Genomic DNA, 56,796 nt, shown 5'->3' with positions numbered 1-56,796 from the left:
TGTAGCTACTTATCAACTTTTTCTCTATGATGCGACAATAATTAATTGCGATAAAGCATTCTTGGTTAATGAGACAAATGAAGCATCAGTTTAAATTTAATCCTTTAGCGACTGCGATCTTCACCCTGTTATGCGGCGGCTCGGTATCCAGCTATGCAGCATCGCCGGCTTCTGCCGAAGCTGACACAGCGCAATTAAAACAAGCAATTTCTGAGGCCTATCCCGGCCAGCAGTTTTTTGAACAATACTATGTAGATAAGTCTGCACCGGAAGCGCAGCAGCGCCAGGGCAGCCGGCTGAGTTCCGCCTACTGCCAAGGCGCCTGGGTTACGCCTATTGCGCCGGATGCCAAGTCAGTTCCAGCGGATCAGGTAACTTCTACCGTTACAGCGGATTACGGCCACTTTGATCCGAATGGCGACTCTGTGCTTGAAGGCAATGTCGTGATTGACCAGCAAGGGCGTCAAATCCGCGCTGACCAGATTAAAATTGACAAAACTCAAACCTATGCCAAAGCCTCCGGCCGTGTGCAAATGGCGCAGGCTGGCTTGCTCTCTCAAAGCGACTCTATTAATTACAATTTAAAAACCCAGCAGGGCGATTTAAACAGCAGCCTGTATATTGCTGAACAAAGCCATGCGCACGGCAGCGCTGCAAAAATTGCCCGCACCTCTGAACAGACGGTTGAGCTGGAAAATGCAACCTACAGCACCTGCCCGCCCGGCGAAACGCCCACTTGGAAAATTCAAGCCAATAAGATTAAGCTGAATCAGGAAACCGGGCGCGGCGAAACTACAGGCACCAAGCTGTATGTTAAAAATGTGCCGGTCATGGCGGTGCCGTATTTCAACTTCCCGATTGATGACCGCCGCACCACAGGCATTTTGACCCCAAGCTTCGGCTTCACCAATGACGGCGGGGTTGAAATTGGCGTGCCGGTTTATTTAAACCTTGCGCCCAATTATGACGCCACATTAACGCCACGCTACATCAGTGACCGCGGTTCAATGCTGGAAGGCGAATTCCGCTATTTAACGGAAAATTTCGGCCAAGGCATGATCTGGGGCGGCTACCTGCCGTCTGACGAAAGCTACAGCGACAAGGACCGTAAAGACCTGCATGTCCTGCATCAGTGGGAGATCAGCAAGCAGTTCTCAACCAATTTAGAATACAACTATGCGTCGGATAAAGACTATTTCACCGATCTGAACAACAACCCGAACTCTAAAACAGATTTAAATCTGCGCCGCGCATGGGAACTCAACTACAAAAACGGCATTCCCGGCTTAAAAGCGCAGCTGAAAGTTGAAAATTTCCAGACACTGGACAAAACTGTCAGGGATGAAGACCGCCCTTACGCGCGCATGCCGCAATTCCTGCTGAACTATAAGCACGGCAGCCCTTTAGGCCTGCAGTACGAGTTCAATCATGATACCGCCTATTTTAAGAAAGACATTTCCGACTTCAACAGCACAAGCGCGGAGCCTAGCGGCACGCGCATCTATAATGATTTCGCAGTGCGCTACAACTACCTGACGCCGTGGTCTTTTGTCATTCCTGAAGTATCCGTCCGCAGCATCAACACCTTCTATGATCAGGACACCATTAATGCGCAGAACATCAATTCTTCAAATGAGCGCAAATCCACAGTTGTTCCGCAGTTCACTTTAGATGCCGGCCTGACATTTGAAAAAGATGGTAAATTCCTGCAGGCCTTAACCCCCCGGCTGTTCTACGCCTATGCGCCGTATAAAAATCAGGACAGCAGCCCGAACTTTGACTCAACCACAGCGTCCATCAATTATGACCAGCTGTTCAGCCCGCACCGCTTCTACGGCCATGACCGCCTGGAAGACAACAACTTTGCATCGCTGGGCCTCAGCTACAGCCTATTTGACAGTATTGGACTGGAGCGCCTGAAAGCCAGCGTGGGGCAAAGCTTCTACTTTGAAGACCGCCGCGTTACGCTCAACAGCACATCCGATGAATTTGACCGCGAGCGCCGCACAGGCCCTATCGTCAACTTATCCAGCCAGCTTTCTGAAAACTTCAGCGTCAGCGCAAATGGCGCCTGGATGTCCAACGGCGACAACGCGCAGCGCGATGTGCAGATGTACTACACCGGCAGCAAAGGCAGCCTGTACAATTTAGGCTATTTTAACCGCAAGCATATTCCGAACCGCCAGGATACTTACGACCAGGTGGTTGCATCATTCATTCAGCCTGTGGACAACAACTGGCGCATTATCGGCCACGCGCAGTATGATCTGGACAACAGCGTAGCGCGTGAATACCTGCTGGGGGTAAATTACGAATCCTGCTGCTGGGGCGTGTCGGTATACGGGCGCTCTTACTATAACGACTTAGACAACGTCAATGATAACGGCGTCAGCCCGAAACGCGCAGTCATGGCCGAATTTACGCTGAAAGGCCTAGGCGGTTTCAACAACAAATTCGCATCCTTGCTTGAGAACCGCATTTTAGGCTTTAACAATATCAATCAAACTTGGACAGAACGTTAATGAAGACATTACAGTTAAAACGCGTTTTTAAAGCGACAGCACTTGCTCTTTGCCTTTCTGCATCATTGCCTGCCTTTGCTGCTCAGCCTAAAGATGAAGTTGTAGCTGTTGTTGACAATAGCGTTATTCTGCGCAGCGACTTGGAACAAAGCATTGCGGAAATCAAGCATCAGCTGGCAGCGCAAAAGAAAACTGCGCCTCCGGAAGAGTTCCTGCAGCAGCAGGCGCTGGAGCAGCTGATTATCCGCCAGGCGCAATTAGAGCAAGTCAAGCGCTACAATATCAAGCCGGATGAAAAAGGCCTGAATGAAGCCGTGCTGAAAGTCGCCAAAGATTCCGGCGCATCAAGCCTGGAAGCCTTTCAGCAGAAATTAGACGAGATGGCGCCGAATACCTATGCGTCGCTGCGCGGCCGCATTGCAGAAGACTTGGCGCTTAACCGCCTGCGCCAGCAAATTGTGACCTCACGCATTCAAATCAGCGACGCTGATGTCAAAAACTTCTTAAACTCACCTCAGGGCCAGGCTGCGGTCGGCAGCCAAGCGCATGTGCTGCATGTGCGCATTTCAGGCGATGAAGCAGCAGCTGCGAAAACCGCGAAAGAAGTAAAAGCCGCGCTGGACAAAAGCAATGACGTCAATGCAATCAGCCAGAAGCTTTCCACAAAAACTGTGAAAGTTGAAGGCGCGGATATGGGCTACCGCAGCCTGTCTGACATCCCTGCTGAGCTGGCAGCCCGTGTAAGCACCCTGCAAGCCGGGCAGACCACAGAACTGATTGCTGTCCGTGACGGCATTCATGTGCTGAAACTGGTTGAGCGCAAAGGCGGCGACCAGAAAGCCATTGTGCCGCAATTTCAGACGCGCCATATCTTGATTCAGCCCTCTGAGGTGGTCAGCCCGGAAAATGCGAAACAGCTGATTGACAGCCTGTACAGCCGCATCCAGAAAGGCGAAGACTTTGCGGTGCTGGCAGCCACTTATTCCAATGACCCGGGTTCAGCGCGCGACGGCGGCAGCCTGGGCTGGGTGACGCCAGGCGTTATGGTTCCGGAGTTTGACAGCAGAATGAAAAGCACGCCTAAAGGCCAAGTCAGCGAGCCATTCCAGTCACAGTTCGGCTGGCATATCCTTCAGGTGACCGATACCCGCCAGCAAGACATGACCAAAGAATATCAGGAGCGCATGGCGCGCCAAATTTTAGGTGAACGCCAGTTTGATGCGGAACTGGACACCTGGCTGCGCGAAATCCGCAACAATGCTTTTGTGGACATTAAAGACCCGGCTTTGGACCGCAAGAAAAAATAAACCTTAAAAACCAGGATGAATAAAAAACCGGCGCATGCGCCGGTTTTTTTTCTGCACAGCTTTTAGCGCTGCAAAAAAAAGAGCCTCTCATGTGAGAGGCTCTTTTTTGTGCTTAATTAACGGTTGTTTTCGTCATCTTGAGCATCTTCAAATTTAGGTTCGCCGTCAAAGCCTGCAGACTGGCCGCCGAAGCCGCCCTGAGCGCCGAAGCCTTGACCCTGAGCGCCGAAGCCGCCTTGACCGCCGAAGCCTTGACCTTGACCGCCGAAGCCGCCTTGACCGCCGAAGCCTTGACCTTGGCCGCCGAAGCCGCCTTGACCGCCGAAGCCACCTTGACCGCCGAAGCCTTGACCTTGACCGCCGAAGCCGCCTTGGCCTTGAGCGCCGCCGAAGCCGCCTTGGCCTTGAGCGCCGGCAGGAGCGCCAGCAGGACGAGGATTGCGCGCAGGCACAACTGTAGAAATCGCGTGCTTATAAACCATTTGGCTTACAGTATTTTTTAATAAAACCACGTATTGGTCAAATGATTCGATATGACCTTGTAATTTAATGCCGTTTACAAGAAAAATAGAAACTGGAATACGTTCTTTACGGAGAGAATTTAAGAACGGATCTTGTAAAGTTTGACCTTTAGACATGTTATAACTCCAAAAATAATTAAAAATCAGCGCAAAAACTGCCTTTATTTTTCAATTAAAAATTATAAAAAAGGCAGTAGCTAAATTTTGCTTTATCCGTAACAGTTTCGCAAGTCTTCTTGAGCCTGCTCTGCTGTAAAATATGTAGTAAATTTATGCTGTTCTTGCAAAGATCTTAACCAGGTATATTGACGTTTAGCAAGTTGTCGTGTCGCAAATAGCGCCTTATCCTCCATTTCACGCTGTTTTTCACCACTTTGATCACTATTTTTCAAAAAATCGAGTGCTTGGCGGTAACCTACTGAGCGCATTGAGGGTAAATTTTCATCTAAATCGTATTTAATCATCAGATTTTTAACTTCATTTAAAAATCCGATATCCCACATAATTTCTAATCGTTTTTCTATGCGCTTATGCAATTCTATACGATCCGGCATCAAAGCATAGTTATGAAAATTGTATCTGTATGGTAAATTTTTAGGCTGCTCCGCCTGCAGCTTGGTAATCGGCTCACCCGTCAGCTGATAGACCTCTAAAGCGCGGATGATGCGCTGCCTGTCACTGGGCTTAAATTTCTGCCCCGCCAGCGGGTCTGCGGCGCACAGCTCGGCATATACGGCGTCCCAGCCGTCACGTTCCGCCCGGGCTTCAATTTCCGCCCGCACGGCATAGTCTGCGCTGGGCAAATTGGACGACAGGCCTTCCAGCAGCGCCTTAAAGTACAGCATGGTGCCGCCCACCAGAACCGGGATTTTACCGCGCGCATGCATAGCATCAATCAGCGCGCTGGCGTCATCGACAAACTGGGAAGCCGAGTAGACCTCCAAGGGGCTGATGATGTCGATTAAATGGTGCGGATAGCGCGCCAGTTCCTCTTTAGAGGGTTTGGCCGTGCCGATATCCATACCGCGGTAAACCAGCGCAGAATCGACTGAAATCAGCTCAAAATTGCCCTGCTCATACAGCGCGCATGCCAAAGCGGTTTTGCCGCTTGCAGTAGGCCCCATTAAATTGATGACCGGCAGTTGATTTGACATGTACAGCTACTCTCCCCGAGCAAATAATTTATCTAATTGAGCCAATGGAAATGCGCGCCATGTCGGGCGCCCATGGTTGCACTGGCTGGCAAATTCGGTCTGTTCCATCTGCCGCAGCAAAGCGTTCATTTCCGACAGGCTTAAAATCCGGTGCGCGCGCACCGCGCCGTGGCAGGCCATGCCCGCCAGAATCTGATCGCGCTTCTGCAGCAGACCCTGCGCCTGATCATTCGGATCTAAATCATTCAGCAGCTCCGGAATCAGCGCATCAAAATCCGCTTTGTGCAGAATTGCCGGCACGCCGCGCACAATCACCTGCTCATCGCCATACTGGTCGATGTCCAGCCCTAAGCGCGCCAGCTGTTCTTTTAAGTCTTCAATCCGGGCGGCCTGCATCCGGCTGATGGCGACCACTTTAGGAATCAGCAGCTGCTGCGAAGTCCAGAACTCCGGCTTGTCCCAAGCGGCTTTCATCTGCTGCAGCACAATGCGCTCATGCGCGGCGTGCATATCGACAATAATCAGGCCTTCAGTATTCTGCGCCAGAATATAAATGCCGTGCAGCTGCGCAATGGCGATGCCCAGCGGATGCTCATCCACTTTGGCTGCGATATGGCTTTCCAAGGAGGATGGATTCTGCTGCGCGTCCGCAGGCGCGTCACGCAAAGGCGCCAGATAGCTTTGCAGGGCATTGTTCAGCTTTTGCGAGCCGGCATACTGTGACGCATAGCCAGAGGCGTAGCCGCCGGAAGAGGCAGGCGCAGCATAGGAAACCGCCTGCGGCTGCGCCGCGCTGAAATCGGTTAGGCCATCGGCCTGCATGGCTGCTGCCGGCTCAGGCGCAGCATCCGCCTGCTTATGCAGCAGAAACTGCTCCTGATGGCGCGGCTGCGGCTGATGCGCTTCCTGCACCGCCGCGCCTGCATCCTGCTTCATGGCGGATGACAGGTCCGCTGAAGCCGTTTGAAACTGCGATAAAACCGCTTTGGCGTAATGGCGCACAAACTCATGCACTTCGCGCTGATTCAGAAAGCGGATTTCATGCTTGGTGGGATGCACATTGACATCAATATTTTCAGGGTCGACCTGCAGGAACAGCAGGTAGGCAGCGTGCTGATGGCCATGCAGAATGCCGTCATAAGCCATGCGCAGCGCGTGCGAAATGGTCTTATCCTTCACAATGCGGCCATTCACATACACATACTGCACGTCAGCCTGCGAGCGCGCATCGGAGGGATGGCCCAGCCAGCCGCTGAGGCGCATATTGACGCTGTCGGCATCAACCCAGTAGGCATTTTCCGTAAATGAGCGCCCAAGCAGCTGCTGCACGCGCTGGAAGCGCAGCTCGCCACTGTCTGCAGCCGGCAGATTCAGCTTGATGCTGCTGTTGTGCTCCAGCACAAAACGGATGTCAAAATGCGTCAGCGCCAAGCGGCGGACGATTTCTTCAATATGGCCGAATTCCGTGCCCGGCTTCTTTAAAAACTTGCGGCGCGCAGGCACATTGAAGAATAAATCCTGCACCCGGATCTGTGTGCCTTTTTGCGCAGCAACCGCTTGAATCTGCTGATGGTCAAAGGCCGTGCCGTTGACTTCAACCTGATAGCCCACGCCGTCATCGGCCTGGCTGCTGGTCAGGGTCAGGCGCGACACCGCAGCAATGGAGGCCAGAGCTTCGCCGCGGAAGCCCAGGCTGATGATCGCATGCAGGTCATCGGCGGTCTGGATTTTGCTAGTGGCGTGGCGCATCACCGCCAAAGCCAAGTCATCCGGATGAATGCCACGGCCATTGTCAATAATTTCGATCAGCGTGCTGCCGCCCTGCTCAACACGGATGATTAATTCCGTTGCGCCGGCATCAATGGCATTTTCCAGCAATTCCTTGACCACCGAAGCCGGACGCTCAATCACTTCGCCGGCGGCGATCTGGTTGGCCAGCGCCGGATCCAGCGTGCGGATGCGGCGCATGCTGCGCTCATCCATCATGCGAAACGGCGCTCCAAAGCCTGCTGCAAGGCCGTGGAAGAGAAGCTTAAGGCGGCGGTGCGCGCCAGTTCATCTTCCGATTTTTCAATATTGATGATGAGGTCTGCGCCCGGAATTTCATCGCCCCCTTTGGACGGCCATTCAAACAGAAACAGCGCATCCGGGGTGTCCAGATAATCGCGGATGCCCATCAGTTCTAATTCATAAGGATCATTCAGGCGGTACAGGTCGAAATGGAAAATATCCTTGCCGTGAATGCTGTACGGCTCAACCAGCGTATAGGTCGGGCTTTTCACCGCGCCCTGATGCCCCATGGACTGCAGCCAGTAGCGCGTCAGCGTGGTTTTGCCTGCGCCCAAGTCGCCAATTAAATAAATAACGCCTGCGGTAAAATGCTGCGCCAAAACTTGCGCCAAGTTTTGCGTATCTTCTTCATGGTTTAAAACCAGATTAAATGAATACTGCATAATACTCACGACATGAACTTAAAGAGCAAATATGATAGCATCGCAGGGCCTGAAAAGCCTATTGCCCCTGCCCGGATTGTGCATTTTTTCCTGCCCGGCTGCCCAACTTCAAATCAATCAAAGTGCTGACATGAACCCTGCAGAATTTACACCGCCCATGATCAACGGCGTCAGCGCCAGCAAAGTTTTCCTGCAGCCAGCGGCGGCGCCCTTTGCAACCGTTTACGCCTGCCTGTGCGCGCAATTTGCGCATATTGGAGCAGCCGAGTGGCTGCAGCGCTTTGAAGATGGGCTGGTGTATGACGCTGCCGGCGCAAAGCTGAATATTCACAGCCCCTTTCAGGCCGGCAGCTGCGTATTTTACTACCGCTTTCTGGCGCATGAAATTCATGTGCCTTTTCAGCATCAAATCCTGTTTGAAAATGAACACTTGATGGTGATTGATAAGCCGCATTTCCTGACTATGAGTCCGACCGGCCAGTATGTGCAGGAAACCTTGCTGGTTCGGCTGAAAAATCAGACCGGCTTGCAGGATCTAACCCCCATCCACCGCCTAGACCGCGAAACCGCCGGCGTGGTGCTGATTTCAAAATGCCCGCAATCACGCGGCGCATATCAGCAGATGTTCGCCGCGCGCAGCGTGCAGAAAAGCTACCATGCGATTGCGCCTTATGCGCCGGAACTCAGCTTCCCGCAGACAGCCCGCCTGAAAATGCAAAATGGCCAGCCCTTTTACACCATGCAGGTGCAGGATGGAAAGCCGAACAGCGAAACAGAAATCCAGCTGCTGCAGCACAATCAGGCGTGGGCCAAATACCTGCTCAAGCCGCATACCGGCAAAAAGCACCAGCTGCGCGTGCATTTAAGCCATTTAGGCCTGCCAATCAAAAATGATGCCTTTTATCCAGCGGTACAGCATAAGGCCGATGATGACTTCAGCGCGCCGCTGCAGCTGCTGGCCAAGCATATCGCTTTTCAAGACCCCATCACTTTGCAGGACATGCATTTCAGCTCGCAGCAGGAACTGACACTGTAATAGCCTTGTCATTACAGAATAATTGAATTTTCTGCGTTTAATTGTTGAAATCCGGCGGTTTTTGATTAAAATAAATGCGAAAAGTTAAGCAATTTAAAGCTTTGTAAAATTATGAGAAAAACTGAAGTTTATCAAATCCGCCTAGACTCCCAAGAGAAGAAACAGGCCTTTGCGGTATTCAAGCACTTGGGCATTACGCCGGCCCAGGCGGTTCGCCTTTTTTTCAAGCAGGTTGTGCTGACCAAGTCCATCCCCTTCTCTATTGAAAATCAGAGCATTAATCTGGAACAGCTGATTAAGCTGCGAAAATTAAAGCAGCAGGATGCCAAAACCCTTGCGCCGGAACTGATCGGCGCGCTGGATCAGGACGCCCTGCACAGTGAAATCCTGCTGGATGATGAGCATCTGGACCTGTTTGAAGAGCTGAATGCCATTTTGGGTGAAAGTGACAAAAAGTAACACTGTTGCATTTATAAACAATTTAAAAATCAGCCAATTGTGATTTTTCGCTATGCTTCATGCAAAGACTAAAAAAATGCATGGAGAAAGCAATGATTGTTAGACGCGCCGCCGAAGATGATTTACAGCCGCTTGCAGTGCTATTTGATGAATACCGCCAATTTTACGGCGCTTCCTCCAATCTGGAATTATCCTACAATTTTCTAAAACAGCGCTTTGACAATCAGGAAAGCGTGTTTTTCATCCATATTAAAGATGACGTATTTACCGGCTTTGTGATCCTGTATTTGGGCTTTTCATCTGTCGCCTGCTCCACCTACTATATTCTAGACGATGTGTATGTCAGGCCAGCCTGCCGCCGGCGAGGCTCGGCGAAACAGCTGATTGATACCGCCATTTTATTCGCCCGCCATGAAAATGCCCTGCGCATCACGCTGGAAACCCAGAAAAGCAACTACCAGTCGCACCAGCTGTATGAAAAAATGGGTTTTGTGAAAGATGATGAATTTCAAACCTATCACTTTTTCTTAAGATAAGGCGCGCCGCAGCGTAGCAGGCGGTTCAGCCACTCAGCTGGATTCCGCCCTGAATTTCGCCAATGCGGCCTGTTCCGCTGAAAGATAAACCCACTCGCCTTCCGCCAGATCATTCAAGCTGCTGAAATCCAGCTGTCCAATCTGGACACGGCGCAGCTGTTCAACCTTGTTGCCGACCGCCGCCAGCATGCGCTTCACCTGATGATACACCCCTTGGTGCACCGTCATCTGCAGCTGATATTCAGCCAGGCGCTGCACATCCGTCGCCGCAAAAACGCCTTTTTCATTGCGCAGCTCTACGCCCTGCTGCAGCCGGGCAATCTGCTCATCGGCCACCGGGTCTGCCGTATGCATTTGATACACCTTCGGCACATGCTTTTTAGGATGGGTCAGCGCCTGCAGAAACTGGCCGTCATCGGTCAGCAGCAGCAGGCCTGAGGTATCCTGATCCAAGCGCCCTACACACTGCAGGCCGCGGTTCAGCAGCACATCATCAAATAAATCAAATACGCTGAAATGATGCGTCGCCTGATGCGAGCATTCATAGCCTTGCGGCTTATTTAAGGCGATATAAACTTTTTCACGGTACTCAAAGCGCTCACCGTAAACCGAAAATTTCAGGCCGTTTAAATCCAGCTTATGCTTCGGCTCGGTGACGGCTTCGCCATGCACGCAGACAGCGCCATTCTTAATCAGCTGCTGGCAGTGCTTGCGCGCACCGAAACCCTGCGACTGGAGCATTTTTTCCAACAACATAAACGCGACTCAGGTCAATTTGTGAATTAAGCGCATTCTATACTGAAATGGCGCCAATGCAGCGCAAGGTCAGGCAAATTCAGCTTTACTGCCTGCGAAAATGTGAAATGGGCTACAATATGGGCATTCTCTATTCTCCCCACTGCATTTCATGTCCCAGCTCGATTTAAATTTAATTGTCCTTCTGATTTTACTGGCCTGCGGCATTTTCAGCCACAATACGGCGGTCACCATTGCGGCCGGCGTATTAATTGTTTTCCGGATTACGCCATTAAGCGAATTTTTTCCCTATCTGCAGCAGCACGGCCTAAATATCGGCATCATTATTTTAACCATTGGCGTGCTGACGCCAATCGCCAGCGGCAAAATCCCCGGCGAGGCTATTTTTAAATCTTTTTTAAGCTGGAAATCGCTGCTGGCTATTGCAATTGGGGTATTTGTCGCGTGGCTGGGCGGGCGCGGCGTGAAGCTGATGTCCAATCAGCCTGACATTGTTGCCGGCCTGCTGATTGGCACAGTCGCAGGCGTTGCCGTGCTTCGCGGCGTGCCTGTCGGACCTTTGATTGCAGCCGGCATTCTGTCGCTGCTGGTCGGCATTGGCCAATAAAGGCCTCCGCAAAAACTGCTGATGCATCTGGCACAGATGGCGGATCGGGCGCTGTAGATGCGCAGGGAATAAAAAGTTAGATTACCATTCTGCAATCTGTCATGCGCCACTGACCCCAAAGCCAAAATAATATGTCCATTGCGGCGTCTGATCGTCATACACTGCCAAAGACAGCTTGCAGCCCTCTTCCTTGCTGACCTCCATTTCAGCGCACAGCGCGGCTAGCTGCTTAGGATGCAGGCTGAGCCAAGCGTTTTCCGGCGCTGCTTCACATGCAAATCGAACCTGTTTGACCGCCTGTTCATACTTTCCGGTTTCAGGGTTAAATTCCATCGTATTTGCAGGATAGTGGTAAATCTTCAGCTCATCAGCCGCATAATCAAAGCTGTACACTTCCTGCTTCTGCATATCGCGCAGGCAGGTATCTTTATAAATCTGCTCGGTCATGAGGCAGGCATTGGCGCGCCCATCCGAAAACAGCTGCTCGCCTGAAGAGGCAAAAAAATCACTGCTGAAGCTTTGAATCTGCGCATCATCATATGCTGCAAATTGACAGCGCGCGGTATCAAACCTTAAGCGGGCGTCAATTACTAAGTCATTCTGCTCAGACCACGGCAACAGCGCAGCTAAATCCTGAGTGCTATAGCAGCTGTTTTTAGAAACATAGCCCTCATAGCCCGGCTTGGTAAATACCGCCTCTTTTTTAGGCTGCGCCCTGTCCTGATTTTGGCAATAGCGGTAATTAAACTGCGGAATCACAATATTCGCACTTTGCACCGCATTCAAGCGGTGGCGGTTGACCCGGCCGGCCGCCTGCACAATAGACTGAATGCTTGACGCATCAATCACGGCCCAGTCAAAGTCATGATCCCGCCCGACTTCTTCCACTGGAGTTGCAATCACAATAAAAGGCACATCTGCAGATTCAGACTTCCTTACAATTTCAAGAATTTCATCATCATTAAAAATATGCTCATTGCCTGTCGGGCGCTTGGTGCCGTTTTTGTGGCGGGTCAGCAGAAAATCCAGCCGTCGCTCTTTGTGGAAGCGGGAAATCAGCCAGTCATTGGCGTGATAGCAGGCGATTTGCGCATGGCGGAGCGCTGCGGATAGATGCTTGGCCAATGCAATGGCATGCTTAATATTGGCCACCCGAACCAGCCCAAAAGACACTTTTTTACCGGTCTTTTTAAATGTCCAGCTGTGCTGCTGATGCAGGCTTTCAAGCTGTTCAAGAATAGTCTGCTTCCAGCCCGCCACAGAGGGATGATTGATGGCTGCAAGTTTGGCCAGACGGTAAGGCTGCTTGGCCTTTTCCGCTAAAATCTGCTGCAAATCGCTTAAATGCTGCTGATAGCTTTCAATAAAATTGGCTGGGCTGTCTGTGCTTTGCAGTGAAATTTTCGGCTTTAATTCATTATCCGCAATCGCGAGAATGAATTTCTGCGGCGCTTTCAGCAAAGCTGCGCGCATTTCAATGCCGGATTCAAAAGCGCGGTAGACGCTGTCCGCGACCGCCACTGAAAGGGTTGCCGATGAACAAATCACATGCCGCCCGTACATGGCCGCCAGCTGCACCAGCCTCAAAACCGCCATTAATGACTTCGGCTCATAGCCGTCAATTTCATCTAAAATCAAATCGCTGCTGATGATTCTGAGCAGCGCTTTGACATGGTGCCCCTGCCGGTGCGGCTCACCCGCTGCAATCAAATAATCAATGGTTGAAACCAGCAGAGGCGAAGCCAACACCGTTTGCGCCGTTTTATCGGCGGTTTTTCTGCCTTTGACCTGCTTGGTGAATAATGGATGCAGCCATGCAGGAATCTGCAGCTCCTGCCCATAGGCATCAAACATTGGTTCAGCCAGATTTTCATCTTCATCTGCTCCTTGTTCATCTTTTTTGCGCTGATTGAACAGGTGCTGGCTGACCTGATCGCCAATAATGACGGAAATTTCATCATCCGACAGATTCATCGCGCTTTTTAATGCCTCGCCTGTCTGTAAAGTCAGGGAGCGCAAATTCAGCGCAATCGCGATTCTTGGGTCTTCAGGCCGCAGAATGCAGGCAGCGCGCAAATTCATGCGGGTTTTACCGCTGCCTGTTCCTGCAATATTCAGCATTAAGCATGGGGCATCAGGCGTTTTGCTGATCTGCTTCTGCAAAGCATTAGCTGCATGGTTTTGCCACTGAAAGCGCGGCAAGGCCGCAGGCTGGCAAATATATTCTACGGTCTGCGCACTCAGCCCCGCCAGATTCAGATCTGTGGCCATTTTCGCTGCAATATAGGCGGAACGGTCACCGACCTGCTGCAAATGCCAGTCCAGCGGCTGATCCTGCATTCTTTCCTTTTTTCCCTGCGCTGTATTTTTTATTTTAGTATTGGCGAATAAGCTGACATTTTCAGGCTTGATTTCAGAGTACTGCTCTGCTGAAACCGTATGATCGGCATGAATAAGCGCTGCCCGCGCATGCAAGGACAAGGCTTTCCAATACAGCGTATTGTCCTGTACAGATTCGGCCATTTTGCTTAAGCGCGCCATGCGGTGCTGATGGCTTTTAAAAATACTTTCCTTGATTTCTCCCGCGCAGCTCAGCTGTTCAATGCAAGGGTTATTTTCCCGCACATGCAGGGATGCATTTGGATACCAGTCCCCTTTAGCATCGCCCAATAAGCCATGATGCGTGACAACCAAATAATCCACCGCCTCCAATTCATTCAGCAAAAATTCTTTTTTAATTTTCTGGCGGTTTCCCAATGTTAGATCTTTGATATTTCTATCAAGATTTTCCCAAGCCTGCTGCCAATCCCAGCCATTCTGACGCAGCTGCTGCAGCAGCTTCATGGACAGCCACTCATGGCGTACATTGTCCCGACCCTTCTGCCCTGCCATATTGGGGCTGAGCTTGTTCTGAAAATACTGCGATGCTTTGCCAATGTCATGCACATCGCCTGCGGCGCCTGCAAGCAGGCTGGCCGCCCGCACCCATTCTTCAATCTGCAGCTGCTTTTGCTGTTTGGCGGTGGACGCGACTGGATAAGCGCCTTCTAAATTAAATTTGTGTTTTGAACCCACGACCCAAGCCAGCTTCATCCGGCGCATGCCGTAATTGACATAGGCTGCAACGGCAGTTTGCCGTGTTGCGGTCTTTTTTAATGCTGTGCAGATTTCCTTTAGCCCTTCCATGGTCATTGGGGCTTGCCAAGAACTTTGCCCTGTGCGGATAGCATAGCTGTCAAGGACTGCGCGGGTCTTTTTTAAGGCTCTTTTTTCGCAGGCGGAGATTATAATTACGTGCATAATCTATATTCTAAAATTTATCTAAGATATTATTTAACATAATTTTTTACAATTATGAACATATAGTATAATGCCATCTGCGGATAAGCTTAAAATCAATGTACAGTGATTTTCTTCACCTAAACAAATGTTGACTTATGCCAACAAAATATACAATTCAAATAATACTAAAAAAGACTTTAATATGAAACAGCATCAAAATATGCACATTCAAGAAGCCATAGAATATGCGGTTAAACATGACTGGGTGTACATGGCCAGAAATTGCCGTTTGGTTATTTACTCATGGAAAGTTAGATGAAACCGACTATGAAGCAGCAAGCGCCACGATTTAAATTGAGCAGTCATCAACTTTTCAATACGCCGATTGTTAATAAATCGGCGTTTTCATTTTTTTAAAGCTTGAATTAAAATGATGTATGCTATGCAGGTTCACCATCAATATGATGGTTTAGAAAGACTATTTCCTTGCTTTCCTTGCTCTGCCATCGCTCAGATGGATATTTAAACATTAAGTTACAAATAAAAAACAGCATCGCAAGTTGCTGTTTTTTAATATTTATAAAAAATATTGTCCGACTATTTCCTAGCTTTAAAAAATCCCCCCCTTAAACAAAAGCAATCTCAGATATAAATTAAAAAAACAGGTAGCTTGCCTACGAAAACGAACTACCTGTTTTTGCCACCTTATCCAATCAATTTGAAAAAGAGTGCCTTTCAATGATACTACAGCAATTAAGCCTATTTAAAGAAGAGCCATTTCCCCCGGATGCTTTATCCAGCAGGAAACTTGATAAAAATACCGCGCAATCCAAAATTTCAGCTGAAGATATACCAAAGCCGAATTTAATGGAACTCATCAATAAATTGGAATCTATAGTTGTTTACCTGAAAAACATCAGCAAATAGATAGAATACAAATCAACAATCATGCCTTCGCGACAAATCACGTCGCAAAAATGAACTAAGTTTCTGTTTATTTTTAATTTTCATGATACAACATTGAATTAGCAAAACAGAACCAACAAGCATAATTAGCCTATATTCTGCGGATTAGCGCCACCAATCCCAAATAGAGAATTCCACTATGACTTCTGAAAATTCCAATGAAGACATTTTTCAGCAAGCACTTGCTGAATCTGTTCACTTCAGTTTAAAAACCACAAATTCCAATATCGAAAAAGGCGGCATTCGGCTCGCTCAAAGCCAGGCTTTAGACTTGCCCTATATTTCAGCCCGAACTTTATTGGCGGATGATTTACTCGTTCCAACCGATTACCAAGCCAATGCAGGAAAAACCGCCACAATTTTTAAAGCGGTGAAAGCGGCGCAGCTCAATGAAGACGTATCTGAGGCAGAGGATGAGTTTAAGCGCAATATTGCAGCCCTAAAACCGCACTTAAAAACAGCTTTTTCACAGCCCTTTTCAGCCGGCCTGGACAATATTGACATCCGCATGCGCCAGCTGCTGATTCCTAAAGATGGTGAATACCTGAGCATTAGCCCGCTTTCGGCTGCCGGAGTGAATCTTTTACTGAATGCAGAAGTCGATGCGCTCAAAGAGCAGCGCAAAATTGCAGGAAAAGATTCAAAGCTTAAAAATATACAGACTGCTGTTTTTGGCATTGGCGGCTCCAATCCGCAAAATGTCGGCAGCTTAGTGCGGGCCATGCAGCGCCCGATTGTTTTAGCTGCTCCAAGCTTAAAACCTGAAACGCGCCTGGCCTTCCAGTACTTCTATAAAGGCTTTGATTATGAAATTTCCAATGCCTATATCAATCATGATATGTACCAAGAGCTTACAGCCTACGCCAAAAAAATTATTGAGCAGCAGAAATTAAGCACAGCGCTTGGTTTCCATAATGCTGGCGTTTATGCGCCTTTCTCCACGATGGAAAAGCGCGGGGAAGAGCTCTCCACAATCAAAAAAGTACTGGATGACGTATTGGCACAGGGCCAGCGCATTTTAGCCATTTTAAAAACTGTTGAAGACCAGCTGCCGGCACCTAAGGCACTGGAACGCAAGTCTTTCTGGAGCCATCCGCGGGTTTCCACGCTTGTTCAAGGGCTGATTAATCCGGAGCTTCAGCAATTTGATGACTGGAAAATTTTATTTGCCGATGATCTTGCGGCAAAAATCACCATGCACCGCTACTGGAAAAAACTTATTACAGAAGCAGAGAATAAATCACAGCAACTATCAGAACCAAATAGCATTGCTTTAGATAGCAATGCACAAAAACTTCTGTCACGCCGGATTCAGGAGCTTTTGAAATGAGCAGCTTTATCGTCATTCCCTATATCAAAGTTCAGGCTGCCAATTTTCAGAACAGTGGCTTAATGATGGGCGGCGCGCCGCTTATGGCTGCGGCGATGTTCAGCCACAACCTGGCCCGTCAAATCAGCTGTAATGATGAAGGCTTTCATTATGTTCATCATGACATGCAGCGGCTTGGTGGTGAAGCTTATGGGCGCTTTACCCCCGCGCAAAGGCGCGGTGCGGCGTTTATTGGCAAAACGGACTATTCCTCTAAAAATAAATATGCATTGTCGCTGCAGCCTACGGCCAGCTGCCACTTGCTGTTCAGTCTGGTGATTCAATTCAGCACCCGGCGGCCAGACATAGATACACTGGTTCAGACACTCAAACGCAGCAAATTTGCGGGCGGTCATATTCTTGAATTTGGCCAAGTGAAAAAATTTACTGATGCGCAGGAAGCCCTGCAGCAGATCCGTTCAGGTTTTTTAATCCGTGACCGCCATGACCTTTTGCAAAGCTATCAGCAAGCCTATCAGGTCAGCCGCCTGCAGGCATTTGCTCAATTGCTGGCACATCGTCCGCAGGCCAAAAACAGCGATACGCCTGTATTGGAACATTTGCCCGATGAAACACTGGCTTGGCTATCCGCCGCAACTTTAGGCTATGCCCTGCTGGAACAACCGACAGCTGAACGCTCAGGCATCCGCCATGCAGACTCTCAGGAACAGACCGAACACGCCTATGCCGAACCCCTGACAGGGCTGATTCAGTATCAGTCGCTGAATCAGATCCTCAATGAAACCGGCCTGCAGGATTCGATTTACCCTGAAAATTATCTGGATCAGCTGCAGTGGTCACACGGCTGGATTCAGGATGACGTTTTTTTATTACAGCAAGCACAACACACTGAAAATTAATTGAAATTTAAAAGGAATAATCATCATGTCTAAGACTGAAAATTTTAAAAAACTGCCAGGCAGCCTGTCTTTGCAGCGCGGCACCTTAATCAGCGATGCAGCTTTTTACCATCTGCATGCAGATGGCGCTGAACAGCCCCTGCATGTGATGTATCACGGCATCCGCAGCACGCAGAACGTTGCAGGCAATAAAGAAAAAGGCGCGGCAGCCGGTAATTCAGTCGCGCGTGAAGTATCCAATATTCAAATGACCGAATCGGCTAAGCTGCTGCCCAATTCGAAGCTGCTGGTAAAATGGGATTTGCGCTTTATTGACCTGCAGCATATTTTATTCGCCTGCGCGTCTAAAGCCGGCGCAGACAAGCAGGATGAAAAGGATTTCCGTGAAGGCTTTAAAGATTTCGTGGAAAAAGCCAAAGACAGTGAAGGCATTCAGGAAGTTGCGCGCCGCTATGTGCGCAATATCGTCAATGGCCGCTGGCTGTGGCGCAACCGCAGCATTGCTGAACATATTTTAATTAAAGTCAGCGAAACGGTTGAGCATGAAAACAGTCAAACTGTGAAAAACTATAAAGCAATTGCTGAGTTCAACGCCTTAGATTATGGCTTAAAGTCATTTGATGATGCATCTGAGCAGGAACAGCAGCTGGCGGATATTATTGTAAAAGGCATGCGCGGCGATGTCAGCACCGGCTTGCATATAGAAGCGGTTATTGACTTCGGCATGGGCGGTGTAGAAGTCTTCCCTTCACAAAATTATCTGGAAGAGAAGCCTAAAGGCTTTTCACGCTCACTGTATCAAATTAATCCGGTAAAGCCTGAGCGCCAATCTAAAGACAATCAATTTTTAGGGCAAGCCGCCATCCGCGATCAGAAAATCGGCAATGCGCTGCGCACCATTGACACTTGGTATCCGCGGTTTATTGAAAATGATTCCAAGCCGATTCCTGTAGAGCCGAATGGCGCCAGCTTGGATGCGCAGGACTTTTTCCGTGTCGAGAAAGGCAAAAAAGAATCCGCTTTTGACATTTTAAAAGAAATCCGCACCTTAGACCCGAACAGTGACCGAGGCATGTTCCTGATAGCCTGCCTGGTCCGCGGCGGCGTTTACTCTGAAGGAGAGTAAGCATGCAGGCGAATTTTTATCTTGATATCCGCATTATGGACAGCGCAGATGACGGCGAGCTGACCCTCGCCCATTTGCGCAATCAAATTTACAGCATTGTTCATGCTGTTTTCCGCCAAATGCCGGCCAAATTTGCGCTGGCGCTGGAAATATCGCCGCGCCAGCAAAGAAAAATGCAGGCAAAAGAGCTGAAATACGGCTATCCGGCGCTTCCGCATTATGATGTTCTGCGGATTTTTGCTGCGGAGCAAAATGACCTGGAACAATTGCTTGAAAAGATTAAGGGCCACTGGAAAGTTCGCGATTATGCGGTTTTGAATAATCCAGCGGCTGTGCCGGCTGCAAAAGTGAAAGGATTGCGCAGTTATTTCCGCTTCCGCATACCGACTTTAAAAGCGGAACGTCATTTGCAAAATAATCCGGCGCAGGAAAGCCTGCATGCACGGCGCTTGAAAGAAGCAAAAAAGCTGCCTTATTTTAAAGTTTCAAGCCAAAGCACCGGGCAGGCTTTTACTGTTCCGGTGCGCATTGAGGATGCGGCTGAATCCGGCCAAGGACTGCCGGACGGCTATGGCTTGGCGCGCCAAAGCCAGCCCTTTGCCCTGCCAGTATTTGAGGTGAATTAAAAATGAGTGATCTCCGCCAGCAGCGCAGCCGTGCATTGATGCTGTCTAAGCGCGCTTGTGTCTTTTATCTGGAACGGGTGCGCGTTGCGCTGAAAGATGACCGGATTGTCTATCTGACGGAGAACCTGCAGCCGGTTGAGCATTTTTATAATATTCCCGAGAAAAACACCGCATTTTTACTCTTGGGCAAAGGCAGCTCACTCACTGACGCGGCGGCCCGGCGCCTTGCTGAATCCAATGTAATGGTGGGCTTTTGCGGCTCAGGCGGTTCGCCTTTATTTTCATCGCTGGATTTAACTTTTCTTGCGCCACAAAGTGAATACCGCCCAACGGAATATATGCAAATCTGGATGAAAGCATGGCTGGATGATGATGCGCGCCTGCTGATGGCTAAAGTTTTACTGTCTGAACGGATTTCGATTGTCGAAAAAGCATGGAAAAAGAATGCTGTGCTTATTCAGCACGGCATTGCACTGAATCAAACCGCCCAGCAGCGCTTTCAGCAGGATATTGATTCAGCTCAAGATCAAACTGAACTGCTGGCCGCTGAAGGCCGCTGGTCAAAATCGCTATATAAGCAATTGGCTTCCGGCTTCGGGTTTGAATTCAGCCGTGAAGAAGGTAAAGCTTCGCATGACTCTATGCGCGATATTGCCAACAGTTATTTGGATCATGGTAATTATATTGCCTATGGCTATGCGGCGGTAACATTGAATGGGATGGGCATCAGCTTTGCCCTGCCCATTTTGCATGGCAAAACCCGCCGAGGCGGTTTGGTTTTTGATATTGCAGATTTAGTGAAAGATGCTTTTGTGATGCCTCAGGCTTTTGCATCTGCAAAGTTTGGCCATAATCAGAAAGAATTCCGCATGCAGCTGATTGAGAGCTGCCAGGATAATGATGTATTGGATTATATGTTTGGCTTCATTTCCGACATCTGCAATAAAATCAAGTAATTTCAAATATTTAAGAAATTATGCTTTTTTGATCTATTTTCATTCTTTAAAAGCTTATATCATTGTTATCTGAAGTTTTTTTCATTAAAAGCTCCAGTTTGCCATCGCATAGATGGTTTAGAAGTTAAAAGCAGAAAAGCGGGGGGAGTCGGATATGTTTGCCATCGCATAGATGGTTTAGAAGGCAAGGCTTTTAGGCATCCCGAAGGGTGCGTAGTTTGCCATCGCATAGATGGTTTAGAAGTTGTGATTGCCTTCAGGATCAGGAAACGGGCTGTTTGCCATCGCATAGATGGTTTAGAAGATCAAAGTATATAAATTAATCTAATTGTAACCGTTTGCCATCGCATAGATGGTTTAGAAGTTTAGTTGGCCAGATCCGTCGTCTTTCAGCTCGTTTGCCATCGCATAGATGGTTTAGAAGTGAAAGCAAAATACCGCTATCAAGATATGGGTGTTTGCCATCGCATAGATGGTTTAGAAGTCTCCCAGCCGCTTCCCTGCACCCAATTCCGCGTTTGCCATCGCATAGATGGTTTAGAAGAAAAGATGCTGAGTTTATCGGAACCATTCAGCGTTTGCCATCGCATAGATGGTTTAGAAGCCATTGATCGCGGTTGAGCCGCCACCTGTTCCGTTTGCCATCGCATAGATGGTTTAGAAGTTCTTGATGGCTTCGGGCACATTCATTTTTCCGTTTGCCATCGCATAGATGGTTTAGAAGAATTCCTGCACACGCTGGCGCGCGCGCTCAATGTTTGCCATCGCATAGATGGTTTAGAAGCATTGCAAACATGCCTTTACCGCCACTTGTTGGTTTGCCATCGCATAGATGGTTTAGAAGATACAGATAAGGTGTATTCATCCATAGATCGAGTTTGCCATCGCATAGATGGTTTAGAAGATCAGGCAAATAGTGGCCAGACTGGCGATCAGGTTTGCCATCGCATAGATGGTTTAGAAGAGGGACGTCAGGACGCCATTGCTTGATGCCATGTTTGCCATCGCATAGATGGTTTAGAAGAGCACCGACCAAAGTTCGGAAGATGGGTAGTTGTTTGCCATCGCATAGATGGTTTAGAAGTCACCTCCATTTCTTAAAAGCGGGATTAAGTTGTTTGCCATCGCATAGATGGTTTAGAAGTCAGCGCTACCTTCTGTTTTTATAGCAATTTGGTTTGCCATCGCATAGATGGTTTAGAAGATTCATTTTCGAACTTTGTATATTCAAAACTTGTTTGCCATCGCATAGATGGTTTAGAAGTTCAGAAATAGTGCCACTAGACATGTCATTACGTTTGCCATCGCATAGATGGTTTAGAAGTGGGGTGATCTTCGCGCCAAGCTTGATGCTGAGTTTGCCATCGCATAGATGGTTTAGAAGGGCTGTTGGTGATGTATTCTCACACAGTCAAAGTTTGCCATCGCATAGATGGTTTAGAAGTTTTTCAATCACGGATATTCAGGGCGCAGTCTGTTTGCCATCGCATAGATGGTTTAGAAGTTCCTCCAGGCGCTTCCCTGCACCCAGCTCAGGTTTGCCATCGCATAGATGGTTTAGAAGACCACCTGCCAGACATGCACCAAGCCTTAAAAGTTTGCCATCGCATAGATGGTTTAGAAGATTCTCAACATATGTTTCAGTAACTTTCATATGTTTGCCATCGCATAGATGGTTTAGAAGTCACCCAGCAGGCCATTTGTCACGCCTTGCTCGTTTGCCATCGCATAGATGGTTTAGAAGTTACTGTGTGGTGTAGTAATGTAGTAGGCCCCGTTTGCCATCGCATAGATGGTTTAGAAGCGGGATCGTTACCGAACGCACAGGCAGGCAGTGTTTGCCATCGCATAGATGGTTTAGAAGAAAAATGATACTGATTCAATTAACCGTGATACGTTTGCCATCGCATAGATGGTTTAGAAGATTCAGCCTTGATGAGTTGCTTTTGCTCAACCGTTTGCCATCGCATAGATGGTTTAGAAGTAAATGGCCGCACTCAGTACGGCCTAATGCAAGTTTGCCATCGCATAGATGGTTTAGAAGAAAGTCAGGACGCTTATAACCACGGCGTTTGAGTTTGCCATCGCATAGATGGTTTAGAAGACCAAGCCATGAAAAGAATTTTTTTGGTTTTGGTTTGCCATCGCATAGATGGTTTAGAAGAACGCGCAACAACAGTCGCATAACTGAAAGGCGTTTGCCATCGCATAGATGGTTTAGAAGTCCACGGCATCGGGGGGAACTCGATCGAAGCGGTTTGCCATCGCATAGATGGTTTAGAAGAGAGTCATCAGTGACCTTGCCACGTTGGGGTAGTTTGCCATCGCATAGATGGTTTAGAAGTCTCACTCAAGATAAGTATGAGAACCCGTGCAGTTTGCCATCGCATAGATGGTTTAGAAGAAGATCGTTGCAACACCTCACAATCCTGCCACGTTTGCCATCGCATAGATGGTTTAGAAGAAATTAAACCCGACAGCAAAGGCCCTTCCAGTGTTTGCCATCGCATAGATGGTTTAGAAGTGACGTCGACAACTGAATTTAACAAGTTTTTCGTTTGCCATCGCATAGATGGTTTAGAAGTGTTTTTTGCCCCTAGTCGGTCGGAACCTTGAGTTTGCCATCGCATAGATGGTTTAGAAGTAAGTGCGCTTTACTATATGCTGCATAGCGGCGTTTGCCATCGCATAGATGGTTTAGAAGAAGTGCGCGCGATCCAGAGCCATCAGTGCCAGGTTTGCCATCCCATAGATGGTTTAGAAGTCGAATTGAGCCTGCTGCTCGGCAGTAATTATGTTTGCCATCGCATAGATGGTTTAGAAGTTGTTCCGCTGTTGCTGCCGCCATCGGCCATGGTTTGCCATCGCATAGATGGTTTAGAAGACCACGGACTCAGCTCGGCATTAATGCTGAAGGTTTGCCATCGCATAGATGGTTTAGAAGTGCCCGAATGCAATCTATGACCGCTGGTGCGGGTTTGCCATCGCATAGATGGTTTAGAAGAAAATGACTGGCTGATATTTTTTCACATTAAAGTTTGCCATCGCATAGATGGTTTAGAAGTGCCACGCTGTCATAACTACGTTCTTCTGCAGGTTTGCCATCGCATAGATGGTTTAGAAGTACAAAGTCAATCCAAACGCGATGACCATTGGGTTTGCCATCGCATAGATGGTTTAGAAGATGCGCCGGAACAGGAAGCGCCGGTACGCGCTGTTTGCCATCGCATAGATGGTTCAATTAAAAAGCTGCCGACCGCAACAATCAAAATTTCGGGAAAATATAAGGACTGCAAAACAGGCAAAAAAAATACCTATAAGCATTTAGTATGCTTATAGGTATTTTATAAATCTTGGTAGGTATATCCAGACTCGAACTGGAGACCTCTACGATGTCAACGTAGCGCTCTAACCAACTGAGCTATACACCTAAGATGGACAGAATAATATTCACTTTTTCCTGCTTAGACAAGAGCTTTCACCGCTTTTTTTAGCGCGTATGCACAAGTTTTAAGCAAAGTCTTAATTTCACGCATATTTCTCTCAGATTGGCCCTTGGGCGCATAGGCATACTGCGCATGCAGCTGAGCCAGCTGCTGGAAATAAATCTGCTCATCAGGCGCTGCCTGCAAAGACAGCCGCTGCAGCCAGGCCGAAACCGTTTCCGCAGGCTGCTTCTGCAATTGCGGGGCCAATTGCTTATTAAACCGTTCAAGGCTGCGCTCCAATGCAGAAACCTTCCGCAAGCGCTGCCAGTATATCCAGCCCAAATACAGCAGCGACAATGTAAGCACACCGCTGATCAGCGCCAGCGCGCCTGAATAAACAGAATTCAAGCCAATCTTCTGGAACCAGCTGCGCTGCGATTCAGCATTATAGCCGACCACTTTGCTTTGCCACTGGTAGCTGGCATAGTCATTCCAAATACGCATTTTCGTCAGCAAAGCATACTGGCGGTAAGACCATTCAGACTGGTTTCCGCCAAATACACTGCGCTCATCTTCCATATAGTTCTGCATGCCGCCATCAATCCGGTGCGGCGCCACAATCGCGGTAGGATCATAGCGCTGCCACCGCCCATTCAGCCACACCTCCGTCCAGGCATGCGCATCCAGCTGGCGCACTTCCCAGCTTCTGCCGTCTGGAGCAGACTGCCCGCCCTGATAGCCAGTCACCACTCTGGCTGGAATGCCGGCATAGCGCATCAGCATGGCAAAGCTGGAAGCGTAGTGCTCACAAAAGCCCTGACGCGTACCGAACAGGAACTCATCAATGCGGTTTTGCCCCAAAGTTCCCGGACTTAAAGTATAGGCAAAGCCATGCTTTTGATACCATTCAAGCACTTTTTGAATATACAGCTGCGGATTTCCCGCGCTTTGCTGCAGTAGCTGCTTCGCCAGCTGCTGCGATTTTAAATCACGGTCTTTAATGACTTGCGTATTCAGCCGCGCCAGCCACTGCAGCTGCCGTTCATCTCTCATGCGCAGATCCGCAGACCCAATCCACATCAGCGGAATCGGCTCATTTTTCACGTTCTGCCGCTGCGGCGTAATGCGCCAATCCTGCCCAAGCTGATAGCGGCTTTCCAAGGGCACCGATTTTTCCAGCGCCATAATCCACGTCACGCGCGGGTCGGCCGCCAAATACCGATACTCTAGCTGCTTATGGGCTTTCTGCACCACTTCATTCGGCTGAATCAGGCGCTGGTTGCTGAAGCTGCTGGTCCAGCGCGCGCCATCGTATTCATCCAGCACCAGCGCGCGCCAGTACAGTTCAGGCCGCGCAGGCAGCTGCTGCAAATCGCCGATAATCCGGAAAGCCAAGGCGCTGGACTGTGACAGCTGGGCAATATCGCCCGGCGACATGCTGTCGCTGATTCCTGTAACCGCTTTATTCTGCGGAATAGGAATGTGCCACAGCGGCGGCAGGCGCGGAAAAAATAAAAACAGCAGGATAAAAAACGGCAAAGCATGCAGCAGAAACTTGCCCACATGCGCCATATCCTGCTTTAAGGAGGAAATATTGTCCTGCGCGCGCTGTTCAAAAGCGCTGATTTGCAGCCGGTACAGGCCGGTAAAGCTGCTGAGCAGGCACAGCAAAACCGCGGCAGCCATGGCAAATGACTGGCTGAGCAGAAACGAACTGGCGCTGACAAATAAGGCAAAATTGAACAGAATAATGACATCCCGCCGGCTTTTGCTTTCCAGCGCCTTGGCAAATAAAAAGGTCGATAAGACCGCCACGCCGGCTTCAATGCCTACAAATGTTTGGTAGCTGAAATAGATGCTGGCCAAGGCGGCAAGCGTCAGCGCAAAGACCCAGACTTTTTTGATCGGCGGTTTATCCGCCTGCATGCTGTACAGCAGGCACAGCCAGATCAGCACAAAAATCAGGATCAAAGGCAAGGGCAGAAACAGCATCTGCGCTGCAATCAGCAGCAGCAGGCTCATCAAAATGGCGATATGCACAGAACGCGGAATCATGACGGTCTACGCCTGCGCCAAAAGCAGCTTGGCCTGCAGCATCTGCTGCCCGCCGGCGCCGCTGGGCAATTGCGCATTCGGCAAATGCAGCGCATAGGCGCACTGCAGCTGTTCGCACTGTTCGGCCAGCCCCATCATCAGGCTGAGTTTTTCTTCATGCGAGGCGCCGGGCATATGCTCATAATAAATTTCAACATGATGCTGCTCCTGATGCTGTTCAAATACTTTGACATGCAGCCCCTGCCCCCGCGCAGCCTGCTTCCAGGACACCGCCTGCAGGGAGTCGCCGAGTTTGTAGTCCCGCAGTTCCCTGAACTCATCCAAATCCTGCTCAAAATTCTGCTGATGGTATTTATTTTCCGCAGCCACCATTTTCGCTTGCGGCGCAATCCAGCTGACCTGCTGCAAATACAGGTAGGTCCATGCGCGCACCAGGCCAAAAGGATAAACTGAAAAAATCTGAATATTGGGATAATGAAACTGCCCGCGCTGCGCGGCTAAAAATGAAATGCGGAATGCCTGCTTCAGTTCAGCCATACGCATTTTATACAGCTGATCACCGGCCTGAATCCACAGGTAGCGCGCCTGTTTCTGCGGCTGGCTGAAGTAAATATCCAAATGCACCGCTTCGCCGGCCTGCCCCACTTCTGCACAGCTGACATCAATCTTTAAGCCATGCAGCTGCTTAAAGGTCAGATAAAAGCTGATGCACAGCACAGCGCTGATTAAAAAGCAGAAGCCTAGAATCAGGTTGTTGGCATAATTCACGCCAGCAATAAAGGTGATCAAAATCAGCACCAGAAACAAATAGCCCTGCTGATAGATGAAAACCAGCACATCATTTTGCCTGAGCTGCTTTTCCTGAGTAAATTTAAACCGCTTCGCCAGCCAGTTTTGCCATGCAGATGCCAATGCCGCCTCCTTAAATCCAGATTGCCCTAAGCAATGCTGACTTGCTGCATCAGCTGATGCGTTTCAGCCTCGCTCGCCCCTATGCGGTGCGCAACCACGGCATTGAAAACCGCCTGCACATCATCCGGCGTCACAAAGCTGCGCTGCGCGATCAGGGCATGCGCCTGCGCAGCCTTTCTCAGCGCCAGCACGCCGCGCGTCGAGAGACCCTGCCGGCCCTTGCGGGTTTCTTCGGCTAAATCCAGCATGTATTCCAGCACGGCGTCGCTGGTGTAAATCTGCTGTGCCAATTGCTGCAGCTGCAGAATATCCTGTTCTTGAAATACATGCGCCAAGCCGGCGATCAGTTCCTGACGCGGACTTTGCTGCAGCAGAGTTTTTTCAGCCTGGCGCGAAGGATAGCCCAGTGACAGGCGCATTAAAAAGCGGTCCAGCTGCGATTCCGGCAACGCATAGGTGCCGCTTTGAAATAGCGGGTTTTGCGTGGCAATCACCCAAAACGGCTGCGGCAAGGCATAGCGCGCGCCATCGACTGTCGCAAAGCCCTCTTCCATGGCTTCCAGCAAGGCGCTCTGGGTCTTGGGGCTGCAGCGGTTAATCTCATCGGCCAGCAAAATTTGGGTAAAGATCGGGCCTTGCTTGAACTCAAATTGATGCTCTTTTTGATTGAACATATTGATGCCTATCACATCGCTGGCCAGCATGTCATTGGTAAATTGAATGCGCTGGAATTTCAAGCCGGCCAAATGCGCAAGGCTGCTGGCGAGCGTGGTTTTACCCAAACCCGGCAAGTCTTCAAACAGCACATGTCCGCCCGCCAGCAGGCTGCATAAAGCCAGCGTGGCCTGCTGATTTTTATCAAGAATAATCTGGTTAACTTGCTTAAGGAATTCATTGATTTTAGGATAGAATGCAGCCAGCTGCTGCTCATCCGGCAAGCCGGCCTGTTCCGCCATTGTTGTTTTTTCTGTTCCCCAAAGCACCCTTTATTCCCCAATAAAAAAGTTTATACAGCGGCTAACATACAGGGTTTTAAAGAATATACAAAGGCTAAAAACAGATTTCAGCGCCTCAGAAAAACGCATATGCAATCAATCTGCCCAATCCTGTTTTTTATATAGGGCGCAGCTGTCCGATTTGCAGCAGAAATTTAAAGAGCTGAAATGGCATGCATCATTCCAAGGCATAAAAAAACGGCATACTGCATGCCGTTTTTTTCACCGCCCAGCTTAGCAAGGGCACTTCCTCATGGTTCCGCCTGCCGATGGATAGCGCGCATCCACGCAGTAACGGTAAAAGGTTTTCGCATCCATTGCGTCCAAATCCGGATGATTGTTTTTCATATGCTCCAGATAATTCTGATAATCCGGAACCCCCACCATCAGGCGGAAGCTCTGCTGCAGGCGCTGCCAAAGAACCGCTATGCGCGACCAGTTCTTCGGATTCAAAATTAAATCCTTCTGCGACATAATGGTCATCTTAATGATTTTATAAATCACCGCCTTGCCGCTTTTTGCAAATTTAAGATTCATCGCCGGCTCCTTAATGGCTTTTCGCTGCAACAATGTCTTTAGGGTCACGGTAAATCGCTTCCGCCTCATGCACGGTCGGCACAGGGCTGGCCAAAGCTTTGCGGATCACCCGAATGGCAGCGATCAGCATCACAATGGCGACAATCATAAAGAAGCCGCAAAGCACGGCATTGATCTGATTTGAAAACGCCACCGTATGCATTTCAGCCACGGTTTTCGCCGGCGCCAAAATCTCATTTTTCGCAATCGCCGCATTGAAGCGCTCCGCCTGCGCCAAGAAGCCGATTTTCGGATTGTCATGGAAGATCTTCTGCCAGCCTGCCGTCATTGAGGTGATGAATAGGAAAATCGTCGGGATCACTGTAACCCAAACGTATTTTTCCTTCTTCATTTTAAACAGAATGACCGTGCCTAAAATCAGCGCCATAGCCGCCAGAATCTGGTTGCCGATGCCGAACAGCGGCCATAAGCTGTTAATCCCGCCCAGCGGGTCAACCACGCCCTGATAGACAAAGAAGCCCCAGCCCGCCACCGCAACCGCGGTGCCGAGCATATTGCCGAAAAAGTTATGCGAATTTTTCACTGCAGGAATGACAATGCCGACCGTATCCTGAACCATAAAGCGGCAGGCGCGCGTGCCGGCATCAACGGCAGTAAGAATAAACAGCGCTTCAAACAGAATAGCGAAGTGATACCAGAACGCCATCATGGAGCGGTTATTGAAGATTTCCGTAATGATATGCGCCATGCCTATGGCAAAGGTCGGCGCGCCGCCGGTGCGCGACAGAATTGAATGCTCGCCCACTTCCTGAGCCAGTAAAGTCAACGCTTCTGGCGTGACCACAAAGCCGAGGTTGCGCACCGCCTCAGAAGCAGATTCAACGGTTGTGCCCAGTACCGCCGCCGGGGCATTAATAGCAAAATACACTCCCGGGTCAAGTATGGTGGCGCAGACCATGGCCATGATGGCCACAAAGGATTCCATCAGCATGCCGCCGTAGCCGATCATGCGGATGTCCACTTCATTGTTCACGAGCTTTGGCGTGGTTCCTGACGAAACCAGGGCATGGAAGCCGGAAATAGCGCCGCAGGCGATGGTAATGAACAGGAATGGAAACATGGAGCCGGAAAATACCGGGCCTGTGCCGTCAATAAAATGCGTTACCGACGGCATTTTCAGCATCGGCATGGCCACCATGATGCCAACCGCCAGCCCAGCAATAACGCCTATTTTCAGAAAGGTCGATAAATAATCGCGCGGCGCCAGCAGCAGCCAGACCGGCAGCACAGAAGCAATAAAGCCGTAGCCAATCAGCCACCAGGTCAGCTCTGTGCCGGACAACGTGAAAACCGGCCCCCAGTACGGATGCTGCGCGATATCGCCGCCATAGATAATGCCAGCCATCATCAGCACAAAGCCGATGATTGATACTTCGGCAATTTTACCCGGGCGCAGAAAGCGCATGTAAATGCCCATGAAAATTGCGATTGGAACCGTCGCCGCAATGCTGAATACGCCCCATGGGCTGTTAGTCAGCGCTTTCACCACCACCAGCGCCAGCACTGCAAGGATAATAATCATCACGCCCAATGCGCCCAGCATGACAATCACGCCGGCAAAAGCGCCCAGTTCCTGCTTGGCCATTTCGCCCAGCGAGCGGCCGTCACGGCGGGTCGAAATAAACAGCACCAGAAAGTCCTGCACTGCGCCGGCAAAAACCACACCGATCAGCAGCCAAAGCGTGCCCGGCAGATAGCCCATTTGCGCGGCCAGAATTGGCCCAACCAAAGGCCCTGCGCCGGCAATGGCGGCGAAGTGATGGCCGAACAGCACGCCTTTATTGGTCGGCACATAATCCAGGCCGTCATTCAAGCGGTGCGCCGGCGTCAGGCGCCGCGCATCCAGTTCAAAAATCTTATTGGCAATAAATAAACTGTAAAAGCGGTAAGCGATGCTGTATACACAGATCGCAGCCAAGACCAGCCATACGGCATTGACATGCTCACCGCGGCTGACTGCAAGTATTCCAAAGGAAACTGCGCCTACAATTGCGAGAAGAAGCCAAATCAGCTTGGCGGCCGGTCCAGACTTCTGTTGAATAGATTCCATTTCAAGCCCTCATATCTGTTGCATAAAATCAGCTTTAACTTGTTCTTGTTTGAGATGCCGCTGTTTCTGCCCTTGCTGCCTGACTCCTCATGATTTGATTTTTATGTCTGGTTTGCTTTTTATTCCGGGCCTGCCGGCAATTCTTCTGCACCTGCATCGGCCATTTCTTGAATGCCGGCGGCCCTTAATGCCTCGGCATTAAAAAAGGGATGATTTTCATCATCCCTTCTGATAATAGTCTATTTTTAAACCATTATGCACGCTCTAAATAGTCACCGGTACGGGTATCTACGCGAACGCTTTCTTCCTGCTGCACAAACAATGGAACACGCACGACAGCGCCTGTTTCCAGTTTAGCCGGCTTGCCGCCGCCGCCGGATGTATCGCCGCGCACGCCCGGGTCAGTTTCAACAATTTTCAATACCACGAAGTTCGGCGCGCTGACGTTTAATGGCACGCCATTGAACAGCATAATGGTGCAAAGCTCGTTAGAGTCATCTTTCAGCCATTTCGCAGCATCGCCCATTGCTGTTTTATCAGCAGCGATTTGCTCGAAAGATTCCGGGTCCATGAAGTTCCACATTTCGCCATCGTTGTACAAGTAGTTCATTTCCACTTCTACGATGTCTGCAGCTTCTAAAGATTCGCCGGATTTAAAAGTTTTTTCCAAAACTTTGCCAGATCTTAGGTTGCGCAGCTTTACGCGGTTGAACGCCTGGCCTTTACCAGGCTTTACGTATTCATTTTCCATGATTGAACATGGGTTGCCGTCAAGCATAACCTTAAGGCCTGACTTGAAATCATTTGTAGAATAATAGGCCATGACTGGCACACTCCAAACTTACTAATTTAATCTATGAATGCGGAGGGATTCTGCTAATTCATCAGCTTTGCGACAGCAGACTTTTCAGCCGAGGCAAGGCGCGTATTGTGAGGTTTAGTATTCTAAATGAGCAACACGCAGCGAAGCAACGTAAAAAAAGACCCTGAGCCTCCGGCTTAGAGGTAAAATATCCGTGACAATGCGCGGATCTTGACAACGGCAAGGCCATTGACTAGTTTCACGCCTCAATCGAGACAATTTTTTCCTAATAACGCTTTAGGTCATATGAATTGCCTGCAATCCCCTAACCCAGCATTATTTAACACGTGGCATGATAAACTATTTGTATCAAGAGCAAAACTGGCAATCACAGCTCAGCGACTTAATTACTGACCCTTTGGAACTGCTGGAGACGCTCCAGCTGTCGCCTGATCAATTATTATCAGGCGCAATTCTGGCGTCAGAACAGTTTAAGCTGCGCGTTCCGCGCGCTTTCGCAGCCAAAATGCGCGCGGGCGATCCGCTCGACCCGCTGCTGCTGCAGATTCTGCCGCACCATTTAGAGCTGGAAGACCATCCTGGTTTCGTGACCGACCCTTTAGGCGAAGAGCAGGCCAATCAGCAGCCGGGGGTTCTGCATAAATACAAATCGCGCTTCCTGCTGACCTTGACCGGCGCCTGCGCAGTTCACTGCCGCTACTGTTTCCGGCGCCATTTCCCCTATCAGGAAAATCTGCCGAAAACCGAAGACTGGCCCAGCATTCAGCAGTACATTCAAAGCCAGCCTGAGATTAATGAAGTGATTTTAAGCGGCGGCGACCCCCTGACCCTGTCCAACCGCAAACTGCAGCTCTGGATTGAACGCCTGGAGTCCCTGCCGCAAATTAAATTTCTGAGAATTCATTCACGGGTTCCTATCGTAATCCCCAACCGTGTCGATGAGGCGCTGGTTTCCATATTAAAAAACAGTAGGCTGCGCATTATTCTGGTGGTACACTCAAATCACGCATCTGAGTTGGATGATTTTACCTGCAGCAAGCTTTCTGAGTTAGTAAAGGAACAAATCACTGTACTGAATCAGGCGGTATTATTGAAAGGGGTAAATGATACTGCTGATGTGTTAGTCAACTTAAGCTACCGCTTATTTGACGCCGGCGTTATGCCATATTATTTGCATGTTCTTGATAAAGTAAAAGGCGCGCATCATTTTGATCGCGCGCCAGAAGATATCAGCCAAATTTATGCTGAGGTTCTAGCCAGCCTTCCAGGCTATCTGGTGCCAAAGCTGGTGCGGGAAATTGCGGGCGAAAAAAACAAAACACCGCTTTTTGGAGTTTCAACTTTTTGAGTTAAATAATAACGATGACCAAACATACTTCAGATATTTTTCAGAATCCGACAGAGCTTAAGCTGGATAAGCTGAGCTTCTGTCCGACCAATGCAAAAGGGCTGCAAGAATGGCTGAGCGGCGTATCCATTCTGCAGCTCGGCACCTCGTCTAAATCTTTATTCAACGCGCTGCTGGAAGTTTCTGAGCTGAAATGCCAGGAAATGCTCCGCTTTGACCTTATTCAAATTCTGCATCCGACACTCGACAATATCCTGGCCAGCCTGGAAAAGCATTTTGCCAACCAAAGCTTAATCACCACTGACCGCAATGACCAGATTATTGAACTGGCGATGCTCTTGCGCAGCCATTTCGCTAAAATTTACATCGATATTGCCCAGCGCAGCCACCAGCAGCTGAGCCAGCAGAAATTTTCTATTTTTTCTTTCGGCCATAAAAAAAGCCTGCAGACCGCCCGCATGGCGTCAAATTACTATGCCCTGCAGCAGCTGTCCATGCTGCTTTACCAGCAGCAGATGCTGTACAGCACACCAATTCCCGGCCAATGGCTGGCTGCCCATCAGCTGATTGAATGCGCGGTGCAGCATAATTTCTATCAAAGCAACCTGAATCAGCTTCTTGGCACGCAGCATCCGCTTTCCACTGTTGCGCAAGCCTATTCCCAGCTGATTTTGCTGGATATTTTCAATACCAATCAAATCCGCCCCGCGGAAATTCAGGGCCTGTTCCTCTGCAGCTTTGACTGGGCGAAACTGGTGCAAATCCTGCCGAAAGAAACCACGCTTTCGCGCTATATTGTCGATGCTGAAAAAGACCATCCGCCGGTTTTCAACACCCGCCAGCCTGATCATTTCCATGCCAGCATTTTCATTTCCACCCAAGACCTGCTGGAGCATCTGACCGAAACGCAGACCAAGAACGCGCAATATCTGTCAAAAAATGAAAAGCTGTTCCTGACTCCTGCCCTGCATTTCCATATTCAAAATTTGCTGACCAACAATACCGAGCGCAGGCATGAGCGCTATGAATATTCAGCGCAAATCAATATCTGCTTCAGCCTGTCCGCAGCGCATTTCTACCTGTCCAAAGGCAAAACCTTGCAGGAAACGCTGGATTTGGACGCCAACTACAGCCTGCATAATGAGTCCAGCTTTGTCAATTCGATGGAATCGAATATGCAGGCCTCCCTGTCCAATGCAAAAGCTCTGGACCGCGAGGCGAAGCAGATTCATTCCGCTGAGGTGCTGGATATCAGCGTCAACGGCTACCGCATCAAATGGACCGGCGAAACGCCGGCTCAGCTGAAGACCGGCGAATTTATTCTGGTGCAGGAAAATGCGCAAAGCCAGTGGCGCGGCGGCGTCATCCGCTGGATCAAGCAGTCTGCCGAAAAAAGCCTGGAGCTTGGCTTGGAAATTTTAACGCAGGATATGTTCCCCTGCGCCGCCCATGTCCGCACAGACCGCAATACCCACAATTATCAGCCGGCTTTGCTGGTGCAAACCTCCCAGCTGGATCAAATTGCCACAACGCTCATCCTGCCGGGCTCCAACCTGTTCAGGGAAAAGCAAACCATCCATCTGCGCCTCGGCAAAGAAGAGCTGAAAGTTTACCTGACCAAAGCGCAGCTGATCACGCAAAGCTTCATCCGTTTTGAATATGAATTGCTGAATGATCAGCAGGAAAGCATAGTAAAAGATTTTATTCACAAGCAAATAAATGAAATCAAAAATCACGATTTATGGGAAGCACTGAAGTGAGAAATCCGTTATTGTCTAAAAAGTTAAAACGTACCGAAACACGTTTGCTCATTATCGATGATAATCAAATACGTTTTAACCAGATCCGTGATCTTTTGACCGGCAGCGAGCATCAAGTTCAAGCCGCCCTGCTTGATGATCTGCAGAATTTTGAAAAACAGCTGAACCTGCCTTGGGATCTGGTGATTTTCGGGCGCGCTTATGACCTGAAATATGATCAGGCGCTGAGCCTGATCCGCCTTTCCAAACAGCCCAATTTGCCGCTGCTGCTGCTGAAGCCGGATGACTATGAATTGGAGCAGTATGCCAATTATGTGCGCAAAGGCATTTATGACATCGTCAATATGGATGCGCCTGACCGCTTTTACATTGACCTGGTGCGCGCCCTTTCATTCAGCCGCCTGGTGCAAAGCCAGCAGCATTTAATGGACGAACTGGAAACTGCGCAAACTCAGGCGCAGTCATTTGTTGAAGACAGCCACAAAGCGGTTGCGGTGATTCAGGAAGGCATTCATCTTGAAGCCAATGCCGAATACTTGAAATTATTCGGCTTTAAGTCCGATGACGACATTATTGGCCTGCCGCTGCTGGACCTGCTTCAGCCCAAAGATATCAATGACTTCAAAGTCCGCTTTAAGAAAATCACTCAGGGCCAGCTTGACTTGGGCCGTTTTGAGCTGAATTCTCAAAACCCTCAGGTCACAGTTAAAAACCCGCTGAAGATCGAGTTCATTCCTTCAGCTGCAGATGACGCCCTGCAGATTGCCATTGATATTGGCGGCGGCGCATCCATTGCGGAAAAGGCCGCAAAACCGAATGTCTATCAGCAGCTGAACCGCACCATGACCAAGCAGCCGTCCGATATTAATGCATTGGTGGTGTTCTCGCTTGCCTCCTGCGCAGATGCAATTTTCCAAGCGGATTGGGACACATTTAAAACCTATTTCAATGCCATTAAAGAATTTTTGAAAGAGCAGACCAATGCGCCATTATTCAAATTAGAAAGCGGCGTGTATGTCGGCTTATTCCAAGCCGAATCCAAAGCTAAACTGGAATCCAAGCTGATTGGCCTGAATTCCCTGGCCAAGCCGCAGCTGCTGACGGTTCATCAGGACAGCTATCCGCTGAATTTGCGCATCGGCTGCACCGTATTAGACGGCGACATCCGCGATGAAGCGCATTTTGATCAGTTTATTACGCAAGCCTTTGCAACCGCGCTGCCGCAGAATCAGCCTGCGCCTGAACTGGATCTCTCTATTCCAGAACTGCAGTTTTCCATTCAGGAGCCTGAAGCTGCAGCCCCTGCGCCAGCCGCTGAGGCTCCGGCGATTCAGTTCAGCAAGCCTGAAGCTGCAGCTCCTGCTTCAGCCGCCATCCTGAATGAACCGGCAGTCATTAAAGCCCTGCGCAGCTGCTTAGAGCGCGGTGAAATCCACTTAAAATACCAGCAGCTGTATGACAAAGAAGATGTCAATCTTTATACCTATGAAGTCACCAGCGGCTTTATTTTTGAAAATAAATGGAAAGACATCGCGCAATTGCGCGAATTGGCGGAAGACCAGGAACTTTCAATCAAGCTCGACCGCTGGATTTTGGTGGAATCATGCAAGCAGCTGCACAACTTCATTACCCAATATCCTGACGCGAAGCTGATTATTAATTTAAACAAGGAAGTGCTGCTGCATGACCGCACCTTCCCTGATTTTATTGCAAAATTAATTACCATTATCCGCAGCAAGCTGGCGCATCCGCTGACGCTGCAGTTTTCTGAAGAAGACATCAATCAGCATATCAATGATGCGCAGAAGGCGATTGCAGCGCTGCGCAAAAATGGCGCGGAAGTGGCTTTGCGCGGTTTCGGCAACTCCATGTTCAGCGAGTCGCTGCTGCGCCAAGTTGACATCAGCTGCCTGACCCTGCATAAGAGTTTGACCGGAATGCTGGGTTCCGATAAAAGCTGCCAGGAACTGCAGGAAAAGCTCAGCGCCTATCATGAGATTAAGCCAGTGCAGATCATGCTGCGCGAACTGAATGACATGACCCTGTTCGCCAATGCATGGAATGTCGATGCGCGCTTCATTCAGGGCGATTACTTCCAGAAAAAGCTGGATCATCTGATTGATGTGCAGGACCAGTAATGTTGCGCATATTTGCCTGAATTTTAAGGCTGCCTGAGCAGAACTTCAGGCAGCCTTATTGCTTAAAATCTTATTGAAAATCAGGCGCAAAAAAAACGGGCATAAAGCCCGTTTTTTTCATCTTGGGTATTAACGTTTGATAGAACGTGACATACCAGCAAAACGCTGCTTGAACTTGTCGATACGGCCGCCAGTGTCAACGCTTTTTTGCTTGCCAGTGTAGAATGGGTGGCAAGCTGAGCATACGTCCAGGTAAAGCGTTTCTTTACCAACAGCTGAACGGGTTTCGATTACATTGCCGCAAGAGCAAGTAGCAACTAAGTTTTCGTATTTTGGGTGAATATCGGCGCGCATCGTCGATTACTCCATAAAGTTTAAGAAGGTTTCGCTGTCATCGCAATTGACCACTCTCCTGCGCAGGCAGGAGGAAGATGCTGCAGGCAGCAGATCAACACCATAACAGACCATTCTTTTGGCCCACCGAGACGGATACCGTCAGAGCTAAGCGCAACAAGTGGGCGCTATTATACGGAAAAAATCTGCATAAAGCGAACTATTCTTAGCCCTTTCCGGCAGACTGCTTAGCCCAGTAATTGGCGATCACGCCACAGACCATCAGCTGGATTTGATGGAAAATCATAATCGGCAAAACAATCATGCCCAAAGGCTGGCCAATGAATAAAATCTGCGCCATCGGCACACCGCTGGCCAGGGTTTTCTTCGAGCCGCAGAAAAAAATCGCTTTCTGGTCGTCGCGGCTGAAGCCCATCCAGCGCGGAATATAAAGCGCCAGCAGCATGGTTATGGTCAGCAGCACGGAACAGGCCGCAATCAGCAGCAGCAGTGTGGCTGCGCTGACCTGATGCCACAGGCCAGCAACTACAGCGCTGCTGAATGCGCCATACACCACCATCAGGATTGAGCCCTGATCAAAAGCTTTAACAATGCCCGGCATTTTCTGCATATAAGGAAAGATATAAGGCCGGAGCAGCTGCCCTAAAATAAACGGGATCAGCAGCAGCAGCGTAATTTGAATAATGGATGAGGTCGGATCAAAGCCGTGATCGGACTGGCCTAAAATAAAAAAGCTGACCAGAACCGGCGTAATAAACATGCCGATAATATTCGAGAATGACGCGCTGCAGATGGCTCCCGCCACATTGCCCTGCGCAACCGAAGTAAAGGCGATAGAAGACTGCACCGTAGACGGCAGAAAGCACATGAACAGAAAGCCCCAGTACAGCTCCTGCCCCAGCAGAGGCACAAGAACCGGCTTCGCCATTAGGCCTAAAATAGGAAATAAGGCAAAGGTAAAAGCAAAAACCAAAGCATGCAGCTTCCAGTGCATCAGGCCCTGCATCACCGCTTCGCGGGAAAGCTTAGCGCCATGCAGAAAGAACAGAATGGCAATCGCAGCAGTCGTAATCACACCGAATATTTCGGCAGGCTTTCCAGAAACCGGCAAAAAAGTCGCCAAAATAACCATCACAAATAAAAGTATTGTAAAGCGGTCCAGCGCCAGCATTTTCAGCATGTCTACATCCTGTATTTTTAAATGGACTATTGATTAAGACTTGGATAAAAATTTCACAGCTTTGTTCAGCAGTAAAAAAGCCCAGCAAGATAAATTTACCTAACGGTAAGCTCTATCTTACTGGGCCAGATGAATAAAGCTACTTTTTCAGCTCAATGTTCATCATTTCGCCAAGCTATGGCTTTATATGCGCTCAGTTGTTGCGCGCGTTTTCATCCTGCTGAATCAATTCAATTTTGTAGCCGTCCGGATCTTCAACAAAAGCGATTACTGTTGTTCCGCCCTTCATTGGGCCAGCTTCGCGCACAACTTTGCCGCCGCGCGCTTTCATTTCTGCACAGGCTTTATAGGCATCATCAACCGCAATCGCGATATGGCCATAGGCATTGCCCAGATCATAGCTTGCTGTGTCCCAGTTGTGGGTCAGTTCCAGCACGGTATTGTGCTGTTCATCGCCATAGCCGACAAAAGCCAAAGTAAAGCGGCCTTCTTCATAGTCGCGTTTACGCAACAAAGTCATACCCAGCACTTCAGTATAGAACTGCAAAGAACGTTCTAAATTGCCTACTCGCAGCATGGTATGCAGCATCCGCATGATTCATTTTCCTGTTTATTCAGAGATTGCCTGCCAATATAGGCAATGCGGCGCAATAATTCAATTTTCAGCAAAGAAAATGCAGCCATTTAAGCCGCTGCAGCTGTAATCTGATTGCCCGCAGCCTGTAAGCGTTATTTGCAGCTCAGCTGTATAAAAAAAGCCTATTTCATCATAAAGATAAAATAGGCTTTCAGCTGCAGAATCAGGCTGGACAGTAAATTCAGCCTTGCTGCGCTTCATGCTCCCGCAGCAGCTTCGCCACCCAAACCACTAAAATCAGGATTGGGATGCCGATCAGCGTGGTCATCAGGAAGAATTTCGGATAGCCGATACTGCTCACAATTGTGCCTGAATAGCCGCCTAAAATCTTCGGCGTTAAGGTCATGAGCGAGCTGAAAATCGCATACTGCACCGCAGTAAATGACACGCTGGTTAAGCTGGACAGGAAAGCGATAAACGCCGCGCCCGCTAAGCCGGACGCCAAATTATCCACGATAATCGCAAAATACAGCCACAGTGAACTGTAAGGCTTAATCACCTTGCCTTTCACTTCAACAGCGCCATCGACAGCCTTTGCAAGATTGACCGGCTGCAGCTCAATATCCAGCGCATTTTCCTGAGCCGCAGCGGTATTGACCTGATAGCTGCGCTCGCGGCTCATTTGCACCTGACTGCCGGCAAGCAGCTGCGCAGTGATTTTCTTCGATGCTGAAGCAGCCAATGCTTCAGCAGGAATCGCCGCCGAGAAAATCCCCTCTTTGTCCAGCTTAGCTTCAAAAGGCTTTCCATCCAGCAAGACCTGAATTTTTTGACCGCCTTGCAGCGCCTGCGCATATTGGCCGCGCACCACAATGCTGTTTGCGGTTTCATTCGCGCTGATCACATTGTCTGAAGTCACAGGCAGCAGCAGCATCTGCGCAGCTTCAGCCCCTTCATTATTCAAATAAGGCAGTTCAGCCGCTGCCGTCTGGGCATCGGCCTGCTGATAGCCTGCCGTTGCAGTAATGGCCTGAGCGGCCCTTAAAACTTCAACAGGCACCTGAACTTTCCACGCGCCTGTTTCATCCGGCTGCGCCGCGTACTGCTGCCCGCCGACTGCCACCGTGACATCGCCTAAAGGCTGCCCGGACTTCACCAAGCCGATAAAAATCAGATTGGTTGAGCTGGCCAAAACTGCGCCGACAAACATCAGCTTCATAATGTTCATGCGCTGCGCCAGCAGGCCGCCGAGAAAGCCGCCCACCAGGCTGAAAATCACCCCGTAGACTTTAACCGCCTCCGCAATCTGTTCCTTACTGAAGTTTAAGTCCTGATAGAAAACATTGGAGATTACCCCGGCAATAATATCTGAAATGCGGTAGAAGCCGATCAGCAGCAGCAGCACCAAAGCCAGCTTTATGCCGTAGCGCTTAAAGAAATCCGCAATCGGGTTGATCCAGGTTTCATAAGCCATCTGCCGATTTACCGCGCCCATTTTCACCAGGCATGCGCCAACGGCGGCGGCCGCAGCGCCGGAACCGATAAAGCGCGCAGCTTCAAAACAGAACAGCAGAAAAGAGTCCTTGATATTCAGCTGCGCTTTCAATGCTTCCACCGCAGCGCCCGAATAAATATAGCTGAGCACAAAACTGATCACAGCGGCAAAGAACACCGCGACCAGCCGGTAATAGTCAACGCGCTTATAGTCCTTGTGCGCGCGGTCAACCTGCGGTTCACGGATCAGCAGTGTGGTGCATATGCCTACCAGCATGACGCCCGCCATCGCTAAGTAAGTGGTTTTCCATGCTTCATAGATATAGTTGCCTTTGGCTGTGCCCAGATAGGCCGCCAAAAACAGCGCGCCGGCGCCCGCCACAATCATGCCGATGCGGTAGCCGGCATTATAGGTGGAAGCCAGAACTGTCTGCATTTCCGTTTCCGCCAGCTCAATCCGGTAGGCGTCTATCACAATATCCTGCGTCGCCGCGGAAAAGCCCAGCAGCACCGCGCCAGCCGCCATCTGATACAAATAGCTTTGCCCAAGGGACGGGTCTGAAAACGCCATGATGCAGATCGCGCAGATAATCAGGCACTGCGCAATCAGCAGCCATGCCCTGCGCCGGCCCAGCAATTTAGTCAGCACAGGCACAGGCAGCTCATCAATGAGCGGCGCCCAGACAAACTTGAAAGAATAGCCCAGCGCAGCCCAGCTGAAAAACGTCACGGCGCTTTTATCAATGCCGGCTTCGCCCAGCCACAGCGATAAGCTGGAAAAAATCAGCAGGATGGGAATGCCGGCTGAAAAACCCAAGAACAGCATAATTAACGCGCGCCGGTCTAAAAACGCGGTAAATGCCGATTTCCACCCGGAAGATTGAGTTGTCATCACATTATTTTTGTCTAAAAACGATTGCTGCTATTCAAGCGCTTAATCAGATTTGTTTCAACAAGATTTATGAAATCATTGTTTTATTTTATGGAGAAAATCAGGGCGCTTGCTTGATCTTTCTGCCAAATCCAGTATACCTTTGAATTCTGCCGTCATTAATTTGTTTTGGATTCAACAGTGCCGAAAAAACTCGAAAATATTCAATCTTCCCTATCTTCCAACCTGTCCGAACAAAACCTACAACCGCTGCCTGCAGGCTTGCGCAGCGTATTCGATCAACCCGAAATTCAAGCGACGCTAATTAAAACAAAACTGAATGCTGAACAGCTGACGCACATTACCGATCTGAAAAAAATTCCCACATCAACCAAGCGGATCAAGCCCTTAAATGACTTTTTAGGCCAAGACCGCGCCCGCGCTTCTGTCGAAGCCGGCATCGCCCTGCCGTATTCCGGCTACAACATTTTTGCAGTCGGCACGGCGGGCTTGGGCAAGCGCACCATGATTAAGCGCCTGCTGCAGCAGCATGCCAAAAATATGCAGACGCCGAATGACTGGGTGTATGTCAATAATTTCCAGCATCCGCGCCAGCCGCTGGCCCTGCAGCTGCCTGCCGGGCAGGCGCCTAAGTTTCAGGCCGCGCTGCATCAAACCTGGCAGATTATTTTAAAGCAGCTGGAGCGGCGCTTTACCGCAGAGACTTACCACAACCGCATTGAGCTGATCCGCCAGCAGACCGGCGATGTGCAGCAGCAGGCGCTGGTGGATTTAAACAAGGAAGGCGAAGAGCTTGATCTGAAGCTGATCTCGCAGGATGATGAGCACTGCTTCGTTCCGGTGCAGCTGATGGACGGCAAAATTCAGGAAATGTCCAAGGATGACATCAATGCGCTGAACAGCAAGCAGCGCGCGGAAATCGCCGCCAATATCCGCTATATGAATAAAAAGCTGGAACGCTTGGGCCTGCATTTGGGCGACCTGGAAGATGACGCCCGCGATCGGGTGCAAATCCTGAACCGCGATATCGCCAAGCAGGTGGTCATGCCGCGCATTGACCTGCTGCTGAATAAATTCGGCGATGTCAAAGGCCTTGAAGACTACCTGAAGTATTATGCTGAAGACATCATCAATAATGTTGAAATCGTCCTTGAGCAGGAAGAGGATGATTTCACGCCGGGCTTATTCAGCCGCGTGCCGTCGCGCTATCAGGCCAATGTTATTGTGACCTATAAGCCGAATTCCGGCGCGCCGGTTATATTTGAAGACTTCCCGACGCACTACAACCTGCTGGGCCATGTCGAGCAGCTGACGCAGAATGGCACCATCACCACGGACTTTACCTTAATCCGCCCCGGCGCGCTGCACAAAGCCAACGGCGGCTTCCTGATGCTGGAAGCTGAGCAGCTGCTGGAACAGCCTTATGCATGGCAAGGCTTAAAGCGCGCGCTGAAATCCGGCCAGCTGAAGCTGTCTTCCCTGGAGCATATGCTGACGCTGACCGGCAGCATCTCGATTGAACCGGCTTCAATTCCCCTGAATATTAAAGTAGTTCTGCTGGCCGAGCCGGAAGTTTACTATGAAATTCTGGAGCTGGAGCCGGAACTGGGCAGCGTATTTAAAATCCGCGCTGACTTTACCGACACCCTGCAGCGCAATGACAGCAATGAGCAGGCCTACATGCAGCTGATTGCGGACTATGTGCAGACCGACAAGCTGCTGCCGTTTGAGCGCTCTGCGCTGGCTGCCCTGCTGACCGACTCCAGCCGCCAGGCCGAAGACCAAAGCTCGCTGTCGCTGCATGCGCTGACTTTAGGCGACTTGATCCGCGAAGCGCATCACCATGCGGCGCAAGCCGGCGACAAAATGGTGACAGACCAGCACATCAACATGGCGCTGGATCACCGCAAATACCGCCTGGGCTATTTGCGCGAGCTGTACTGGCAGGATTTATCCCGCGGCACCCAGCTGATTGAAACCAAAGGCCACCGCTTAGGCCAGATCAATGCCCTCTCGGTGATTCACTATGCCGATGTTGAGTTCGGCTTGCCTTCACGCCTGACCGCGTCGGTTTATCAAGGCGGCGGCGATATTCTGGATATTGAGCGCAGCGTGGAGCTGGGCGGCTCGCTGCATGCCAAAGGCGTGCTGCTGATGTCCAGCTTCTTAAAGGCGCACTTTGGCCGTGAACAGATTCTGCATTTCTCCGCAGCGCTGGCTTTTGAGCAGAGCTATGGACAGGTCGATGGTGACAGCGCAACCGTGGCGGAACTTTCCGCGCTGATCTCAGCAATCAGCCAGCTGCCGATTGACCAGTCATGGGCCATTACCGGCTCCATGAATCAGCTGGGGCAAGTGCAGCCGATCGGCGGCGTGAATGCCAAAATTGAAGGCTTCTTTGACGCCTGCAAGCTGCAGGGCCTGACCGGCAAGCAAGGCGTGATTATTCCGCGCCAGAACATGCAGCACCTGATGCTGCGCAAGGACGTGATTGAGGAGGTTGCGCAAGGCAGATTCCATATTCATGCCATTGATACCATTGATCAGGCGCTGGAAATTCTGATGGCGCGCCCTGTCGGCGCATTGGACAGAAAAGGCCGCTACAGCAAGAATTCGATCTTTGCTGCCGTGATGGAGCAGCTGGAATACTGGCAAGCCATTGAAGACGGCGCAGAAATTGCGGAAGAGCCGAAGAAGAAAAGCAAAAAGAAAAAAAAGGCCAAGAAAAAAGCCAAAGCGGAACAGAAAGCGCTTGAGCAGGCCGATGCTGTCGCCAAAGAGCTGCAGGCCGAACAGTCTGCCGAAAATTAACCTGCTGAAATAAGCCGGCAGCATCCTGCATGTAAAACCGGGTTAAGCCATTAGCCCGGTTTTCTATTTTAGGCTTGCCAGTTTTGCTCCAGCCATAAAAAAAGCGCCTTGATCAAGGCGCTTTTTAATATCCAGCTGAATTAAGCTTCAGGAGCCGGGCTGTACTGTTCAACCAAAGGCTGCAGTTCACCTTTCTGGAACATATCAAGCATAATGTCGCTGCCGCCGATTAACTCGCCGTTAATCCATAATTGCGGGAAAGTCGGCCAGTTTGCAATTTGCGGCAAAGTCGCGCGGATATCCGGATTTTCCAGAATATTGACATAAGCGAATGGACGGCCAATTTGACTGAGCGCTTCTACAGCACGTGCAGAGAAACCGCATTGTGGGAACTGCGGCGTTCCTTTCATGTAAAGAAGTACAGCATGTTTAGCAATCTGGTCACGAATTAACGCTTCTGTATCGCGTGCTTGTTCAGTCATTGATATATCCTCAATAAATCTGCCGAGCATTATACCCAAAACTGAGCGGAACAGTATGGCAAAAGCAATAATTCCAGTTTTATTTACAATCAGGCTTTAAATGCAGGGCAGTTTTTGCTTATATAGAACGCCTAGGCGCATAAAACACATATTGCGCCAAACCCGATTATTTTCAACCCTCAACAAGATAAGAGTCAGTCATGAATAACCTTACCCTTGCGCCTGTGCAAACTGATCAACCGTCTCATTTGATGCCTGTGTTTGGCCGTCAGCCGATCAGCTTTGTCCGAGGCCGGGGTTCTTATCTGTACACAGAAGACGGCACCGAATACTTTGACGCGCTGACCGGCATTGCCGTGTGCGGCCTGGGCCATGCGCACCCTGCCGTGACTGAAGCGATTGCAGATCAGGCGGCGGCCCTGATTCATACCAGCAATTTGTTTGAAGTGCCTTGGCAGACGGCTGCTGCGCAAAAGCTTGCGGAAGCGGCCGGCATGGAAGAAATTTTCTTTTCCAACAGCGGCGCGGAATCGAATGAAGGCGCAATTAAAATTGCGCGCAAATTCGGCCACCAGCAAGGCATTGCCAGCCCGAAAATCATTGTGGCGGAGCATTCTTTCCACGGCCGCACGCTGGCCACGCTGGCCGCGACAGGCAACAAAAAAGTTCAGGAAGGCTTCGGGCCTTTGGTGGAAGGCTTTATCCGCGTTCCATTTGGCGACATTGAAGCGATTGAAGAAGCTGCGATTAATCATCCGGATATCGTGGCGATTTTAGTTGAGCCGATTCAGGGTGAAGGCGGTGTCAATACTGCGCCTCAGGGCTTCAGCTATTTAGAGCAAATCCGCCAAATCTGCAATCAGCACAACTGGCTGATGATGCTGGATGAAGTGCAGACCGGCAACGGCCGCACAGGCAAATTCTTTGCCTATCAGCACACCAGCATTATTCCAGACGTCATCACCACCGCCAAAGGCTTAGGCAACGGCTTCCCGATTGGCGCAGTCATGACGCAAGGCCGCGGCGCAGGCGTGCTGACCGCCGGCAATCACGGCTCAACCTACAGCGGCACGCCTTTAGGCTCGCGCGTGGTATATACCGTCATTGACACCATTCAAAAAGAAAACCTAGTGGAAAATGCGGCTGAAATGGGCGCATACATTGTTGAACAGTTCAGAACGCAGCTGGCTGCGCAAAATGTCGCTGTCCGCGGCTTTGGCTTGATGATCGGCATTGAGCTGCCTAAGGCCTGCGCCGATTTAGTGCATATTGCGCGCGATGAATACAAAGTGATTCTGAATGTAACAGCAGGCTCTGTCATCCGCCTGCTTCCGGCACTGAATATTAATAAAGAACAGGCAGACCAGCTGATTGAGCGCGTCGTTAAGATGGTGAAAAGCTATTTGGCCTAATGCCAGGCGGCTGATCCAAAACGTAAAAAAAGCCGCGATTGCGGCTTTTTTTTACAGCTTGCGCTTGAGATCAGGACGCTTGCTGATAGACGCGCCCGCCGGGCAGCTGGCTGAAATACTGCTTTAAGGCATCCAGGCAGCGGTGGATTTTTGTCGGCTGCTGCTCGCGCTTGGACACCACCGCATACAGCGTAAAGGCCGGCAATTTCCACTCCGGCAAAACCTCAACCAGCGAGCCGCTGACTAAGTCTTTTTGAATATCCAAATATAAAATCCGGGCAATGCCGTGCGCCTGCAGGCACATGGATTTCGCCACTAAGATATTATTGGTCGAAAACCTTGAATCCATTTCGACCTGAACCGTTTCACCCGTCGCCCGATGCTGAAACGCCAGCTGATGATGGTTTTTCATGATATTCATGGCCAGCAGATCATGGCTGACTAAATCTTCAGGCCGTGAAATTAAAGCGGACTGATTGATAAAGCTTGGCGCCGCCACCAATACCTGCTCTACATGCGCCAGCGGCACGGCATGAAAATGCTGATCATCAATTTTAGCGCTCATGCGCAATGCGATGTCAATGCGCCCGTCAATCAAGTCAATATACTGATTGTCCGCTTCCAAATGTACGGAAAGCCCGCGGTGCGCTGACATCCAGTGCGATAAAGCCGGAATGACATGGTTCGCGCACAGCTCTGGCGTTGACGCAATGCGCAGCTCGCCGATTAAATCATCGCGCAGCTCATTGATGCGGATTTTGCCGCGCTCAGCGGCGGAAAGCATTTCTTGGCAGCTGTGGAAAAAAGCCTGTCCAGCTTCGGTTAAACTCAGCTTCCGCGTAGAACGATGAAGCAAAACAACTTCCATATCCTGTTCCAGAGAACGGACCTGCTGACTGACGGCGCTTGTTGTTATCCCCAACTCCCGCGCCGCGCCGCTGAATGAGTTCTTTTCCACAACACAAGCAAAGACACCCATTGCCCGAAGTTGATCTAACATAAATTCCCCTCTAAAACTTATGAGATGCCCTTATTCTCTGATAAAAGCAACTCATTGTATTATACGGTGAAATTAATATTTTGTATTATCAATATTTAATTAATCGGTAAAACAGTTGACGGATTGACCGGCTTGCCGTCTAAACGCACCTGAAACTCAAGCATGGTGCGGGTTGTGCCGGATGAGCCCATTTCTGCAATTTTCTGCCCGGCCCTCACATTCTCTCCGCTTTTCACATTCATTTTACTGTTATGCGCATAGGCCGTAATGTAGCCGTTAATATGCTTCAGCAAAATCAGGTTGCCGTATTCTTTCAGGCCGTCCGCAGCATACACCACTTGGCCGTCCGCAGCTGCAAGAACCGGATCTCCCGTATTGCCGCCGTAGCGGGTGCCTTTAACATTTGAAGCCAGATTAAATGCGCCAATCACCGGGCCGCTGGATGGCTTGACCCAGCGCATAGACGAGCTTTGCGCGCTGACTGCAGGCGCAGTTTTTACCGTTTGCGCGGCATTATTTTTCGGCAGCGCAACGGTCTGGCGCTGAATTGGCGCAGTCTGCGCCATAGCCTGCGTTGAGGCCGTGCGCCGCGAGCCTGAATTTTTCAGGCGGATGGACTGCCCCACATAAATGCGGTAAGGCGGCGCAATGTCATTCATGTCGGCAATGCTGACATAGCTTAAGCCGTAGCGCCCCGCAATGCCGCTCAAGGTATCGCCTGAACGCACGGTATAAAAGTCCGGCGCGGCAGCATAGCGCGTGGCATTATGAATTTGCGGTTTAGATGCACAGCCACTCAAAATAACGGTCGAAACAGCGGCTGCAGACAAAATAAGCGTCTTAAATAAAGCTGCTGGAGCTGCAATTAAGCGATAGTGTGACATCAGGGACATTATCTTCCTCTCTAACACGAATAATATGATGCTTTAAATACGCTAAGGTTAGCAAAAAATACCCTTAAAAAAGCTGCGCCCTGCGCATTTTCACAAAGTTATAACACTACTTATGCTTTTTTAGAGAATTGCGCATGCAGGCTGTTCAAAATGCCGTAATTTGTCGCATCCATCTGGATCGGCGTGATGCTGACAAAGCCGTTTGCCACTGCAAAAAAGTCAGATTCAATTTCAGTCGCGCCTTTTTTCGGCCCCGCAACCGCCTCGCCGGACAGGCCAATCCAGTAAACTTGGCGGCCGCGCGGATCGACGTGGCTGGTGATCGGCTTGGACTGGCTGCGCCTGCCCTGATAGGTGACTTTTTCGCCCTGCAGCGCAGGCACATCTGGAATATTGATATTCAGGATATGCCTTGCTGGCAGAACCGGCAGGCCCTTAGCGATGAAGCCATGCACCCACTGCGCAGCCGCGGCGTAATGCTCAGGGTTTTCATAGGCGCGCACATTCGGCCCCGCCAGCGACACCGCGATGGCCGGCTGCTTCATTAAGCGCCCTTCAAAGGCCGCGCCGACCGTACCCGAATACAGCACGTCATCGCCCAAATTGGCGCCGCTGTTGATGCCGCTGACCACCAGGTCAAATTCAAAATCAAACAGGCCGTTCATGGACAAATACACGCAGTCCGCCGGCGTGCCGTTGACGGCCCACATATCCGGGGCAATTTGCACCGGACGCAAAGGCCGGTCTAAGGTTAAAGCGCTGGAAAAGCCGCTGCGCTCGCTTTCCGGCGCAACAACGACAACACGGCCCAATGGGCGCAAAGCCTGCGCCAGCGCCTGAATGCCGGGAGCAAAAACGCCGTCATCATTGGCAATTAAAATATTCACTGAATACCCCCATGCTGGCCAGCAAATGACTGGCAAGAACATTTTATTGAAATACATCAGGAATTATATATATTTAGATCTCAACATCCATCATAAATTTGTGATTTCAAAATGATTAAAACGATATCATTCCGCAGCCTGCTGGGTTTAGGCTTTGCTGCTGTTTTTTCCCAGGCCGTGATTGCCGATGAGGGGCTGACTCAGGCTGAAGCCAATACCATCGTTAAAGAAGATATTGCTTCCGCGCAGGTTATGGCTGAAGTATGCCCCGCTGCTGTGGGCAAAAGCCCTAAATTTGACGGCAACATCAATACATTAATCCAAGGCTATCTTGCGGATTATTCAGACAAGTCGATGACTTATGAAAAAATCCAGTCCGACAGCGAATACAAATCGCTGCTCAATGAAGCGCGCGAAGCTGCCAAAGAAGCCTCGCAAAGCGAGCAGAAAGAAGTCTGCGGTGATGTTTTAAGCTATCAGGCATAGCCTGCTGACTGCGTAAAAATGCGGCGCGCCGGCTGCAAAAAAAGGGGAATGCTTTCAGGCATGATCCTTTTTTTGTGCACAATCCTTCAGTTTTTCAACAGCTTCAATACAAATCCGCACTGTTAATTCTGCAGAATCGCTTTAATCTAGCTGCATTGCTTATTTTTATTGAATTATTCAGGTTATTTTGCATGAAAAATACTGCGCTTAAATCCCTTGCTGCCTTCTCCCTTTGCGCCTTTGCATTCACTGCCGGTTCCGCTTACGCCGCGGATGAAAAAATTGAAGTGACGCCGACACCGCAAGTCACCCATCAGGAATTGGCTGCCATCTATGTGCTGTCTGAAGTCTGCCCAAGCTTAGTCAGCGATCAGGCTAAATTTGAACAGGGCTATGCAAAGCTGGCCCAGGAATATTTGCCTAAAGAAAGCAGCCCGGTCAATGCGCTGCAGCAGCTCAGCAAACAGAAAAGCTTCAGCAAAATTTTAGGGGAAGCGCAGTCCGATGCAGCCAAAGCCGGCGCTGAGAAGAACAGAGCCATTTGCCAAGAACTCACCACATACGCAAATTAATTCCGCTTGGTTACAATACTCTTTAAATAAGCCATTTTCACCGGTGGAAGTCCGCCTGTCTTTGTCCTAGAATGCTAGGCTCTTTGTGCTTAAATCAAGTTATTGGAACCACAGAATGATCCGAAACACTGCCCTTGCCGCATTACTTCTTGCACCCGGCTTTACGTATGCGGCAAGTGTCTTATCTGCACCCCCAGAATTGAACAATAAATCTTATGTGCTGATGGACTATGAAACCGGGCAAATCCTTGCTTCAAAAAACGAAAATGAAAAATTAGCGCCCGCTTCCATGACAAAAATGATGACCAGCTACATCATTGAGCAGAAGCTGTTAAGCGGTGACCTGACAGAGAATGAAAAAGTGCGCATGAATGAGTCTGCATGGTGCCGCGGCAGCAGCACAGAATCATGCATGTATGTGCCGCTGAACGGCACGGCAACCGTGCTTGAAATGCTGCGCGGCATTATTGTGCAGTCCGGCAACGACGCATCTAAAGCGATGGCGGAGCATATTGCCGGCAATGAAGGCACTTTTGTGCATATGATGAATCAGGAAGCAAAACGCATTGGCATGAGCAGCACGCAGTTCGCCAATGCGACCGGCATGCCTGCCGAAGGCCATTATTCAACAGCAAAGGATATGGCGACACTGGCGCAGCACATCATTCATGACAGTTCAAAGTACTATCCAATCTATTCTGAAAAAGAATTCAGCTTTAACGGCATTAAGCAAGGCAACCGCAATGCCCTGCTTTATACTGACCCAAGCGTAGACGGCTTGAAAACCGGCCATACCGATGAAGCCGGCTACTGCCTGACCACATCCGCCAAGCGCGGGCCATTGCGCTTGATTTCTGTGATTTTTGGCGCGCCAAGCATGAATGAGCGCGCATCACAGACCCGCGAAATTCTAGCCTGGGGCTATGCAAATTTTGAAACGGTAAAAGTGCAGCCGGCTAAGCAGGTGCTGGCAAAAGCCAAAGTCTGGTACGGCACAGAGAAAGACGTGCAGATTGGCCTGGCGGAAAACTTCAATGCCACCATGCCAAAAGGCGAAGCCAACGCGATCAAAACCCAGCTGGTGGTGCAGCCGAAATTGACGGCGCCTTTAAAGCAGGGCCAGGTTGTCGGCAAATATGTTGCGACTTTAAACGGCAAAGTGATTGCGGAAAAGCCGCTGATCGCTTTGAAAGCGGTTGAAGAAGCCGGCTTCTTTGCCAAAATGCTGGACCATATCAAGCAGTTCTTCGCCAATTTATTCTAATGGCCTGAGTTTCTAGCGTTTTCTAGGACTAAAGTCAAAGCATCCTTGTCCCGGCACGGGTGCTTTTTTATTTTATACTGGAGCCATTCCAATGACAGTGACTGCCGCCATGAAAAAGAATATCCGCCCTTATTCAGGCCATCATCCTAAAATTGATGCGACTTGCTATATTGATGACATGGCCGTGGTGATTGGCGATACCGCGCTGGCCGAAAACGTGTCCGTTTGGCCTTTTGCGGTTATCCGCGGCGATGTCAATTCAATTAAAATTGGCAAAAATTCCAATGTGCAGGATCATGCCATGCTGCATGTCAGCCATAAAAATGATGCCAAGCCGAACGGCTCCCCGCTGATTATCGGCGAAGATGTGACGATCGGCCATCATGTCACTTTGCATGGCTGCACCATTGGCAGCCGCGTTTTAATCGGCATCAACAGCATTGTTTTAGATGATGTGGTGATTGAAGATGATGTGATGATTGGCGCGGGGTCTTTAGTCCCGCCGCGCAAGCGCCTGGAAAGCGGCTATCTGTATGTCGGCAGCCCGGTGCAGAAAGTCCGCCCGCTGACCGATAAGGAAAAAGAGTTTCTGCCGTATTCCGCCCGGCACTATGTAAAGGTTGCGGGCAATTACGCAGACTCAGGCAGCCAATGATTTAATTTCACGGCATAGCGAAATAGCGCTTTTATTATACTACTTAATATATTATTATTTTATATATTGTTTGATTAATAGAGGCCTCCTCCTATGAACTATCGTGATCTTACCCAATCGGTTTCTAAAAATCTGAAAACCCTGCATCAGGAATCACCGGAGTTAATGCAAGGCTTTGGCCTTTTAAGCCAAGCGGCTTTAAAAGACGGCGTATTGGATAAAAAAACCAAGGAGTTCATTGCCTTGGCGATAGGCGTGGCGAACCGCTGCGATGCCTGCATTGGCTTTCATACGCAAGCGCTGGTTAAATTGGATACAAGCTTTGACGAATTTAAAGAAGTCCTGAATGTCGCGGTTATGATGGGAGGCGGCCCATCGCTGATGTATGCGTCCAATGCAATAGATGCCTTTAACGAATTCAGCCAGAAATAATTTTTGAGCTGAAAGCGCCGCATAAACGCTGGCAAAAGAACAGCTCCTGCCGCTGTAAAGGATTGGCCACCAAGCCAAGGCTTTAAAATGCAGGAGCTTGCCAAGGCAATGCCTTTTTAAAAGGGCTATTGATCTCAGCACAACAGAAACCCGCCAAAACGCATCGTCCTAAGCAGCGGAATGCATCAGGCTGCCCATGCAAAACGGCTGGCTTCAGCGCAGGATTGCTACAGCTTTCAAAGCGCCTAAAAAACCAGAAGCAATAATTCCCTATACGTGTTGCTGAGCTTTAAAGCTATAATAAAATCTGTTTTAACTTCAGGTTTAATGGAAATGTCCCAAAATGAGAGCCCTTCCAAGCTAGACAATCAATTGTTTTTTGCTTTTTATGCAACAAATCTCTCTTTAAATAAGTACTATAGAAAGCTGCTGGCGCCTTATGGCCTCACCTATCCGCAATACTTGGTGATGCTGATTTTGTGGGAAAATGATCAGCTGACCGTTTCAGAAATCGGTAAAAAGATTTTTCTAGAGTCCTCCACGCTTACGCCTTTATTAAAAAGACTTGAAACGCTGAAGCTAATAGAGCGAAAACGCTCTTTAAATGATGAACGAATGGTTTTAATCTCAATAACTGAAAAAGCTAAAGACTTAGAAAAAAAAGTGGCTTCAATCCCTGAAAAAATACTTGCTTCAGTAAAGTGCGACCCAGAAAAAGCCTGCACATTAACTGAGGATCTCCGAGTTATCCGCGCCAATTTAAGCATGTAAAACAGCGGCGCTAAAGAGGACTGATGCAGAGCAGCTTAAGCTGTCATGCCCTTGATTAAAGCGTTGCATTCCTGCCAGCACAGCGGCGCAGATATTGCGGTAAATCGCGCCTACTCCCCTAAGCAAGTTTTTGCTGATCCTTTTACCGTGAATAAAAAACCGGCTTTTACAATTCAAAACACTTATGCAAGCTTAAGCAAATAAGTTTTTATTTACATATATTTATGCGGTTTTTTAGCGGCTTCCCGCAAGCCAGCTGCCGTTTTAAAGCGGCTATTTTATAGAAAAAATCTTGACATATATCGTGCACGATATAATCATAAGATACTTAATAGCACAGTATGCTAATCATCTAAGGTTCGGCAAAGCCAGCCTCAATAGGTCAAAGCGAGTTTTCAAATGAATCAGGCATTGCAAGGAAAAAAAGTTCTAGTAACCGGCGGCAGCCGCGGCATTGGCGCCGCGATTGCGCAAAGGCTGGCTCAAGAAGGCGCAGATGTTGCATTTACCTATCACAGCCGGGAAGAAGATGCTGAAAAAACAGCCAAGCTAGTGGAAGCGGCCGGCCGGAAAGCAGTGGCGATCCGCGCTGACAGCGCTGACCCTCAGGCGGTTATTGGCGCAGTTCAGCATACGGTGCAGGAATTAGGAGGCATTGATATTTTAATCAACAATGCCGGCATAGGCACTTTTGCGCCGGTTGACAGCGTCAGTTTAAGTGAGCTTGACCGCATTTGGGCCATCAATGTCCGCGCTGTTTTTTTAGCTTCACAGGAAGCCATTAAGCATATGCCGTCAGGCGGACGCATTATAAATATCAGCAGCTGCAATGCTGAACGCATGCCTTTTGCCGGCGGCTCTATTTATGCAATGAGCAAATCAGCGTTAACCGGCTTAGTGAAGGGCTTATCGCGTGATTTAGGGCCGCGCGGAATCACCATCAACAACATTCAGCCGGGCCCTGTTGCAACAGAAATGAATCCTGAAGATGGCGAATTTTCAGATCTGATGAAAAGCGCAACAGCAGTATCCCGCTACAGTATGCCTGAAGAGATCGCCGCTTTTGCTGCCTATTTAGCCGGGCCGGAAACCGGCTTTATCACAGGCGCCAGCCTTACTATTGACGGCGGCTTAAGCGCTTAAAACTCAAGCAATAGATTTATAGTGGAACTGCTGAATTTCAGGCCGGATATCCGCCCAGAACCAGCCCCAGCATCATCAGGAAAAAATATGAATTATCAAGCGTTTAAATTATCAAAATATCCGCAAGGCAAAATCACCATGGATATTTTTGATCAGGTTTCATTGCCAATGCCGGCCTTAAAAGAAGGCGAGTTTCTCGTTAAGCAGACGCATATGTCCCTTGACCCGGCAATGCGCACTTGGCTGCAGGAACGCGATGACAGCTACATGCCTCCAGTGCAGATAGGAGAAGTCATGCGCTCTTATGGCGTCGGTGAAGTCGTTGAATCTTTAAATCCGCGGTTTCCGGCCGGTTCCCGCGTGGTCGGTGTAACCGGCTGGAGCGAATATGTGCTCGGCAATGAAGAAATGGCCGTGATCGACCCGTCAGTATCTGCAGAAGCAGTCCTGTCCATCTTTTATATAACTGGTTTAACCGCTTATGCAGGCTTAATGAAAATCGGCATGCCTAAAAAAGGCGAAACCTTAGTCGTTACCGGCGCAGCCGGTTCGGTCGGTTCATTGGTGGGCCAGCTGGCGAAGGCTGAGGGTCTGCGGGTCGTGGGTATTACCGGCTCTGATGAAAAGTGCAAATGGCTGGTGGATGAATTAGGCTTTGACGCAGCCATCAACTATAAATCGGATAATCTGGAAGCGCAGCTCAATGCAGCGGCGCCAAACGGCGTCGATATTTTCTATGAAAATACCGGCGGCCCGATTCAGGAGATCATTTTCAATCAATTGAACCGCTTTGGCCGCGTCATTGTGTGCGGCGTGATCGCGGATTATGACAATGCCATCCCTGCCAAAGGGCCAAGCTGGGTGGATATCAATTTAAAAAGCCTGCGTGTACAAGGTTTTATTGCAACTGACTATCTGGAAATCTCAGATGAAGCGGTGTCTGTGCTGGGCAATTATCTGGCGCAAGGCAAAATTCAGTATAAAACGCATACGGTAGAAGGCTTTGAAAGCCTGCCTGAAGGCTTAATGATGCTATTCAAAGGCGAAAATACTGGAAAATTCGTTGTGAAGTTCTAAGATTAAAAATTGATGAGCCTGTAAATCCTTTTATGCAGGCTCCATTTTTTATGAATGGCGCCAGCGCAAAGCTGGCCTGACAGCTGCTCATTTTACTGGGCCTGTCAGGTTAAATTTGAGCCGGCGCTTTATTTAGGCTTCGTGATTTACGCTAAATAATGGGCTAATCCCAATACCCGAAAATACCGGATATAATCAAAAGCATCAGCATGCTTATAATGCCCCAATACATTCCAGACAGTTTGCATTGCCTATAATTTTAATAAAGAAACCCCAAAATATGCAATTATCCAAAGAAGCGAAGCCGATCAACAGGGAGATAAGCCGCCGCAGAATTCCTGCAGAGCATATAAACTCAAAATATTTCGTATTATTGGAGAGCGGTATAGGAATAGGCGTAAACAATTCGGTTTAAGGATAAATTTAATTACAGGATTTGCAAAATGCATGATTAAAAAATAACTTTCGCAAGAGCTCTAATGAAAAAAATGATATTTTAATTTGCAGAAGTTTCCAGTTTATTCTTTTGTTTAAAAATAAGCACAGCAGCAAGATCAAAATCACTAAAATAAGAGAGTATTCTTATAATGAAATACCCTAAAGGCAGAATCATAAAAGCTCTATTACTTGCTCCTCTACCCTTGCTATTTTTTGCTGCATTGCTGTTTATCATAATGAATGGTGAATTCAGCCCGTATTCAATTCTTGTAGTTTTTGCGGGGCATGCTCTTGTTTATTTAGCCTATTGCATTTTAACTGTGCCATTCTCGTTTTTGTTTTCTATCCTTTTAGACCGATACAATGCGCTCAATTTGCTGACGATCTGCATAAGCGCTCTAATCATTGCAGCGCCATTCTTTATTCTTCTCGGGTGGAGCCATACAGGCCAAGTTTCAGCAGAATGGTGGAAAATGTACAGCAATCCTTCCGCAATCTTTATTGCAATATTTCCAGGCGTGTGCTGCTGGTTATTTTTAATTAATTTAAAATCAAAAACTAAGCCATAAAGAATAAAATGTTATCTTTCAGCCTCCTATCTTTTATTTCACCTATCTGTCCCTGCTTTACCCAAAAGAAATCCCGATTAACCGAATAGCTGCACCTTAATTTCAGCACTCATCAATCTTCAATACTAAAGAGAAGCAGTAAAACCCTATACCGCCGCTGAGTTCAAAGCATTAAAGAAAAAAGCAATCTGCATAGCCACTGCCCCCTAAATTTTGTAGAATACACCTTTTACCCCATGGTGCTTTTTTATGGCTGCTTGGACTGCCCACGTTACTGTCGCAACAGTGATTGAAAAAGACGGAAAGTTCCTGTTTGTAGAAGAACATACCGCTGGTGTCACGCATAGCGTATTTAACCAGCCGGCAGGCCATGTAGAATGCGGCGAGTCCATCGCTCAGGCTGCGGTGCGTGAAACTATGGAAGAAACCGGCCATGCGGTAGAAATCGATGCGCTGCTGGGCATCTATACTTACACTCCGCCGATGTTTCCAGACCGCACCTATTTCAGATTCTGCTTTTTAGCCCATGTGCTTGAGTATTTTCCAGAAGCCGAACTCGATAAAAACATCATAGGCCCAAAATGGATGACGCTGGATGAACTGCTTGAAACCGCCCGCGCGCGCAGCCCATTGGTGATTAAAGCTGTACAAGATGCGCTTTCTGGTCAAAAATATCCTTTATCGCTCGTTTATGAGCACCAAAACTCTCCCTTAATTTCAAATTTGGATGCCTAATCCTATGCAACAACGTGTCATCGTCGGTAT

Annotated in this window: 47 protein-coding genes, 1 tRNA gene and 1 CRISPR repeat array; of the genes, 27 read left to right on the top strand and 21 right to left on the bottom strand. The window is 49.3% G+C overall.

Annotation, left to right across the window (positions count from 1 at the left end):
- Positions 1–77: 77 nt before the first annotated feature.
- Both RSA72_RS01775 and RSA72_RS01770 read left to right on the top strand, forming a co-directional pair.
- A complete protein-coding gene (locus RSA72_RS01775; protein WP_332632665.1) occupies positions 78–2,522 on the top strand; it encodes an LPS-assembly protein LptD in 2,445 nt (814 codons plus the stop codon).
- Positions 2,522–3,829, top strand: coding sequence for a peptidylprolyl isomerase (locus RSA72_RS01770; RefSeq protein ID WP_332621386.1), 1,308 nt, complete (start codon positions 2,522–2,524; stop codon positions 3,827–3,829). Before RSA72_RS01775 ends, RSA72_RS01770 begins: the two co-directional genes overlap by 1 nt.
- A gap of 116 nt (positions 3,830–3,945) precedes the next feature.
- On the opposite strand, the gene hfq is transcribed toward RSA72_RS01770, so the two are convergent.
- From hfq to tsaE, 4 genes are all read right to left on the bottom strand, one after another.
- Positions 3,946–4,467, bottom strand: coding sequence for an RNA chaperone Hfq (gene hfq / locus RSA72_RS01765; protein WP_332621387.1), 522 nt, complete (start codon positions 4,465–4,467; stop codon positions 3,946–3,948).
- Between the two features lie 92 nt (positions 4,468–4,559).
- The gene (gene miaA / locus RSA72_RS01760) at positions 4,560–5,504 is read right to left on the bottom strand and encodes a tRNA (adenosine(37)-N6)-dimethylallyltransferase MiaA (protein ID WP_332621388.1); all 945 of its coding nucleotides are present in this window, start codon (positions 5,502–5,504) and stop codon (positions 4,560–4,562) included.
- 6 nt (positions 5,505–5,510) lie between these two features.
- Positions 5,511–7,490 carry a DNA mismatch repair endonuclease MutL gene (gene mutL / locus RSA72_RS01755; RefSeq protein ID WP_332621390.1) on the bottom strand — a complete coding sequence of 660 codons (1,980 nt, stop codon included), beginning with the start codon at positions 7,488–7,490 and terminating at the stop codon, positions 5,511–5,513.
- A complete protein-coding gene (gene tsaE, locus RSA72_RS01750; protein WP_332621391.1) occupies positions 7,487–7,957 on the bottom strand; it encodes a tRNA (adenosine(37)-N6)-threonylcarbamoyltransferase complex ATPase subunit type 1 TsaE in 471 nt (156 codons plus the stop codon). The genes mutL and tsaE overlap by 4 nt, the downstream gene beginning before the upstream one ends.
- Before the next feature lie 130 nt (positions 7,958–8,087).
- Here tsaE and RSA72_RS01745 point away from each other — a divergent pair, with 130 nt between their 5' ends.
- The 3 genes from RSA72_RS01745 to RSA72_RS01735 all read left to right on the top strand — a co-directional run bounded on the left by RSA72_RS01745 (position 8,088) and on the right by RSA72_RS01735 (position 9,988).
- Positions 8,088–8,993, top strand: a complete 906-nt coding sequence (locus RSA72_RS01745; protein ID WP_332621393.1) for a pseudouridine synthase — start codon at positions 8,088–8,090, stop codon at positions 8,991–8,993.
- A gap of 111 nt (positions 8,994–9,104) precedes the next feature.
- Entirely contained in the window at positions 9,105–9,452 is a 348-nt protein-coding gene (locus RSA72_RS01740) for a type II toxin-antitoxin system RelB/DinJ family antitoxin (RefSeq protein ID WP_332621395.1), read from the top strand.
- A gap of 92 nt (positions 9,453–9,544) precedes the next feature.
- Positions 9,545–9,988, top strand: coding sequence for a GNAT family N-acetyltransferase (locus RSA72_RS01735; protein ID WP_332621397.1), 444 nt, complete (start codon positions 9,545–9,547; stop codon positions 9,986–9,988).
- A gap of 33 nt (positions 9,989–10,021) precedes the next feature.
- Here the strand turns inward: RSA72_RS01735 and RSA72_RS01730 are convergent, their stop codons facing one another.
- A complete protein-coding gene (locus RSA72_RS01730; RefSeq protein WP_332621399.1) occupies positions 10,022–10,744 on the bottom strand; it encodes a pseudouridine synthase in 723 nt (240 codons plus the stop codon).
- 151 nt (positions 10,745–10,895) lie between these two features.
- On the opposite strand from RSA72_RS01730, the gene RSA72_RS01725 reads away from it, so the two are divergent.
- Positions 10,896–11,351, top strand: coding sequence for a DUF441 domain-containing protein (locus RSA72_RS01725; RefSeq protein WP_332621400.1), 456 nt, complete (start codon positions 10,896–10,898; stop codon positions 11,349–11,351).
- Between the two features lie 99 nt (positions 11,352–11,450).
- On the opposite strand, the gene cas3f is transcribed toward RSA72_RS01725, so the two are convergent.
- A complete protein-coding gene (cas3f, locus tag RSA72_RS01720; protein ID WP_332621402.1) occupies positions 11,451–14,651 on the bottom strand; it encodes a type I-F CRISPR-associated helicase Cas3f in 3,201 nt (1,066 codons plus the stop codon).
- A 720-nt stretch (positions 14,652–15,371) separates the two neighbouring features.
- Here cas3f and RSA72_RS01715 point away from each other — a divergent pair.
- The 6 genes from RSA72_RS01715 (at position 15,372) to cas1f (ending at position 20,536) form a co-directional block, all read left to right on the top strand.
- Positions 15,372–15,560: a hypothetical protein gene (locus RSA72_RS01715; RefSeq protein WP_332621403.1), complete on the top strand. Its 189-nt coding sequence runs from the start codon at positions 15,372–15,374 to the stop codon at positions 15,558–15,560.
- 178 nt (positions 15,561–15,738) lie between these two features.
- Positions 15,739–16,929 carry a hypothetical protein gene (locus RSA72_RS01710; RefSeq protein WP_332621404.1) on the top strand — a complete coding sequence of 397 codons (1,191 nt, stop codon included), beginning with the start codon at positions 15,739–15,741 and terminating at the stop codon, positions 16,927–16,929.
- On the top strand, positions 16,926–17,828 hold the full coding sequence (gene csy2, locus RSA72_RS01705; RefSeq protein ID WP_332621405.1) for a type I-F CRISPR-associated protein Csy2: 903 nt from the start codon (positions 16,926–16,928) through the stop codon (positions 17,826–17,828). Before RSA72_RS01710 ends, csy2 begins: the two co-directional genes overlap by 4 nt.
- 25 nt (positions 17,829–17,853) lie before the next feature.
- Positions 17,854–18,954 (top strand): type I-F CRISPR-associated protein Csy3, encoded by a 1,101-nt coding sequence (gene csy3 / locus RSA72_RS01700; protein ID WP_332621407.1) that lies wholly within the window; start codon positions 17,854–17,856, stop codon positions 18,952–18,954.
- Between the two features lie 2 nt (positions 18,955–18,956).
- Positions 18,957–19,580 (top strand): type I-F CRISPR-associated endoribonuclease Cas6/Csy4, encoded by a 624-nt coding sequence (gene cas6f / locus RSA72_RS01695; RefSeq protein ID WP_332621409.1) that lies wholly within the window; start codon positions 18,957–18,959, stop codon positions 19,578–19,580.
- A 2-nt stretch (positions 19,581–19,582) separates the two neighbouring features.
- A complete protein-coding gene (gene cas1f / locus RSA72_RS01690; RefSeq protein ID WP_332621410.1) occupies positions 19,583–20,536 on the top strand; it encodes a type I-F CRISPR-associated endonuclease Cas1f in 954 nt (317 codons plus the stop codon).
- Positions 20,537–20,632: 96 nt separating this feature from the next.
- Positions 20,633–23,780: a CRISPR direct-repeat array (repeat unit 28 nt; unit sequence GTTTGCCATCGCATAGATGGTTTAGAAG).
- A gap of 110 nt (positions 23,781–23,890) precedes the next feature.
- Here cas1f and RSA72_RS01685 read toward each other — a convergent pair.
- The 7 genes from RSA72_RS01685 to efp all read right to left on the bottom strand — a co-directional run bounded on the left by RSA72_RS01685 (position 23,891) and on the right by efp (position 31,396).
- Positions 23,891–23,967: transfer RNA gene (locus tag RSA72_RS01685), tRNA-Val, on the bottom strand.
- A 33-nt stretch (positions 23,968–24,000) separates the two neighbouring features.
- The gene (locus RSA72_RS01680; RefSeq protein ID WP_332621413.1) at positions 24,001–26,019 is read right to left on the bottom strand and encodes a transglutaminase family protein; all 2,019 of its coding nucleotides are present in this window, start codon (positions 26,017–26,019) and stop codon (positions 24,001–24,003) included.
- A gap of 6 nt (positions 26,020–26,025) precedes the next feature.
- On the bottom strand, positions 26,026–26,931 hold the full coding sequence (locus tag RSA72_RS01675; protein WP_332621414.1) for a DUF58 domain-containing protein: 906 nt from the start codon (positions 26,929–26,931) through the stop codon (positions 26,026–26,028).
- 26 nt (positions 26,932–26,957) lie between these two features.
- On the bottom strand, positions 26,958–27,887 hold the full coding sequence (locus tag RSA72_RS01670; RefSeq protein WP_332621416.1) for an AAA family ATPase: 930 nt from the start codon (positions 27,885–27,887) through the stop codon (positions 26,958–26,960).
- A gap of 273 nt (positions 27,888–28,160) precedes the next feature.
- Positions 28,161–28,463, bottom strand: coding sequence for a YbdD/YjiX family protein (locus RSA72_RS01665; RefSeq protein ID WP_332621417.1), 303 nt, complete (start codon positions 28,461–28,463; stop codon positions 28,161–28,163).
- Between the two features lie 10 nt (positions 28,464–28,473).
- Positions 28,474–30,573 carry a carbon starvation CstA family protein gene (locus RSA72_RS01660; protein ID WP_332621418.1) on the bottom strand — a complete coding sequence of 700 codons (2,100 nt, stop codon included), beginning with the start codon at positions 30,571–30,573 and terminating at the stop codon, positions 28,474–28,476.
- 253 nt (positions 30,574–30,826) lie between these two features.
- Positions 30,827–31,396, bottom strand: a complete 570-nt coding sequence (efp, locus tag RSA72_RS01655; RefSeq protein ID WP_332632662.1) for an elongation factor P — start codon at positions 31,394–31,396, stop codon at positions 30,827–30,829.
- 331 nt (positions 31,397–31,727) lie between these two features.
- Here efp and epmB point away from each other — a divergent pair, with 331 nt between their 5' ends.
- The 3 genes from epmB to RSA72_RS01640 are packed head-to-tail and all read left to right on the top strand — an operon-like array spanning position 31,728 to position 36,642.
- The gene (gene epmB, locus RSA72_RS01650; RefSeq protein ID WP_332624032.1) at positions 31,728–32,744 is read left to right on the top strand and encodes an EF-P beta-lysylation protein EpmB; all 1,017 of its coding nucleotides are present in this window, start codon (positions 31,728–31,730) and stop codon (positions 32,742–32,744) included.
- Between the two features lie 14 nt (positions 32,745–32,758).
- Complete coding sequence (locus RSA72_RS01645) at positions 32,759–34,504, top strand: GTPase (protein ID WP_332624031.1); 1,746 nt, start codon at positions 32,759–32,761, stop codon at positions 34,502–34,504.
- Positions 34,486–36,642 (top strand): EAL domain-containing protein, encoded by a 2,157-nt coding sequence (locus RSA72_RS01640; protein ID WP_332624030.1) that lies wholly within the window; start codon positions 34,486–34,488, stop codon positions 36,640–36,642. Before RSA72_RS01645 ends, RSA72_RS01640 begins: the two co-directional genes overlap by 19 nt.
- Positions 36,643–36,771: 129 nt before the next feature.
- Here the strand turns inward: RSA72_RS01640 and rpmE are convergent, their stop codons facing one another.
- The 4 genes from rpmE to RSA72_RS01620 all read right to left on the bottom strand — a co-directional run bounded on the left by rpmE (position 36,772) and on the right by RSA72_RS01620 (position 41,139).
- Entirely contained in the window at positions 36,772–36,996 is a 225-nt protein-coding gene (gene rpmE, locus RSA72_RS01635; protein WP_332624029.1) for a 50S ribosomal protein L31, read from the bottom strand.
- A 205-nt stretch (positions 36,997–37,201) separates the two neighbouring features.
- Complete coding sequence (locus RSA72_RS01630; RefSeq protein WP_332622216.1) at positions 37,202–38,176, bottom strand: bile acid:sodium symporter family protein; 975 nt, start codon at positions 38,174–38,176, stop codon at positions 37,202–37,204.
- Positions 38,177–38,369: 193 nt separating this feature from the next.
- Entirely contained in the window at positions 38,370–38,771 is a 402-nt protein-coding gene (gene gloA, locus RSA72_RS01625) for a lactoylglutathione lyase (protein ID WP_332622218.1), read from the bottom strand.
- Positions 38,772–38,994: 223 nt separating this feature from the next.
- Positions 38,995–41,139, bottom strand: coding sequence for an AmpG family muropeptide MFS transporter (locus RSA72_RS01620; protein ID WP_332622219.1), 2,145 nt, complete (start codon positions 41,137–41,139; stop codon positions 38,995–38,997).
- A 225-nt stretch (positions 41,140–41,364) separates the two neighbouring features.
- Between RSA72_RS01620 and RSA72_RS01615 the strand changes: the two genes are divergently transcribed.
- On the top strand, positions 41,365–43,950 hold the full coding sequence (locus tag RSA72_RS01615; protein ID WP_443098259.1) for a Lon protease family protein: 2,586 nt from the start codon (positions 41,365–41,367) through the stop codon (positions 43,948–43,950).
- A gap of 140 nt (positions 43,951–44,090) precedes the next feature.
- On the opposite strand, the gene grxD is transcribed toward RSA72_RS01615, so the two are convergent.
- Entirely contained in the window at positions 44,091–44,432 is a 342-nt protein-coding gene (gene grxD / locus RSA72_RS01610) for a Grx4 family monothiol glutaredoxin (RefSeq protein ID WP_068913101.1), read from the bottom strand.
- 200 nt (positions 44,433–44,632) lie between these two features.
- Here grxD and RSA72_RS01605 point away from each other — a divergent pair, with 200 nt between their 5' ends.
- Positions 44,633–45,844, top strand: a complete 1,212-nt coding sequence (locus tag RSA72_RS01605; protein ID WP_332622223.1) for an aspartate aminotransferase family protein — start codon at positions 44,633–44,635, stop codon at positions 45,842–45,844.
- Between the two features lie 70 nt (positions 45,845–45,914).
- Here RSA72_RS01605 and RSA72_RS01600 read toward each other — a convergent pair whose 3' ends face one another.
- The 3 genes from RSA72_RS01600 to surE form a co-directional block, all read right to left on the bottom strand.
- Complete coding sequence (locus RSA72_RS01600; protein WP_332622225.1) at positions 45,915–46,844, bottom strand: LysR family transcriptional regulator; 930 nt, start codon at positions 46,842–46,844, stop codon at positions 45,915–45,917.
- A 95-nt stretch (positions 46,845–46,939) separates the two neighbouring features.
- Entirely contained in the window at positions 46,940–47,737 is a 798-nt protein-coding gene (locus RSA72_RS01595; protein ID WP_332622227.1) for a peptidoglycan DD-metalloendopeptidase family protein, read from the bottom strand.
- Positions 47,738–47,847: 110 nt separating this feature from the next.
- On the bottom strand, positions 47,848–48,624 hold the full coding sequence (gene surE, locus RSA72_RS01590) for a 5'/3'-nucleotidase SurE (RefSeq protein ID WP_332622229.1): 777 nt from the start codon (positions 48,622–48,624) through the stop codon (positions 47,848–47,850).
- A gap of 111 nt (positions 48,625–48,735) precedes the next feature.
- Here surE and RSA72_RS01585 point away from each other — a divergent pair, with 111 nt between their 5' ends.
- The 10 genes from RSA72_RS01585 to RSA72_RS01535 all read left to right on the top strand — a co-directional run bounded on the left by RSA72_RS01585 (position 48,736) and on the right by RSA72_RS01535 (position 56,766).
- Positions 48,736–49,110: an MCR_0457 family protein gene (locus tag RSA72_RS01585; protein WP_332622230.1), complete on the top strand. Its 375-nt coding sequence runs from the start codon at positions 48,736–48,738 to the stop codon at positions 49,108–49,110.
- 191 nt (positions 49,111–49,301) lie between these two features.
- Positions 49,302–49,682: an MCR_0457 family protein gene (locus tag RSA72_RS01580; RefSeq protein ID WP_332622232.1), complete on the top strand. Its 381-nt coding sequence runs from the start codon at positions 49,302–49,304 to the stop codon at positions 49,680–49,682.
- A 115-nt stretch (positions 49,683–49,797) separates the two neighbouring features.
- A complete protein-coding gene (dacC, locus tag RSA72_RS01575) occupies positions 49,798–50,946 on the top strand; it encodes a D-alanyl-D-alanine carboxypeptidase PBP5/6 (RefSeq protein WP_332622234.1) in 1,149 nt (382 codons plus the stop codon).
- A gap of 109 nt (positions 50,947–51,055) precedes the next feature.
- Positions 51,056–51,601, top strand: a complete 546-nt coding sequence (locus RSA72_RS01570) for a gamma carbonic anhydrase family protein (protein WP_332622241.1) — start codon at positions 51,056–51,058, stop codon at positions 51,599–51,601.
- Between the two features lie 93 nt (positions 51,602–51,694).
- Positions 51,695–52,033 (top strand): carboxymuconolactone decarboxylase family protein, encoded by a 339-nt coding sequence (locus RSA72_RS01565; RefSeq protein WP_332622236.1) that lies wholly within the window; start codon positions 51,695–51,697, stop codon positions 52,031–52,033.
- Positions 52,034–52,366: 333 nt separating this feature from the next.
- On the top strand, positions 52,367–52,804 hold the full coding sequence (locus tag RSA72_RS01560; RefSeq protein ID WP_332622237.1) for a MarR family winged helix-turn-helix transcriptional regulator: 438 nt from the start codon (positions 52,367–52,369) through the stop codon (positions 52,802–52,804).
- 399 nt (positions 52,805–53,203) lie between these two features.
- Complete coding sequence (locus RSA72_RS01555) at positions 53,204–53,947, top strand: 3-oxoacyl-ACP reductase family protein (protein ID WP_332622239.1); 744 nt, start codon at positions 53,204–53,206, stop codon at positions 53,945–53,947.
- 87 nt (positions 53,948–54,034) lie between these two features.
- Positions 54,035–55,024, top strand: coding sequence for an NADP-dependent oxidoreductase (locus RSA72_RS01550; protein WP_332632659.1), 990 nt, complete (start codon positions 54,035–54,037; stop codon positions 55,022–55,024).
- Positions 55,025–55,611: 587 nt separating this feature from the next.
- Complete coding sequence (locus RSA72_RS01540; RefSeq protein ID WP_332624421.1) at positions 55,612–56,031, top strand: hypothetical protein; 420 nt, start codon at positions 55,612–55,614, stop codon at positions 56,029–56,031.
- Positions 56,032–56,280: 249 nt separating this feature from the next.
- Positions 56,281–56,766 carry an NUDIX hydrolase gene (locus RSA72_RS01535; protein ID WP_332624422.1) on the top strand — a complete coding sequence of 162 codons (486 nt, stop codon included), beginning with the start codon at positions 56,281–56,283 and terminating at the stop codon, positions 56,764–56,766.
- Positions 56,767–56,796 lie beyond the last annotated feature (30 nt).

The organism is Acinetobacter sp. (assembly GCF_036659555.1).
Lineage (GTDB): Bacteria > Pseudomonadota > Gammaproteobacteria > Pseudomonadales > Moraxellaceae > Acinetobacter.
The sequence above is the reverse complement of the archived record's forward strand: the minus strand, read 5'-3'. Positions and strand labels throughout refer to the sequence as shown.

What these genes read in the sequence shown, in the direction of transcription:
- RSA72_RS01715 (WP_332621403.1), top strand. Translation starts at nt 15,372, where the DNA reads ATGATACTACAGCAATTAAGCCTATTTAAAGAAGAGCCATTTCCCCCG.
- RSA72_RS01570 (WP_332622241.1), top strand. Translation starts at nt 51,056, where the DNA reads ATGAAAAAGAATATCCGCCCTTATTCAGGCCATCATCCTAAAATTGAT.
- RSA72_RS01585 (WP_332622230.1), top strand. Translation starts at nt 48,736, where the DNA reads ATGATTAAAACGATATCATTCCGCAGCCTGCTGGGTTTAGGCTTTGCT.
- cas6f (WP_332621409.1), top strand. Translation starts at nt 18,957, where the DNA reads ATGCAGGCGAATTTTTATCTTGATATCCGCATTATGGACAGCGCAGAT.
- csy3 (WP_332621407.1), top strand. Translation starts at nt 17,854, where the DNA reads ATGTCTAAGACTGAAAATTTTAAAAAACTGCCAGGCAGCCTGTCTTTG.
- RSA72_RS01565 (WP_332622236.1), top strand. Translation starts at nt 51,695, where the DNA reads ATGAACTATCGTGATCTTACCCAATCGGTTTCTAAAAATCTGAAAACC.
- RSA72_RS01745 (WP_332621393.1), top strand. Translation starts at nt 8,088, where the DNA reads ATGAACCCTGCAGAATTTACACCGCCCATGATCAACGGCGTCAGCGCC.
- RSA72_RS01670 (WP_332621416.1), bottom strand. Translation starts at nt 27,887, where the DNA reads ATGGCGGAACAGGCCGGCTTGCCGGATGAGCAGCAGCTGGCTGCATTC.
- RSA72_RS01730 (WP_332621399.1), bottom strand. Translation starts at nt 10,744, where the DNA reads ATGTTGTTGGAAAAAATGCTCCAGTCGCAGGGTTTCGGTGCGCGCAAG.
- cas1f (WP_332621410.1), top strand. Translation starts at nt 19,583, where the DNA reads ATGAGTGATCTCCGCCAGCAGCGCAGCCGTGCATTGATGCTGTCTAAG.
- RSA72_RS01710 (WP_332621404.1), top strand. Translation starts at nt 15,739, where the DNA reads ATGACTTCTGAAAATTCCAATGAAGACATTTTTCAGCAAGCACTTGCT.
- RSA72_RS01725 (WP_332621400.1), top strand. Translation starts at nt 10,896, where the DNA reads ATGTCCCAGCTCGATTTAAATTTAATTGTCCTTCTGATTTTACTGGCC.
- RSA72_RS01535 (WP_332624422.1), top strand. Translation starts at nt 56,281, where the DNA reads ATGGCTGCTTGGACTGCCCACGTTACTGTCGCAACAGTGATTGAAAAA.
- RSA72_RS01680 (WP_332621413.1), bottom strand. Translation starts at nt 26,019, where the DNA reads ATGATTCCGCGTTCTGTGCATATCGCCATTTTGATGAGCCTGCTGCTG.
- RSA72_RS01595 (WP_332622227.1), bottom strand. Translation starts at nt 47,737, where the DNA reads ATGTCCCTGATGTCACACTATCGCTTAATTGCAGCTCCAGCAGCTTTA.
- RSA72_RS01770 (WP_332621386.1), top strand. Translation starts at nt 2,522, where the DNA reads ATGAAGACATTACAGTTAAAACGCGTTTTTAAAGCGACAGCACTTGCT.
- RSA72_RS01640 (WP_332624030.1), top strand. Translation starts at nt 34,486, where the DNA reads ATGGGAAGCACTGAAGTGAGAAATCCGTTATTGTCTAAAAAGTTAAAA.
- RSA72_RS01665 (WP_332621417.1), bottom strand. Translation starts at nt 28,463, where the DNA reads ATGAATCTTAAATTTGCAAAAAGCGGCAAGGCGGTGATTTATAAAATC.
- RSA72_RS01540 (WP_332624421.1), top strand. Translation starts at nt 55,612, where the DNA reads ATGAAATACCCTAAAGGCAGAATCATAAAAGCTCTATTACTTGCTCCT.
- RSA72_RS01735 (WP_332621397.1), top strand. Translation starts at nt 9,545, where the DNA reads ATGATTGTTAGACGCGCCGCCGAAGATGATTTACAGCCGCTTGCAGTG.
- gloA (WP_332622218.1), bottom strand. Translation starts at nt 38,771, where the DNA reads ATGCGGATGCTGCATACCATGCTGCGAGTAGGCAATTTAGAACGTTCT.
- epmB (WP_332624032.1), top strand. Translation starts at nt 31,728, where the DNA reads ATGATAAACTATTTGTATCAAGAGCAAAACTGGCAATCACAGCTCAGC.
- RSA72_RS01550 (WP_332632659.1), top strand. Translation starts at nt 54,035, where the DNA reads ATGAATTATCAAGCGTTTAAATTATCAAAATATCCGCAAGGCAAAATC.
- efp (WP_332632662.1), bottom strand. Translation starts at nt 31,396, where the DNA reads ATGGCCTATTATTCTACAAATGATTTCAAGTCAGGCCTTAAGGTTATG.
- RSA72_RS01580 (WP_332622232.1), top strand. Translation starts at nt 49,302, where the DNA reads ATGAAAAATACTGCGCTTAAATCCCTTGCTGCCTTCTCCCTTTGCGCC.
- RSA72_RS01645 (WP_332624031.1), top strand. Translation starts at nt 32,759, where the DNA reads ATGACCAAACATACTTCAGATATTTTTCAGAATCCGACAGAGCTTAAG.
- RSA72_RS01775 (WP_332632665.1), top strand. Translation starts at nt 78, where the DNA reads ATGAAGCATCAGTTTAAATTTAATCCTTTAGCGACTGCGATCTTCACC.
- RSA72_RS01605 (WP_332622223.1), top strand. Translation starts at nt 44,633, where the DNA reads ATGAATAACCTTACCCTTGCGCCTGTGCAAACTGATCAACCGTCTCAT.
- tsaE (WP_332621391.1), bottom strand. Translation starts at nt 7,957, where the DNA reads ATGCAGTATTCATTTAATCTGGTTTTAAACCATGAAGAAGATACGCAA.
- mutL (WP_332621390.1), bottom strand. Translation starts at nt 7,490, where the DNA reads ATGATGGATGAGCGCAGCATGCGCCGCATCCGCACGCTGGATCCGGCG.
- csy2 (WP_332621405.1), top strand. Translation starts at nt 16,926, where the DNA reads ATGAGCAGCTTTATCGTCATTCCCTATATCAAAGTTCAGGCTGCCAAT.
- cas3f (WP_332621402.1), bottom strand. Translation starts at nt 14,651, where the DNA reads ATGCACGTAATTATAATCTCCGCCTGCGAAAAAAGAGCCTTAAAAAAG.
- dacC (WP_332622234.1), top strand. Translation starts at nt 49,798, where the DNA reads ATGATCCGAAACACTGCCCTTGCCGCATTACTTCTTGCACCCGGCTTT.
- RSA72_RS01740 (WP_332621395.1), top strand. Translation starts at nt 9,105, where the DNA reads ATGAGAAAAACTGAAGTTTATCAAATCCGCCTAGACTCCCAAGAGAAG.
- RSA72_RS01560 (WP_332622237.1), top strand. Translation starts at nt 52,367, where the DNA reads ATGTCCCAAAATGAGAGCCCTTCCAAGCTAGACAATCAATTGTTTTTT.
- RSA72_RS01620 (WP_332622219.1), bottom strand. Translation starts at nt 41,139, where the DNA reads ATGACAACTCAATCTTCCGGGTGGAAATCGGCATTTACCGCGTTTTTA.
- hfq (WP_332621387.1), bottom strand. Translation starts at nt 4,467, where the DNA reads ATGTCTAAAGGTCAAACTTTACAAGATCCGTTCTTAAATTCTCTCCGT.
- RSA72_RS01660 (WP_332621418.1), bottom strand. Translation starts at nt 30,573, where the DNA reads ATGGAATCTATTCAACAGAAGTCTGGACCGGCCGCCAAGCTGATTTGG.
- rpmE (WP_332624029.1), bottom strand. Translation starts at nt 36,996, where the DNA reads ATGCGCGCCGATATTCACCCAAAATACGAAAACTTAGTTGCTACTTGC.
- grxD (WP_068913101.1), bottom strand. Translation starts at nt 44,432, where the DNA reads ATGACTGAACAAGCACGCGATACAGAAGCGTTAATTCGTGACCAGATT.
- RSA72_RS01600 (WP_332622225.1), bottom strand. Translation starts at nt 46,844, where the DNA reads ATGTTAGATCAACTTCGGGCAATGGGTGTCTTTGCTTGTGTTGTGGAA.
- RSA72_RS01555 (WP_332622239.1), top strand. Translation starts at nt 53,204, where the DNA reads ATGAATCAGGCATTGCAAGGAAAAAAAGTTCTAGTAACCGGCGGCAGC.
- RSA72_RS01630 (WP_332622216.1), bottom strand. Translation starts at nt 38,176, where the DNA reads ATGCTGAAAATGCTGGCGCTGGACCGCTTTACAATACTTTTATTTGTG.
- miaA (WP_332621388.1), bottom strand. Translation starts at nt 5,504, where the DNA reads ATGTCAAATCAACTGCCGGTCATCAATTTAATGGGGCCTACTGCAAGC.